Here is a 56,629-nt window from a genome sequence, read left to right on the forward strand (position 1 = left end):
GACAAGCCGTCGCTGCTGATGTGCAAGACCGTTATCGGCTTCGGTTCGCCGAACAAGGCCGGCACCCATGACGTGCACGGCGCCGCGCTGGGCGCCGCCGAAGTGGCCGCCACCCGCGAGCGGCTTGGCTGGAAATACGCCGCCTTTGAAATCCCGCAGGACATCTACGCCCAGTGGGACGCCAAGGAAGCCGGTCAGGCCAAAGAAGCGGCCTGGAACGACAAATTCGCCGCCTACGCCAGGGCCTTCCCGGAGCAGGCTGCCGAGTTCAAGCGCCGCATGAACGGCGAGCTGCCGGCCGACTGGAAAGCCGACGCCAAGGCGTTCGTTGAAAAACTGCAGGCCAACCCGGCCAACATCGCCAGCCGCAAGGCATCGCAGAACGCGCTGGAAGCGTTCGGCAAGGTGCTGCCGGAGTTCCTGGGCGGCTCTGCCGACCTGGCGCCGAGCAACCTGACCATGTGGTCCGGCTCGAAAGCGCTGAACGTTGACCCGGCGGGCAACTACATTCATTACGGCGTGCGTGAGTTCGGCATGACCGCCATCACCAACGGCATCGCGCTGCACGGCGGCTTCCTGCCGTACTCGGCGACTTTCCTGATGTTCGTGGAATACGCCCGCAACGCGGTGCGCATGGCGGCGCTGATGAAGCTGCGCAACGTGTTCGTCTACACCCACGACTCCATCGGTCTGGGCGAAGACGGCCCGACCCACCAGCCGGTGGAGCAGCTGGCGAGCCTGCGCGTGACCCCGAACATGAGCACCTGGCGCCCGTGCGACCAGGTGGAATCGGCAGTGGCGTGGCAGTACGGCATCGAGCGCAACGACGGCCCGACCACCCTGGTGTTCTCGCGTCAGAACCTGACCCAGCAGCCGCGCACCGCAGAGCAGCTGGCGAACGTGTACCGCGGCGGCTACGTGCTGAAAGACTGCGCGGGCACGCCGGACGTTATCCTGATTGCCACCGGCTCCGAAGTGGGCATCACGGTGGAAGCGGCGGACAAGCTGACCGCGGCGGGCCGCAAGGTGCGCGTGGTGTCGATGCCGTCGACGGACGCGTTCGACAAGCAGGATGCGGCGTACCGCGAGTCGGTGCTGCCGGCGGCGGTAACGGCGCGCGTGGCGGTGGAAGCGGGTATCGCGGACTACTGGTACAAGTACGTGGGGCTGAACGGCGCCATCGTGGGCATGACCACCTTCGGTGAGTCGGCGCCGGCGGAGCAACTGTTCGCCGAGTTCGGCTTCACCGTGGACAACGTGGTGGCCAAGGCGCAGGCGCTGCTGAAGTAAGCGGCCTGGCGCCAGCCAATAAGAAAGCCGGTCATCGTGACCGGCTTTTTTTATGCCATCACCCGATGGATCTGCAAATACTGCAGCAGCATGATGGTCTTGCCGTCTTTAATGCGGCCGTCGGCGATCATCGCCACCGCTTCGCTGAACGGCAGTTCGATCACTTCAATATCTTCATCTTCAATGCCGCCGCCGGCCGCGCGCCGCTCATCGTCATGGTATTCGGCGATAAAGAAGTGCACGATCTCGGTCACGCCGCCCGGCGACATGTAGGCTTCGAAGATTTTCTTGACCTCGCCCACCTGAAAACCGGTCTCTTCCACCGCTTCGCGGCGCGCGCACTGCTCCGGAGAATCGGCGTCCAGCAGGCCGGCGCAGGCCTCGAGCAGCATGCCGCTCTCGTTGCCGTTGACATAAGTCGGCATGCGGAACTGGTTGGTCAGCACCACCGTGCCCTTGGCGCGGTTGTACAGCAAAATGGTGGCGCCGTTGCCGCGATCGTAGACCTCGCGCATCTGTTGCACCGAACCGCCGTTTTTGCGTTTCAGATCGAACGTATACTTATGCAGCACATACCAGTTGTCCGACAGCAGCTCTTTCTTCACATTCTCAATTTTCGACGACATGACCCTTTTCCCTTGAGTTGCAACCTGAAGATCATACCGCGATTACGCCGCGCCGCGGCAGACGATTTGCAACAAAACATCATCGGCCCCGGCGGCGGCCCGACCTGAAATCATCTTAAAGTAAGCACATCTAAGTAGCGGAAACCCTGAAAAAAAACCATAAGGGATAGCGCCACATCATCCTAATAACACGCGCCTATTTTACTTTTCAACGCCTCTTTAGGGAAAACCAACGTGAAACTGACTCATCGCTGCTTGTTACCATTAAGCCTTTTATTGATGGCCAGCGCCGGCGCTCAGGCGGCGGACTGCGCCAACGTGCCGGAATGGGCGGCTAAAACCTACGCCATCAAAGGCACGCAGGTCATAAAGGACAATACGCTGTTCGCCAATAAATGGTGGGCAGAAAAACACCATATCCCCGGCGTAGCCGGTTGGGTCGGCGAACCCTGGCAAAACCTCGGCCAGTGTGCCGCCCAGGAGACTCCCTGGTGGCAAGCCTATGCCGAGCAGGAGGGATTCAACGATGCGTTGCGTTACATCGGCACCAGCCTGGATGCGCTGAATCAGGACGCCGAACAGGCGCTGGCGGACTCGCAAGATGCCCGCACGCCGCTGTATTGGCTCAAACGCACCATGCAGATGTACCCGTCAGACACGCCAAATGTCTACCGGCTGCCGATCGTTCACGCCGCCAGTTGGTACAACTCCTTGTATGGCAGCATGGCGCGCGGAATTTTCTTCTACACCCGCACGCTGGGGAATCAGGGCGACAGCGTCACGATAAAGGCCGGAACTATTCCGGCAGGCAGCTCATGTTTTGCGGCGACCAGCGCCCGTTTCGATAACGTTGACAACATCTACTCGAACAAACGAAAGCTTGATGCCAACAAGGAGACCACTTATACCTTCGCGCAAACCGGCGTCCTGGCGTTAGGCTGCAGCCATCCGCAAAAACAGCAAAACGGCGAATTTGTCCAGTTAGAGGTGAGCGGCGGTGGCGACAGCAACCTGCACATTCTCGGTCAGAATACGCAAGGCGACTGGGAGCAACAGAAGGCCGGCGCCGGCATCCTGGGCGGCGCCGTGTTGTATGACGGTAAATCCAATCACTTCGTACCGAAGAAAATTACCGACAAAACGCAGGAGATCATCAATAAATCGCTGGGGGAAAGCCTCAGCATCGCCGCGCTGTATGAAGCGGTGAACGGCATGGACGGCACCCACGAGATGTTCACGGCATCACAGGGTTCCCTGTTCCTCAACTACAGCAAATGCTGCAGCGCCGAATACCGCGAGGGCGCGGTCAACGTCGGTTTCTTCACCGACAAGACCACCCGCGCCAACGCCGCCCACTGGGGACTCTGGCACGAACTGGGGCATGAGAACGAACCGCAGTGGGAATACAACGTATTCCCCGAAGTGCAGGTCAACCGTTATTCGGTACTGGCTTGCCGCCTGTTGTCGGAACGCAACGATTTCGACTATGGCCCAACCTGCAAACTGGGCGCCGACAAGGAGTGGGATCGGGATGCGGTGCGTAAGTTCCTCGCATCAGAAGTGCGCTATGACGAATTCCCGAAGAAGCAGCATGATGTCGCGCTGGGGTTTTTTACCCATCTGTTGCACGCTTATGATGAATCCTTCTTCCCGCGGATTAATCAGGAACGGCTGAAGCAGACTTTCGCGGCGCCGGGTAACACCATGCAGGATAAGTATAAATACGTTTTCGGCACGCCGCAGAAGGTCATCGACTTCAGCGTGGTCGTCTACAGCCGGGAGGCGGGGCAGGATCTGCGCGAGTACTTCACCCGCTGGGGGCTGCGCTTCAGCGACCACGCAGCGAAGCAGGTGGCCGCGATGAATCTGCCGACGCCCTGAAGCGCGGCAATAAAGCGCCCCCAGAAACAGGGGGCCTTCTGCCTGATTTCATCCGCGCTAAAGGCAAATCTTCAGAGAAAAACGGCCCGCCGCTGAACATCGGCGGGCATTTCGCTATTCATTTGATTACACAACGACAATTGTTCCCGTTTTGTTGACAACTTGATACAAATCGCGGTGCAATTTAGTTGCAAAAGTTATAGTTTTGCTTTCGAATGAAACTGGCGAAGCGCCTCACCTGAGAGAAAAGGATTCCGTGATTGCTTGTTAAACGTTCCGTGACCGGCAGCCTGGCCAGAGCGCTGTTCGGCATCGTGATACTGTCGGTGCTCGCCACCGGGTTGGCGTTGACGACCGTCGCCGGCAGCCAGAGCGATGCCGAGGCGATCAACATTGCCGGTTCGCTGCGCATGCAAAGCTACCGCTTGGCCTTCGATCTCGAGCGGCAGAGCCCGGAGTTGGAGCTGCACCTGCAGCAGTATCGGCAATCTTTGCAGGCGCCCGCGTTGCAAAAGCTGGCGCGCTTTTACGTCCCGGCCGAGGTGCGCAACCACTATCTGGCGCTGCAACGAACATGGCAAACGATGGAGCGGCAGATCCGCGACGGGCAGGCGGCCGCCTACCGGGCTGAGGTCGCCGGCTACGTCAACCGCGTCGATCATTTCGTTTCCGCTCTGCAGCGTTATTCCGAGTTGAAACTCACCCTGGTGGCCGCCGTCAGCGTACTGGGCTACGCCGCCATCATCGGTCTGGTGCTGTTCTGCATCCGCTTTATGCGCCGCCAGGTGGTCACGCCGCTGCAGCATCTGGTCGACGCCAGCCAGCGCGTGCAACAGCGCGACTTTCGCCATCCGCAGCTGGACGTGGCGCTGCCGAACGAGCTCGGCGTGCTGTCGCAAACTTTCAGCGCCATGTCTGACGAGCTGGCCCGCCTCTATCAGTCGCTGGAGCTGAAAGTGCAGGAAAAGACCCAGCGCCTGCAGCAGGCCAACGACACGCTGGAGGTGCTCTATCGCTGCTCGCAGGCGCTGAGCGTGCGTCAGATCGATCAGCAGGCGTTCGAAAATGCGCTGCGCATCGTGCGCCAAAGTGAACGACTGCGCTGCATCCGGTTGAACGTGGCGGACGATCATGGCCAGTGGCAACTGAACGAAGGAGAACCGGCGCCGGCGCAAACCTGGAGCACGCTGCCGATCACCCAAGGCGATAAACTGCTGGGCGAGTTGCGATGGCAGCCCGAAGCACAGCCGCCGCATCCTCACCTGATGCAGAGCCTGGCCAACATGCTGGGGCGCGGCGTCTACTTCAACCGGGCGCAAAAGCAGCACCAATATCTGCTGTTGATGGAAGAGCGTGGAACCATCGCACGCGAGCTGCACGATTCGCTGGCGCAGACGCTGTCGTTCCTGCGCATCCAGCTGACGCTGCTCCGGCGCGCCGCCGACGATCCGGCGGCGCAGGCGATTATCGACGATTTCGAGCGCACGCTGGCCGATGCCTATCGCCAGCTGAGAGAATTGCTGGCCACCTTCCGCCTCAACATTCAGGAGGCGGATCTGAATGCCGCGCTGGAGCAACTGTTGCAGCCATTAAAGGCGCTAACCCCCGCGCGGATTCAGTTACACTGTCGGCTGCCCTCGCAGGCGCTCAACGCCCAGCAGCAGGTGCACGCGCTGCAGATCGTGCGCGAGGCGGTGCTCAATGCCGTCAAGCACGCCGGAGCGAACGAGATCGCGGTATGTTGCGAGGTCAACGCCGCAGGCGACAACGTATTCAGCATTACCGACGACGGTTGCGGCATCGCCAGTCTGGAAGAACCGGAAGGGCATTACGGCTTGACCATCATGAGCGAACGCGCGGCGCGACTGGGAGGAACGCTGCGCATCCGGCGCAGAAGCGGCGGCGGCACGGCGGTCTGCCTGACATTCTCGCCCTGACCTTGCGGCTGTTCACTCTGCGTTACGGTTGCCGCCGGCCTGAAGGCCGCCCGGAGAGGTTTGCGGTGCAGAATGCCGCTATTTTTGAAGAGACAGTCCCACTGTGAAGCACGCCTCCGGGCGCGTTTGAGTGGCTTTACTTGCTACAGGGAGCATATTTCATGGTGATGAAGCAATACCGAGTCATGATCGTTGACGATCATCCGTTGATGCGGCGCGGCATCAAACAACTGCTGGGACTGGATGCGCGATTTGGCGTGGTGGCAGAGGCCGGCAACGGCAGCGAGGCGGTTGCGCTGGCGCTGCAACACGCTCCGGACGTGATCTTGTTGGATCTGAACATGAAGGGCATGTCGGGGCTGGATACGCTGCGGGCCCTGCGCGACGAAGGCGTGGACGCGCGCATCATCGTGCTGACGGTCTCCGACGCGCGCAGCGATCTGTATGCGCTGATCGACGCCGGCGCCGACGGCTATCTGCTGAAAGACAGCGAACCCGAACAACTGCTGGAGCACATCAGCGCCGCCGCCGAGGGCCAGAACGTGATCAGCGACGCGATGGCCGACTATTTGCTGGCGCGCAGCGAGCAGCGCGACCCCTTCGCCGCCTTGACCGAACGCGAACTGGACGTCCTGCAAGAGGTGGCGCGCGGCCTGTCCAACAAGCAGGTGGCGGCGCAGTTGCATATCTCTGAAGAAACCGTGAAGGTGCACATCCGTAACATACTGCGCAAGCTGGACGTGCGTTCTCGCGTGGCGGCGACGGTGATGTACCTGGAGTACAAAAGCCACTGATCGCCCCGCCCCGGCCGATCCGCCGGGGCCGCTTACTCGATGGCGCTGAGCAGCGCCTGATGATGCTGGTGCACCCAGCTCTTGTTGAACGGCCCCCAGCTTTCCAACTGATAGAAACCGTCGTTGTTGCGCACGCCCTGCTGCACGAACTGCAGCTCGACGCCCATGCCGGGCAGCGCCTTCAGCACATCCTGCAACGTACGGCGCGGCCAGCCGGTCAGCGCCATCAACCGCGGCACATTGGGCCGCTCACTGTGGCTGATCAGCCAGCATAAATAAAGCCGACGGGCAAATACCGGGTTAATTCCCATGCCAAGCTCCTGCTGTAAGGTGAGGCCAGTTTTTACTTTTCGATTCCCTGCGGCGAAAAAATGCGCAAGGCCTTTGATAGTAATAAAAATGTCTTAATAGCGTACAATTACCGACGCCGATACGCCCGCGCCGTTTTCCGCTACCGTTATTTACACTATCTCCTTTTTTTCTCCACGCTTTCCTCGGCTATCCCGAGTAAAGTGCAATAGCGCCGGAATCCTTCCCTGCCGCTGAAATGCATATTTCCGATGCGTTTTAAAGATAGAACAAGTCATAACGAGGTTCGCGCTGCATGGCCAATTTTTTTATTGATCGCCCGATTTTCGCCTGGGTGCTGGCAATTATTCTTTGCCTGACCGGGGCGTTGGCGATTTTTTCTTTACCGGTAGAACAATACCCGAATTTGGCGCCGCCGAACGTGCGCATCAGCGCAACTTACCCAGGTGCTTCGGCGCAAACGCTGGAAAACACCGTCACCCAAATCATTGAACAGAATATGACCGGCCTCGACAACATGATGTACATGTCGTCGCAGAGCACCAATACCGGCCAGGCGACCGTGACGCTGACGTTCGAAGCCGGCACCGATCCCAACGAGGCGATGCAGCAGGTGCAAAACCAGCTGCAGGCCGCGATCAAACGCCTGCCGCAGGCGGTGCAAAATCAGGGGGTGACGGTCTCGAAATCCGGCGACACCACGCTGATGATGGTGGCGTTCGTCTCCACCGATGGCAGCATGGACAGGCAGGACATCGCCGATTACATCGTCTCCAACCTGCAGGATCCGCTCAGCCGCATCAACGGGGTCGGCAGCATGGACGTGTACGGCTCGCAATACGCCATGCGCATCTGGCTCGATCCCAACAAGCTCAACAGCTATCAGTTGACCACCCAGGATGTGGTCAGCGCCATTCAGTCGCAGAACGCCCAGGTCGCGGTCGGCCAGTTGGGCGGCACGCCATCGGTCGATAAGCAGGCGCTGAACGCCACCATTAACGCCCAGTCGCAGCTCCAGACGCCGGAACAGTTCCGCCAAATCACCCTGCGGGTCAATCAGGACGGTTCGCTGGTGACGCTGGGCAACGTCGCCAACGTCGAACTGGGCGGCGAGAACTACAACTACCTCAGCCGCTACAACGGCATGCAGGCCGCGGGCATGAACATCAAGCTGGCCTCCGGCGCCAACGAACTGCAGACCGACCAGTTGGTGAAGGACAAGATCGCCGAGCTGTCGCAATACTTCCCGCACGGGCTGGAGGCCAAAGTGGCCTATGAAACCACCCCCTTCGTCAAAGCCTCGATCAAGGACGTGGTGAAAACGCTGCTGGAAGCCATCCTGCTGGTGTTCCTGGTGATGTATCTGTTCCTGCAGAACTTCCGCGCCACACTGATCCCCACCATCGCCGTGCCGGTGGTGCTGCTGGGTACCTTCGCCATCCTTTCCGCCTGCGGCTTCAGCATCAATACCCTTACCATGTTCGCCATGGTGCTGGCGATCGGCCTGCTGGTGGACGACGCCATCGTGGTAGTGGAAAACGTCGAACGCGTGATGAGCGAAGAAGGCCTGCCGCCGCGTGAAGCCACGCGCAAATCCATGGGGCAAATCCAGAGCGCGCTGGTCGGCATCGCCCTGGTGCTGTCAGCGGTGTTCGTGCCAATGGCGTTCTTCGGCGGCACCACCGGCGCCATCTATCGCCAGTTCTCCATCACCATCGTTTCCGCCATGGTGTTGTCGGTGCTGGTGGCGATGATCCTGACCCCGGCCCTGTGCGCCACGCTGCTCAAACCGATCGCCAAGGGGCATCATCACGGCAAGCGCGGCTTCTTCGGCTGGTTCAACCGCATGTTCAACCGCAACGCCGAACGCTATGAGCGCGGCGTGGGGCGCATTCTGCACGCCAGCGGCCGCTACATGGTGATTTATCTGCTGTTGCTCGGCGGCATGGCGCTGCTGTTCATCAAGCTGCCGACCTCGTTCCTGCCGCAGGAAGACCGCGGCATCTTCACCGTACAGGTACAGCTGCCGGCGGGCTCGACCCTGCAGCAAACCTCTAAAGTGGTGGAAAAGGTCGAGCAGTATTTCCTCACCGAAGAGAAACAGGACGTGTTGTCGGTGTTCGCCATCATCGGCTCCGGGCCGGGGGGCAACGGCCAAAACGTGGCGCGTCTGTTCGTTCGGCTGAAAGACTGGGATCTGCGCACCTCGGGCGCCAACAGCTCGTTCGACATCATCGATCGCGCCACGCTGGCGTTCAACAAGATTAACGAAGCGCGGGTGATCGCCAGCAGCCCGCCGGCGATCACTGGCCTCGGCAACTCCTCCGGCTTCGACATGGAACTGGAAGATCACGCCGGGTTGGGGCACGCCAAACTGATGGCGGCTCGCGACCAACTGTTACAGCTGGCGGCGCAAAATCCGCTGCTGTCGCGCGTGCGCCACAACGGCCTGGACGACAGCCCGCAGCTGCAGATCGATATCGATCAGCGCAAGGCGCAGGCGCTGGGCGTATCTATCGACGACATCAACAATACCCTCTCTACCGCCTGGGGTTCGACCTACGTCAACGACTTCGTCGATCGCGGCCGGGTGAAGAGAGTTTACGTGCAGGCCGCCGCGCCGTTCCGCATGCTGCCGGAAGACATCAACAAATGGTATGTGCGCAACAGCGCGGGCGGCATGGTGCCGTTCTCGGCCTTCGCCAGTTCACACTGGGAATACGGCTCGCCGCGGCTGGAACGCTATAACGGCAACTCGGCGCTGGAAATCGTCGGCGAGGCGGCCAACGGCGTCAGCACCGGCACCGCCATGGCGGAAATGGAAAAACTGGTCAGCCAGTTACCGACCGGCTTCGGGCTGGAATGGACGGCGCTCTCCTACCAGGAACGCTTGTCCGGCTCGCAGGCGCCGGCGCTGTACGCCATCTCGCTGCTGGTAGTGTTCCTGTGCCTGGCGGCGCTGTATGAAAGCTGGTCGATACCGTTCTCGGTGATGCTGGTGGTGCCGCTGGGGGTGATCGGCGCGGTCGCCGCCACCTGGCTGCGCGGCCTGGAGAACGACGTTTATTTCCAGGTCGGCCTGTTGACCATCATTGGGCTGTCGGCGAAAAACGCCATTCTGATCGTCGAATTCGCCAACGAGCTGAACCACAAAGGGCAGGATCTGATGTCCGCGACGCTCGACGCATCACGCATGCGTCTGCGGCCGATCCTGATGACTTCGCTGGCGTTCATCTTCGGCGTGCTGCCGATGGCCACCAGCAGCGGCGCCGGTTCCGGCAGCCAGCATGCGGTCGGCACCGGGGTGATGGGCGGCATGATCTCCGCCACCCTGCTGGCGATTTTCTTCGTGCCGCTGTTCTTCGTGCTGGTGCGCCGCCGCTTCCCGGGCAAAGCGCATCCGGCAGGCAATACGACGGCCGCCGGGGAGTGATAGCCTGGGCATAAAAAAAGCAGCGTCGGGTTACCGATGCTGCTTTATTTCGAACGATAATCTCGTTCCCAAGGTGTTTCAGTGACTTTCCAATGACTCAACCTTGCCATCTGCTTCAACGCTGTGTCAGTTGCCCAACATCTCATCAATGAAGTCTTTCCAGTTTCCTAATTCACGATCAACCATAATACTTTACAACCTCAATTATTTGACGAAGCGGATTCTACGCCTGTTTTTTGACCATGTGAAGGGAAGCGGGAACGATGCCGGGCCCGGAAACCGGGCTTAGCGCACATTTTCGTATTTATCTGATCAATGTTTAGTGCTGCTATTCCCTTGTGATATCAATTTCTCCGCGATAGCGTGTAAAAGGTATAAAAATACGACAATGGGGCGCCGACATCCGCGGGTATCAGCGCGCCATTCGGCACTATGCCGCCGACCTCAGTCTTATTGGTTAGAGGAAAACGATGGAAATTATCACCGACCCGAACCGCCGCGCCATCGACTGGCAGCGGCTGTGTGAATTGCTGGAGGCCGCCGGGCTGGGCAAGCGCGATCCGCACACCCTGCGGCGCGTTTACCAACACAGTCAGTTTTGCTATTGGGGGTTTATCGGCGACGAGCTGATCGCCACCGCGCACGCCATCAGCGACCTGACCTCGGTCGCTTATCTGGCCGACGTGGCGATCGATCCGCGCTTTCAGGGGCAAGGGCTGGGGCGCCGGTTGATGGATCGGGTGATGCAAGATTTGGCGCCGCTCGGCAAGATTTTCATCTATTCCGTGCCGGAAAAACTGGCCTTCTATAAAAAGTACGGCTTTCATGATTTGACCACCGGCATGGTGTATGCGGACGGCGCCTCACTGCAACGGTTGCAAAACGGCGGTTATATCCGCTGATCATCTTGATCAAAATACTTTTCTCAGCAGAATACAGCTGACGATCTGCTTGAGACAGATAAAATGCTTAGCCAAAACGCCCCAGAAAAAACACACACTCTCTTTTAACTTTTTATTTTCACTATTATTCACCTCTGCAACCATGAATGAGAAAACGTTTGAACTTCCTGTTAGAGATATTTCTTAGTCATTAGACCTCTTACAAAGATATCACGAACCAAAAGATCGGTAAAAACGATCGAATATTAATTTACGATAGGAATAATCTATGCTATTTCCTTTTAATTCTCCTTGATTGATAGCTGGCATCTATTTAAAAACCTCTACCCCTCTTGCGGCACTTTTTATTAATCCTATTTATCTCTTGATTATCAATCAAATAAAAAACAAACTGACTAAACCAGCGGTATAGGTAAATGTTGAGATTCATCATCGGAAATAATTCAACATTTAATTATTTCGATTATTTCTATTTTTATACTTTAAGATAACCGTCGCCACCGGGAATAAAAAATAAAGGATTATAATAATATGAAGATCGATATTTTCAGCGAATGTACCTATACCATTATCGGTATCAGACAACTGATAAATCAAACATGGTCAGAAAAAAACACGCCAGCCGACTTTAACCGCAGAAGGGTCTGCTTTATCGATGTCACCCTCGCCAATTTTGAAGCGCGTTACCGCGATGAATATGCCAACCCCAAAACCTACAAAATAGTTATTATTACCGACTGCCCGCATGAGATGGTGATTGTCGACAATAAGACCATTATATTATCAAACCTTATATCTTTAAGCCGTTTCAGCCACCTGATCGGCGATTTATATACGCGCTACAGTCACTATACCGAGCCGCCGCAGCTCTCCCGGCGCGAGTCCCTTTTCCTGTCGGAGTGGTCGACGGGAAAATCGCTGACCGATATCAGCAACGCTATGAATATAAGAAACAAAACCGCCAATCATTACAAATCGAGAATCATGAAAAAGCTTGGCGCCAGCAGAATAAAACCGCTGTTGCATATTACCCGCGTACGGTGTTTAACCGATCGTTTAAATATAAAAATTAATAAAGAATAGTTCCTCTGAGCCCAGATCCGCATTGGCGGCTGAACGCGTTCGCCGACGTCTTTTACAAGCACCGTCGGCGAAGTCTGCCGTTCAACCACATTGCCAACTTCTCTCCCTGGTGCTCAATCGCATCTCGCGCGCATCGTTGTCTGGATCTCGCCGCCGCTTTACTGGCATTATCTCTGCTATCGCCGGGCGGCGAGAAGGCCTAAGACCGCGCCCGCCGCCCAGTATCGACTCGACGAGACAGGTAGCTTTACGCCATGGCAAACAAACCGCAACAGACAACGCTGACGATGTACGGCATCAAAAACTGCGACACCATCAAGAAAGCCCGCCGCTGGCTGGAAGATCAGGGCGTGGCCTATCATTTTCACGACTACCGCGCCGACGGCCTGACCGAACAGCAGCTGCGCGGTTTCGTCGCGCAACTGGGTTGGGAGCCGCTGCTCAATACCCGCGGCACCACCTGGCGCAAGCTGGATGAAGCGCAGCGCAACGCCTGCGATAACGCCGACGCCGCCATCGCGCTGATGTTGGCGCAGCCGGCAATCATTAAACGCCCGCTGCTGGACGACGGCAACGGCCGCGCCCTGCTCGGTTTTAACGCCGACACTTACCAGCAATTTATCGCCGAGGTCGCCGTATGACTTGCCCGGTTATCGAACTGGCCCAGCAGCTGATCAAGCGCCCTTCCCTCAGCCCGAATGACGAAGGCTGTCAGCAACTGATGATCGATCGTCTGCAGGCGATCGGCTTCACCGTCGAAGCGATGGACTTCGAAGACACCCAGAATTTCTGGGCCTGGCGCGGCGAAGGGCAAACCCTGGCGTTTGCCGGGCACACCGACGTGGTGCCGACCGGCGATGAAAAGCGTTGGGACAACCCGCCGTTTGAACCGGCGATCCGCGACGGCATGCTGTATGGCCGCGGCGCGGCGGACATGAAAGGTTCATTGGCCGCAATGGTGGTGGCCGCCGAGCGCTTTGTCGCCGCCAACCCGGATCACCGGGGCCGCCTGGCATTTCTGATCACCTCGGATGAAGAGGCCAGCGCCACCCACGGCACGGTTAAGGTGGTCGAAGCGCTGATGGCGCGCAACGAGCGGCTGGATTACTGCCTGGTCGGCGAGCCGTCCAGCACCGAGCGCGTCGGCGACGTGGTGAAAAACGGTCGTCGCGGCTCCATCACCGCCAACCTGCATATACACGGCGTACAGGGGCACGTCGCCTATCCGCACCTGGCGGACAACCCGGTGCACCGCGCCATGCCGGCGCTGAATGAACTGGTGGCGATCGAATGGGATCGCGGCAACGAGTTCTTCCCGCCGACCAGCATGCAGATCGCCAACGTGCAGGCCGGCACCGGCAGCAACAACGTGATCCCGGGCGATCTTTACGTGCAGTTCAACTTCCGTTTCAGCACCGAGCTGACCGATGCGATGATCAAGCAGCGCGTGGAAGAGCTGCTGGAACGCCACCAGCTGAACTACAGCATCGAGTGGCGGCTGTCCGGCCAACCGTTCCTCACCTCGCGCGGCGCGCTGGTGGATGCGGTGGTCAACGCCGTCGAGCACTATTCTGAACTGACGCCGCAGTTGCTGACCACCGGCGGCACCTCCGACGGCCGCTTCATCGCGCAGATGGGCGCGCAGGTGGTGGAGCTGGGGCCGGTCAACGCCACCATCCACAAGGTCAACGAATGCGTCAACGCCGCAGATCTGCAGCTGCTGAGCCGCATGTATCAACGCATCATGGAGCAATTGGTCGCATGATCAACGCAGAGATGCTCACCGGCCGCTCAACCGAACACCTGGCGCCGCTGAGCGGGAACCATCGGCTGCAGCCGCAGGCGGTCAACGCCTTCCTGGCGATGCAGCAAGCGGCGCGTGAGGCGGGATTCGATCTCCAACCCGCCAGCACCTTCCGCGATTTCGACCGGCAGTTGGCGATCTGGAATGGCAAATTCTGCGGCCAGCGGCCAGTATTAGATAAGGACAGCCGCCCGATCGACGTCGCGCCGCTGCCCGCCGCTGAGCGCTGTGAGGCGATCCTGCGCTGGTCGGCTCTGCCGGGCGCCAGCCGCCATCACTGGGGCAGCGATCTGGATGTGTACGATCCGTCGCTGCTGCCGGAAGGGAAAAAGCTGCAGCTGGAGCCGTGGGAATATGAAGAAGGCGGTTACTTTGCGCCGCTCAACCAGTGGCTGACGGCGCATATGGCCGAGTTCGGTTTCTACCGCCCCTTTACCGAAGACAGCGGTGGCGTGGCGGTTGAGCCGTGGCATCTGAGCTACCGGCCGCTGGCGCAAGAGGCCGAACGCTTGCTGACCCCGGCGCTGTTGCTGGCGGCCTGGCAAGACAAGGAGGTCGCCGGTGCCGAATGGCTCGAACGCCATCTGCCCTCGATTTTTTCGCGTTTTATACGCAGTGAAGTAAAGGAGTAGCTATGCAATGGTTAGCTGATTACTGGTGGATTATCCTGCTGGTTCTGGTGGGAATGGTCGTCAGCGGCATCAAGGAACTGCGCCGCGTCGACGTGAAAAGCTATCTGGCCAACAAGCCGGAGATCCCGCCGCACCGCGACAATAATGCCCAGTGGGATGACGAAGACGACTGGCCGAAAAAGAAATGACACCAGGGCGCTTATCGGCGCCCTGAGTTTTTAGCGAAAGGCGATCAGCTCGCCGCGCTTGCCGGACAATGCCTCGTCCCAGTAGCGCTGCGGCACATAATAATGCAGCCTTTCCAGCGCGGCGTTCATCATGCCCTGGTTGATCGCGTGCCCGACGTTTTCCTCCACGTCCAGCGTGAAATCGGCGCCGCCGGCCCGAAGCGCTTCCGCCGCCGCGTGAGCGTGTTGCACCGCGATCACCGCGTCCTCTGCACCGTGGATCAAATGCACCACGCTGTCGCCGAAAGCCTGCTCAGGCAGCTGGGCGAAACGCCCGCTGAACGCCACCACGCGCCCGGCCAGCCGGGTTTCCGCTTTCAATGCTTCCAGCGCCATAATGGCCCCTTGCGAGAACCCCACCAGCGCCGTGCCGGCATAGCCCACGCCGCTCAGCTGCTGCCAATGGCGCACCACCGCCACAAACTGCGGCATCACGTCTGCAATACGGGCCGCGCGGTTCTCTTCGGTCACGTCCTGCACCGAAAACCACTGGCGCCCGGCGCCGTTGCCAAACGCTTCGGGGCCACCGATGCTCACCACCTGCGCCTGAGGAAACTCTTTGGCGAAGTAGCTGCCGATCTCCCCCATCGCCACCGGGTTGTCGCCGACACCGTGAAACAGCAAGATCAGCTGCGCCGCCGGGGTCGCCGGGCTTTGGACAACGAAATGCTCATGTTTCATCGATGACTCCTTAATAGTAACCAAACCTGGTGCGAGGACAGTCGCCGCCGCACCGCTGACAGTGACTATACGCCGTTGAGAAAGCGGGAAAATCGGGTTTTATTGAGCGAATTGTTCAATTTATTGCAACGACTGCGCCCAGTCGCGCCAGTAGCGGCAGTGCTGCGCATTCAGCTGTTCCAGCGCCTGCGCCGTTTCATGCCGCCAGTGGCGCAGCAAGGCTTTCTGGCCGCTGACGCCCGCCTGCTCCGCGCAGGCTGCCGGGGATTGCCGCCGCTGCAGATGGCCGCGCAGCGCGGGCAGCGGCAGATTGCTGGCCAACAGCAAACGCTGCAATGCCCCCAGGCTGGCCTCCAGCGGCCGGTGGGCGAAAGCGAACCCGGCCAGCTCGCGCCAGTCCTCTTCGCCGAGCGACGTATCGCCGTCGTCGCCCGGGATCGCCAGCGCGAGCTCGATGCGCTGCCGCAGCCAGGGCCAGTCGCGCGCCAGATGCTTGTGCGCCGCGTGCCGCAGCGCCTCCCCTTGCTCGCTCAAGGGTAAAATAGCCATCGCGGTATAGCAGCCGCTGCTGGCCTCCGGCTTGCTGCCGATGCGCACCAGCTCGAAACCGCAGGATTGCCAAAAACGCCACAGCGGCTCGGTATAGCCGAAGCTGACCGACAGGAAATCCAGCCCCTGCGCCTGGCGGCGTTGCCGTTCAATCAGCTGACGCGCGATACCCTGTCGCCGCAGCGCCGGCAGCGTCGCGATGCGGGTAATGCGCCGTGAACGTAGCGTTGGCGCCCACCATTGGCCGCCGTGCGCCGCCAGCGACTGCGCCACCAGGTTGCCGCGCGGCCGACGGCGGCCGGCCCACACATCGTGCGCCAACTCGGCGCTCAAGCCGCCTTCGTCCACCAGCCACACGGCGCCGACCACCTCTGGCCCGGCCTGCGCCAGCCCGTAATGCATGCCGGGCGCATCCATCAGCCTGCGCAAGTCCAGCGGCGAGGTGCGGTAATGCGCGCTGCTCAGCAGGGCGTAGAAACGCGCCAGCCGCTGCGGATCGGCGCACAGTTCGCGCTGCTCCGCCTGGCTGTAATCGATCGCCTGGCCATCCGCCGGCCAGACGGGCAGCTCGTTGAACAACAGCGCATTGTCCGTGATCCGTTCCAGCGCATCGCCCTGTGCCCAGCGCATCGGCTGTTGCAGGCTCAACGCCTGATAAGACGGCAGCCCGGCGCAAAACTTCAGCAGAAAACCGCGGCCGGTGCCCTCATACCCCTGCACCGTAGTGGTCAGCAGCACGCGCGGGAAATAACCGATCAGCTGCTGCAACAGCGGCGCGGGGATCGCCGCCGCTTCATCCACCAGCAGCCAGCCCACGGCGCCGACGTCCCCCTCCCGACACTGCGCCAGCAAGGCATCAGGCGCCCAAAACTGCGCGCGCCCCTGCGCCCATTCCCCGGCCACCTCCGTGGCGGCGCGGCTCGGCCCGGTGATCCAACAGGTCAGCGGCGACTGCGCCACCAGCATGCCGGCCAGCGTCGATTTGCCGCGGCCGCGGGCGGCGGTCAGCACCCACACGCCGGATTCGGCCTGCAGCAGCGCCGTCAAGATCGCCTGTTGCTCCCCGGTCGGCCGGCCATCCGGCGGCAGCCAACCCTCGCGCGCCGGCAGCTCGGCGAGCGTCAGAGGCTCATCCTGCCGCCAGATCGTCACTTCTCGGTCGTCTGCCAGGTGCTGCTGCAGATGGTGAATGAAATGCGGGGTGGTGATCGGCTGTGGGCAATCGCTCCAGCGCAGGCTGTCGCCGTCCGGCAGCTGAGACCATTGCCGCCAGGGCGGCGTCAGCAGCAGCAGCCAGCTGCCGGCGCGCAGTGCGCCGCACAGCGCCGCCAACGCCTCCACGTCCAGCGATTGGCCGGCGTCGAACACCGCGTGCAGCCGTTCCTGCCCCAGCAGTTGGCGCACCGCGCCGCTCGCCAACGCCGTCAGGCCGGGCGGCGGGTTTTCCCCCACCCACGGCCAGTCGCCCGGCAGCGTCGCCGCCAGCCGCTGCGCCTGTTCGCGGCACCAGCCGGGCTCACCGCTGAGCACCAGCAGGCGCCGGATGCCCTGCCGCCGCATGAGTTGTTGCGCTGCCTGTAGCATAAGGCTGTATCTCAATCCGAAAAAAATGCCGGAGTCAGGCTCCGGCACTTGAGGCGTTAACGGGATGCAAAGGTGTTGCAGGTATTGGGATCGCCGCTGTCGAAGCCCTGTTTAAACCAGGTGTAGCGCTGCTGCGAGGTGCCGTGAGTGAAGCTGTCCGGCACAACGCGGCCCTGACTCTGCTGCTGCAACCGATCGTCGCCAATCGCCTGCGCGGCGTTCAGCGCCGCCTGCAGATCGCCCTCTTCCAGCATCTGCTGCTTCTCGGCGTATTTGCCCCACACGCCGGCGAAACAGTCCGCCTGCAGCTCCATTTTCACCGACAGACGGTTCACTTCCGCCTGGCTGGCACCCTGCTGCATCTGGCGAACCTTGGGCTCGATGCCCAACAGGTTCTGCACGTGGTGGCCGACTTCGTGCGCCACCACATAGGCCTGAGCGAAATCACCGCCGGCGCCCAGCTTGGTTTTCATGTCCTGATAGAAAGACAGATCGATATACACCGTTCTGTCACCCGGGCAGTAGAACGGCCCCATTGCCGCCTGACCGGTGCCGCAGCTGGTGCGCGTCACGCCGCGATACATCACCAGCTTCGGCGGTTGATAGGTTTTGCCCATGCGCTGGAAAATCTCTTTCCAGTTGTCCTCGGTCGAGGCCAGCACCACCGAGGTGAATTTGGCCAGCTCATCATCTTTCGGACTGATGTTGGCGCTCTGTTGTTGCCCCTGCGGCGCAACGTTACCGCCGTTCAATAGCGGCGACAGATCGATGCCGTAATAGCCGGCCACCAGCACCACCACCAGAATGACGATGCCGCCCTTGCCGCGCACCGGCACGCGGAAGCCGCCGCCGCCCAAACCTGAAGATTGCCCGCGACGATCCTCAACATTGTCACTTTCCCGACGCCCTTGCCAACGCATAAATATACTCCAGATATTTCCCCTGCTCGTTGAAGTTGCGCCGCGATGGTAAGCGCAAAGGCAGCTTCAAGCCTGAGTGGGATAGGTTTTAGTCATCTCGCATCCATCATTATAAATGGTCTGCCGCAGAGGAAATGTAGAAATTTTCTGGAAAAACGCAGAATAGCGGGACGATCCGGCCGGATCGCCCCGAATGGCGGTGCCGACGCTTAGTCGAGCTTCACGCCGATGCGGCGCGCCACTTCTTCATAGGCTTCGATCAGGCCGCCCAGGCTTTGACGGAAACGGTCTTTGTCCATCTTGTCCAGGGTGTTTTTGTCCCACAGGCGGCTGCCGTCCGGCGAGAACTCATCGCCCAGCACCACTTCGCCGTTGAACAGGCCGAACTCCAGCTTGAAGTCGACCAGGATCAGGCCGGCGTCGTCGAACAGCTGGGTCAACACGTCGTTGGCGCGGTAGCTCAGCTCGCGCATGCGCGCCAGATGCGCTTTACTCACCCAGCCGAAGGTTTCGCAGTAGGATTCGTTGACCATCGGATCGTGCATGGCATCGTTTTTCAGGAACAGATCGAACAGCGGCGGGTTCAGCACCAGGCCTTCTTCGATGCCCAGACGCTTCACCAGCGAACCGGCGGCGCGGTTGCGGATCACGCATTCCACCGGCACCATGTCCAGCTTTTTCACCAGCACTTCGTTGTCGGACAGCAGACGCTCCATCTGGGTCGGGATGCCGGCTTCTTCCAGTTTGCTCATGATGAAATGGTTGAACTTGTTGTTCACCATGCCTTTGCGATCGAACTGCTCAATGCGCTGACCATCCAGTGCTGACGTATCGTTGCGGAACTCCAACACCAACAGATCGGGATTCTCGGTGGTGTAAACGGTTTTTGCCTTTCCGCGATACAGCTCAGCTAGCTTTTGCATCTTACTTACTCCAGTGATGTATCCCCGATGTCTCCCGAGCGCGGCCCGAAATTAGGGGGTATAGAATTGACCTAATGAATTCTTTGGCGTGCCGGGCACTATTGTGCCAAACCTGCGACGCAAACGATACCGTATAGACAAAACAAAAAGGGGCCGCAGCCCCTTTTCGATTAGTTAACGCTGGTTTTACTGAAGGCAGACTGGAATGCCGCCACCAGTGCGTCGTTTTTCGACTGGGTCAGCGGTTTGCCTTTCGGATCGATGAATTGCAGGCTGGTGCGGTTATTGAGATCGCCGACCTGCAGCTTGTAATCCCCTTCCGCCAGTTCAGGATCCTTGACGCCCAACGCATCCCAATCGCTGCTGCTCAGGGACTTGTAGGTCACGGCGACGGTGCCCTGCGGACGGCTGCGGTCACCCACTTTCATCCCCAGTTTTTCGAGCGCCGGCGGCAGGCGATCCCACACCACGGTGTACGGGCCGCGCACCACCAGCATCGGCAGGCCGGTGTCATCGGCGCCGCTCTGCACGTCCAGCGCGCCGAAGCGGCTGGCGGTCTGGCTGCTCGCCAGGTTGTCCTGCTTGTCCAGGCCTTCGATCAGGGTGTTGATCATCATGCCGTTGTAGCGCTGGATTTCAGACTGATCGGTCACCTGTTCGGTCTTGCCCTGCTGCTGCAGGCCAACGCTTTTCACCACCAGCGCCTGCTGGTAGCCCTGTTGCTGCACGCTGATCTGATAACGGCCTTCGTACTGGTTGTCTTCGTCCAGACGGTTCCACTTCACCCAGTCGGTGGTCAGGGTCTGACCGGCGTCCTGGCGCGAAGCGATCGCGATGTTCTTCGCCTGCAGCAGGCTGACCACGCGCGACCACAGGTTCTGGTTCTGCGGGCTGTTTTCCAGCAGCAGCGTGCCGCTGTCGCCGGCGTATTGCGCGCGTGAACCGCTCAGCAGCGCCAACGGCTGCACCGGCGGACGAATGTCCAGCTGCTTGCCGACGTTGCCTTGCAGCGTCGTGGCGGGAACGTCATAGTTGCCGCTCTGCACCGGCAGGATCATGCCGGACGGCGCGTTCAGCGCCTTGAGCGGAGCCGCGTCGAGGTAGGCCTCGTCGCCGCTGACCTGGCGCTTGTAGCGCTGATCGCTGCTGCAGGCCGCCAGCATCATCACCAAAGAGATGCCCACTACTTTTGCTACCGTCGACTTTTGCAATGAATAAGCCATCAAATTTCCCTTAGAGTTACAGCAAACCGACGCTTTTCAGCGCGCGCTCCACCACCGGGCGGGCGGCTTCGCTCAACGGCGTCATCGGCAGACGCAGCGTATCGGTTGCCATCAATCCCAACGCCTTACAGGCCCACTTCACCGGAATTGGGTTTGCTTCTACAAATAGATCCTGATGCAACGGCATCAAGCGCTGATTTAAGCGGCGCGCCTGCGCAAACTTGCCCTGCGCCGCCAGCGCGCAAAGTTCCGCCATCTCGCGCGCGGCCACGTTGGCCGTCACGGAAATCACCCCTTTGCCGCCCAGTTGCATGAAGTCCAGCCCGCTGGCGTCGTCGCCGCTCAGCAAAATGAAATCTTCATCGTCAACCAGCACTTGGATCTGACTAACGCGACTTAAGTTCCCCGTCGCTTCTTTTACAGCAACAATATTCTTGATTTTCGCCAGCCGAGCGATGGTCGGCGGCAGCATGTCGCAGCCGGTGCGCGAAGGCACGTTGTACAGGATCTGCGGCAGCTCGGTGCTCTCGGCGATCGCCTTGAAGTGCTGATACAGCCCTTCCTGCGTCGGCTTATTGTAGTACGGCGTCACCGTCAGGCAGCCCACCACGCCGGTGTTGGCGAAGCGGGTGGTGAGCGCGATGGCTTCGGCGGTGGCGTTGGCGCCGGTGCCGGCGATCACCGGAATGCGGCCGTCAGCCAGCTCCAGCGTCTGCAGCACCACGTCAACGTGCTCGTCATGGGCAAGCGTTGCGGACTCGCCGGTGGTCCCTACGGAAACGATCGCCGCGGTGCCACTGGCTACATGATAATCGATCAATTTTTTCAGGCTCGCGCGATCGACAGCACCTTTGTCGTCCATCGGCGTAACCAGTGCAACAATACTTCCCGTAAACATTGGCCGTCCCCTCCACAAACAAGTCACTCATGGTACTTTTGCTGCCTATCCAAAAGCAAGCGCACAACCGCGTTGTAAGCGCTTGGCAGGCGGTTTTTTTTATGTTTACCATGGTAACCCCATTAAGCACGACAGGAAGCGCTATTTTGCCTCAGTCAGACGAACACTATCTCGTGATTACCGCGCTCGGCGCCGACCGCCCCGGAATCGTCAATACCATCACCCGCCACGTCAGCAGTTGCGGATGCAATATCGAAGATAGCCGTCTGGCCATGCTGGGAGAGGAGTTCACGTTCATCATGCTGCTGTCCGGCAGCTGGAACGCCATCACCCTGATCGAATCCACCCTGCCGCAAAAAGGCGCGGAGCTGGATCTGCTGATCGTGATGAAGCGCACAAACTCGCACGAAAGGCCGCCGATGCCGGCCACGGTGTGGGTGCAGGTGGAAGTGAAGGACTCGCCGCACATCATCGAACGCTTTACCGATCTGTTCGACTCCAGCCAGATGAATATCGCCGAACTGGTCTCGCGCACGCAGCCGGCGGACGGCGACCTGCCGCCGCAGCTGTATATCCAAATCACCGCCCACAGCTCCGGCGATCGGGACGCCTCAAATATTGAGCAAGCCTTCCATCGCCTATGTACAGAATTGAACGCGCAAGGCAGTATTAGCGTGGTGAACTATCCACAGCATGACGAGAAAGATGGAGAGTAGTGATGAGCCCATTGAAAGCCGGTGACACAGCGCCGAAATTTAGTTTGCCTGACCAGGACGGTGAGGAAATTAATTTGGCCGACTTCCAGGGACAGCGAGTTTTGGTTTACTTCTATCCGAAGGCGATGACGCCGGGCTGCACCGTGCAAGCCTGCGGCCTGCGGGACAACATGGACGAATTGAAAAAGGCCGGCGTCGAAGTGCTGGGCATCAGCACCGACAAACCGGAAAAACTGTCGCGCTTCGCCGAAAAGGAGCTGCTCAACTTCACGCTGTTGTCTGATGAAGATCATCAAGTGTCGCAACAGTTTGGCGTGTGGGGCGAGAAAACCTTCATGGGCAAGACCTACGACGGTATTCACCGCATCAGTTTCCTGATCGACGCCAAAGGCAAGATTGAAAAAGTGTTTGATGATTTCAAAACCACCAATCACCACGACATCGTTTTGAACTACCTGCAGCAGTAAATCTCACGAAGCGCAGCGGCCTGCTGCGCTTCGTTATTCCCTCTCAGCCGGCCTCGTCTTCCACCTCGACCCGCAGTTCATCCGGCCAGGCGTGAATCACCGCCTTCACCAGCGTCGCCAGCGGAATGGCGAAAAACACCCCCCAAAAGCCCCACATCCCGCCGAACACGATCACAGAAAGGATAATCACCAGCGGATGCAGGTTGACCGCTTCGGAGAACAGGATCGGCACCAGCAGGTTGCCGTCCAGCCCCTGCACCACCAGATAGGCGACGATCAGCGTCCAGAAATCGGCGCCGACGCCCCACTGGAACAGCGCCACCACCACCACCGGTATGGTGACCAGCACCGCGCCGATGTAGGGGATCAGCACCGAGAAGCCCACCAGCACCGCCAGCAGCAGCGAATAGCGCATGTCCAGCACGGCGAACACCAGGTAGGTCGCCACGCCGACAATCACCATCTCCAGCACCTTGCCACGAATGTAGTTGGTGATCTGCTGATTCATCTCGTTCCAGACCTGCCCCGCCAGGCCGCGATTGCGCGGCAGCACGCGGCGCACCGCGTTCAGCAGCTGCTCTTTGTCTTTCAGCAGGAAGAACATCATCATCGGCACCAGGATCAGGTAGATAGCCAACGTCAGCAGGCCGACCAGCGACGCCAGCGAGAATTTCACCACCGACTCGCCCATGCCGGACAGCCGGCTGCGCAGGTTTTCCGCCATCATGTCGATGATGCCGGCATCCACCAGCGCCGGGTAACGCTTCGGCAGCGTCGCGGCGAAGTTATAGAACTGGTTGAGCATGCCCGGCAGATCGCTCATCAGATTGATGCCCTGTTGCCAGGCGGTTGGCGCGACGACGAACACCAGCAGCATGGCGACGCCCGCGAACACCAGCAGCATGATGCTCGCCGCCCAGGTGCGCGAACAGCCGATGCGCTGCAGGCGCGCGGTCGGCCACTCCAGCAGATAGGCCAGCACGATGGCGACCAGCAACGGGGTCAGAATGCCGTGCAGAAAATAGAGAATGAGGAAGCCGGCAACCAGGATCACCAGCAGCGCGATAGCCTGCGGATCGGTGAAGCGGCGGCGGTACCACTGTAATAACATCTCCAGCATCAGAGCGGGCTCCTCGAGGTTTGACGGGCGGGCATGGCGATTCCTGTGATGGGCGTGATTAAAGCATAGATAGAACGGGCGCACGCGAGGTGTGCAAAGCACTCAGAGTACTCAAAGTTCGCCATACATCAACCGCAATTTGGCTGATTTTATCGCGTGGGCAGGCGATCGGCGCAAAAATCCGCAGACGCGGCGACAGGCGCGGTGAGCGGCCCCGAACGGGGCCGCGGAAGATTACAGCGAGGTACCGATAGAAAGGGGCGAACCGACCGCCAATGCGAACAACAGCACACAGCCAATCGCGATCGCCGCCGCCAGATCATTTTTCATTTTCCCATCCCCTGATGCTTAAACTGATTATCGTCACGAACTCTGTCGGTTCTTGCGTTGCGGCCTTTTCTGATGCACGTCATTAAAAACCCCCGCCGCAGCGGGGGAGAAAACGTTCTGGTGCATCAAGTGTTACAAGGAGGTCATGAGGGATTGCTAACCCTAAATGACTATTTCAAGCTAAGATTATTCCCAGAACATGGCAAGCGATCGCGTCGAGGTTATCCGCACTTTGAGATAAACCTCATAAAAAAATCCCGCACGGCAGCGGGATGAAGGGATGATAACGTCATGAATTTTTTATGCGGACAATGAGGCGGTATTGTCGTCATTTGGCGACAATACCGCGCCGGCACGGCGGTCACAAGGGAAATTTGGCCACGGTGAGGAAATCAGAATTTCGCCACTGCACGCGATCGTGCGCCCGCCAGCATCAACGAAAAAATGAGATTTTCGTCAGACAGCCGCCGGGCAAAAACCGGTAGCATGGCCGATATCATCCCAAACGCCGTAGGGGGAAAAAAGATGAACAGCAAACCGTGTGAATTTGATGAAGCCATCTGTCTGGCGATCGGGCGTGGCGTTTGCGAAGTCGTGAAGATAGGAGATGAAATCAGCGTCTTCTCCCTGCTGGAAGCCATCGAGAGCTTCATCGAACGGCAGGCGCTCAGCGAAAGCGAAATCGCGGCGGCGGACGACGCGCTGGATCTGATAAGCGTGCTCACCCATCGGTCATAGTGAAAAACGATCCCCCGGTGACGAAGAAACCGACGGCACATCACATGTGGGCCGCCGTCGTTTCTGTATCGCTTAGAAGTCGTAAGTTACCGACGCTTTCAGCGTTCTCGCCTGTCCCTGGAAGACGTAAGTGCCATTGCTTTCTACGCCGGACCAATACTTCTCGTTCGTGACGTTGTCCAACCCCACACGCCATACCAGCGTATTTTGATCCTCATTCAAACGCATGCGATAGCGAAGGCCGAGATCCAGGGTCGTGAAACTATCGAGCTTTTTGGTATTGGCGGAGTCGGCATATTGCGAACCGGTATGCCGCACTTTCGCCGTCGCCGTCAGGCCATCGACCGGCCTGATATCGTATTCCGCCCCCAGCACCGCGTAGAAGTGCGCTACGCCGATAGCGTCTTTGCCATCGTTACGGCCGCCCTGGGTTTTGGTCAGCTCGGGCGAAAGCCAGGTAGCGCTGCCGTTAAGGCGCAGGCCGAAGGCCGGTTCGCCAAATACATTCAACTCCACGCCGCGGTTACGTTGCTCGCCGTTCAACGTGTAGTAGTTGTTGCTGTCGATCATGGTGGCCGGCTTTTTGATTTCAAACAACGCCAACGAACCGCCCACGCGTTCGAAATCAACTTTCACGCCCACTTCATTTTGCTTGGAACGGGCGATACCGGTACTCTGCCCGAAGTTAGCCGCCTCTTTCGGCGCAATGCCGCCAGGCTGCAACGCCTCGGTATGGTTGGCATAAAGCGACACCGTTTCCCACGGCTTGTAGACCAGCCCGAACGTCGGCATCCAGCGGCTTTGCGTATAACGGGAGGCGGTATCCTCCAGGCCGGTGGCGTTGCTGTAATTACGCACCACCACTTTCTGATGGCGCGCCGCCGCCGTTAACAACACCCGGTCGCCGAAAAAGCCCAACGTATCGCTGAACAACCAGCCCTGCGTCCGGTTACGCGCCGTGGTCAGCGGATCGCTGTAGTTGCCGCCGAAATAGGCGTTGTCCGGTATTGCGACATCATGGTTATCGTAGATATTGGTCGTCGGATTGTTGGCGGACATGCGCCACGCGGTTTTGTCGCGTTTAATCTGCGCGGAATAGCCGACGTTGACCCGATGCGAAACCGCCCAGGTCGTGAACTTGCCCTCAAGCCCCGCCATGCCGCTGAAAGCGTCGATAATGCGGTTGGTGTCCAGGCGCCCAACCGTGGCGTCGCCGTTGGCGTTGATGAGCTTCGGCGCGCTGTAAACACCGGTTTCATGGCCGTGCTGCGCGCCCAAGCCGGCATAGGCCTTCCAGTCGCGGGTTAAATCATATTCCGCTTTCGCCATGCCGAATTCGTTCTCGATATCGCTGTAGCCCCACTGCTGACTGTAATTTTTACGGGTGTCAGGCACCGCGGGTATCACATCGATGCCGCTGATGTTGACCCCCATCGTTCCCCCATGGAAAGTCTTTTTCTGATAACCGAAGTCCAACGATGAACGGAAACGATCGCCGCGATAGTCCAGCCCAACCGATGCCAGCGTCGTGCGCCGCTTATCATCCTCAACCGCCGTTTCACCCTCACGGTGCACCAGGTTGACGCGAGCGCCAAACTGGTTGTCGTCACCAAAACGGCGGCCCAGATCCAGCGTGCCGCCCACCTGAGAATCGGAGGTGTAGTCGAGGCCGATCTGGGTGGTCGGCGTTTCTTCCGCCCGCTTCGGTTCAAGATTGATCATGCCGCCAACGCCGCTGGTAGCCAGGCCGTTCAATAGGGCGTTCGCCCCTTTGAAGATCTCCACCCGCTCCAGCATCTGGGTATCCATCACCTGGCGCGGCACCACGCCCGGCAGCCCGCCCATCGTCATGTCGTCGCCGTCCAGTTGGAAACCGCGGATACGATAGGTTTCGGCGAAGTTACCGTACCCCTGCACCGCCTGTACACCCGCGTCGTTGCTGACCACGTCGGCGATGGTCTTCGCCTGCTGATCCTGTACCAGCTTCGCGGTATAACCTATGACGTTGAACGGAACGTCCATCGCTTTCTGTTCGCCCAACATTCCCAGGCGGCCGCCGTGGGCGACCTGTCCATCCAGGTAGGCGGGAACCAAATCATTGCCGCCGGAGTTGAAATCGCCGTGTTTTTCGGCCCGGACAACCAGGGTGTCCTCCTGGTTTTTCTTGGCGCCGCCGTCTGCGGCCAGCGCCCCCTGGCTCAGCGCGCCAATAGTCAGCGCCAGCAGCGTTTTACGTAAAGGGAAATTCGTTGTACTGGTGTTGTGCATAATTCACTCATGAATGAGGATAAAAGTTAAATGGCCCGTCGCCGGGCCGATGGGGCTTATTTATTCAACGCGATGCGAACCACGCTGTCCGGCCCCTGAGTGGAATGATCTTTGTTAAACGGCTGTTTGACCGTAACGAACAATGTCTGGCCGTCTGCCGACAGCAGCAAGCTGTTTGGATTCGGCGGCAGCGGCCAGCGCTGTTTCACCGCATAGGTCGTCGCATCCAGGCTCAGCACATTGCCGGATTCACGCTGCGAGATGTAAATTTCGTTGCGCCGTGGATTGAAAACGACAGCCAAAGAGTCGCCCACATCAAGCCGCTTCAATAACTTCCCGGTGTGAATATCCAAGACCAGCGTGGTCTTCGCCTTGGAGTTGTCGGTGACGAACAAACGACCGGTAGCCTCGTCCTCCGCCATATTGAGCAGCAGTGCGGGTTGGTCTCCCAACGGTTTCCAGCGTTTTTCGATGCGGTTGGAACGCGGGTTGATCACCAGGATCTCGCCGCTGCCATTGGCGGCATACACGCGTTGGGTCTGTTCGGAGTAATGCAGGCCGGTCATCCATTTGCCGGTATTTTTAATGCGCGTTTTCAGCTTGAGCGATTCAGCGTCAACCACCCAAATTTGCGCCGGGTCGGCCACCGCCCCCACATACAGCGTGTTGTCGTGAGCCAGAATTTGGCGCGCACCATACGGCAACCCTTTCTCATTGCGCTCGCTGAACAGCAAACGCCCTTTCACCTTACCGTCGGCGACGCCGATTGCGCTGATACCGCCGTCCAGCGAATTGCTGACATAAAGGGTTTTCCCATCCGCAGCGGCCTGCATGGCGAAATTTTTCAGATCGGTATGCGTCGTGCCAAGGGTTTTCAGGGTCTTGGCGTCCAGCTTATAGACCACGCCACCCTGTACATCTTTAAAACTTTCGGCACTGGCGACGTACAGCGCATCTCCCCCTGGCGTCAGCGCCATTTCATACAAGCCATAAGCCAGTTGGCGTTTGACGATGCTGTCGGATTGCGCCGCTTGCGCCAGAGGTTGCACGGCAGGGGAAGAGGAAGAGGTTTGGTGCGGCGTGCAGCCGCTGAGCGCCATCCCCGTCAGCAGGGCGAGCACAGAGGTTTTCATTTTCATCGGGGAAATCCTTGACCATTCAAAACGGTGTTTACGGCGGGCTCTGCAGTTTAGTTTTGAGCTTTCTCATCACGAGAAATGAGCGCCACCGCGCGTCTCAGTGTTTCCCTGTGAATCAACTATCACGCTAATGCAGGCTAATAACTCCTTCGTGCGCCCGCGAACAACAAAGAGAATGAGAAACATACTCATTATTATTTACGCAATCAAGCGTAATTATTTTCCTTCCTTCTCTAAAAGTCATGGCGACATCTCGTATTATCAAAACCAATCCGCCAGCTATCGATCCCGGTGCCGTGCATGGTTATCTCGCCTTACACCGTCGATAAACGGCCTCACCCTGCGTACAGGCACTTAACAACGAACGAACAGACAACAGGAGAAGCCCCCTCATGACAACCCCTGCCCCACGGGAGTGGCAGCGGGCGGACTATCTCGTCAGCACCGATCCCGCTCTGCTGGATCTCGATGCCATCCATGCATTTCTGACCCGTTCGTCATGGGCGGAAGGCATTGATAAAGAGACCGTCCGCCAGTCCCTCGCCCACAGCCTGTGCTTCGGTTTGTATCACGGCGCCAGGCAGATCGGTTTCGCCCGGCTGGTTACCGATTACGCCACTTTCGGCTATCTGTGCGACGTGTACGTGCTGGAAACGTACCAAAAAAGCGGGCTGGGTCTGTGGCTGGCGGAATGCTGCCAGGCCCATCCGCTGATGGCGACGCTGCGGCGAGTCATGCTGGTCACCAGCACCGCCCCCTGGCTCTATGAAAAAGTGGGCTATAGCGCCATCAACCGCCCCGACTTTGTCTGGCAGATCGCCCGGCCGGACATCTACCGACGATAGGTGTTTTCGCTGACCAGGCGCTATTTCAGCGCCTGCTCGGCCAGCAGCCCGAGGGCGATGACGATCATCGCCGCGCCGGAGATGCGCCCCACCACCTTCGCGGCCTGTGGGCGCGTGCGCAGTACCGACTGCGATCCGAATCCCACCAGCAGATACACCAGGCCGCAGCTGATCAAATGCACGACGCCCAACGCCAGCATCTGCATCGGCACCGACCATTCGGCCCGGGCGTCGGTAAACTGCGGCAGCAGCGCCAAAAACAGCAGAAACACCTTGGGGTTCAGGCCGCTGACGCACACGCCCTTGCCGGCCCAGCGCAGCCAGGAATCGGAACGCTGATCTTCACCGGCGCCGGGCAGCGGCGGGTGCAGCAGCATGTTGCAACCGATCCACAAGAGGTAAGCCGCTCCCAGCAAGGTAAGCGCCGTCAGCGCCAGCGGGTTGCCGACCAGCAGCGCGCCGACGCCCGCCACCACGATCGCAATCATCAACAAATGGCCAAACAATAAACCGGCGACGGCGGGCACCACCACCCGGCCGCGAATGCCCGCCGAGATCACATAGGCCCAATCCATACCCGGCGTGATCACCAACAAAATAGACACCGCCCAAAAAGCGGCGAACAGAGCGAGCGTCATACCGCCGCCCTCTCAAACGCGCTGCGCCACACTGAACAGAGAACCATTGCGCTTTCCTCGTGGAAGAAGAACGGCCCCGCCTGCCGCGGCGGCCGTCAAAACCGTTCAACAGATGGCAAGAATATCCTCAAGGGATTAAAATGTGCTTTCAATTACTTGCCTGAAATCGGCATAAGAGGGGAAATTCTTCTAAATGGATAAGATTGATCGCAAGATTCTTGCTGAACTGCAGGCCGACGGCCGTTTGTCGGTGACCGAGCTGGCCGAGCGGATCGGGTTGAGCGTATCCCCCTGCCACCGCCGGGTGCGGACGTTAGAGGAATCCGGGGTGATCAGAGGTTACCGCGCCCAGCTCGATTCCGGCAGCCTGGGCTATAACTTTTCCGCCCTGGTGTTCGTCACCATGCGCGAAGGCGATCGCCGCGCCGTTGAAACTTTCGAAAACGCCATGATGGACATTCCCCAGGTGGTGCAGGCGCAGCGGCTGTTCGGCGATCCCGACTACCTGCTGCACGTGATCGCCCGCGATCTGCCCGCCTTTCAACAGCTTTACGACGAGAAACTCTCCGCTCTGCCGGGCGTGCAGCGCCTGAGCTCCACCCTGGTGATGAAAACCGTAGTGCCGGAGCGTTCATTCCTGCCGCTGGGAAAATGACGACGGGAGCGTTGCCGCTCCCGTTTTGACTTCTTTAAGGCACAATCACGAAATCCGGATTGGCTACGGCGAACAGCGCCTCGCGATCCGCCGCCGGTGGATAAATCCACTGCGTATTGATCTCCTGCTTAATCTTTTTGCCTTCCTGACGGGTAAAACGCACCTGGCGATCCCAGCCTTCGGTATACAGCGCGCCCCAGGGCCCCAGATCCAGACAGGTCACATACTTCGGCTGGCTGTACGGGTGCGTCGGCAATCCCGCCAGCTCCGCCGCCGCATTGTGGCCGGCCACGCGGCCAAGGCTCATCGCATGCTGGCAGGTCATCAGGTTGTGGTTGCCGAGATCGTCGGTCGCCGCCTTCACCGTATCGCCGGTCACGAAAATGCCCGCCGCCGCCGGCGCGCGCAGGAAGGCGTCGCCGATCACCCGGCCGCTGCCGTCGCGCTCGCCGGGGATCTGCTCGGTCAGCGGATGCGCCCGCACGCCCGCCGCCAGGATCACCGTGTTGGCGGCGATGCGCTCACCGTTCGACAGCATCACCCCCTCGGCGTCGATGGCCGAGACGCGCAGACCGGCCCGCGCTTCCACGCCGCACTCCGCCAGCGCCTGGCGTATCACCGCCCCCGGCTCCGCCCCCATCCCGGCGCCCACTTCCGGGGCGCTATCGACGATCACCACGCGCACGTTCTCGTCTTTGCCCAGCACATCCCGCAGCCGCTGCGGCATCTCCGCCGCGCTCTCCAGCCCGGTCAGCCCCGCACCCACCACCACGGCGGTGTTGCGCGCCGGCGTCGAGGGTTTGGCCACCAGCGCTTTGATATGGGCATCCAAACGCTGCGCGCTTTCCAGCGTATCGACGTTGAAACCGTATTCGGCAAAGCCCGGCACCGCAGGCACGGAGAGCCGACTGCCGGTGGCCCACACCAGGCGGTCGTAGACCAGTTCAAGGGATCCCCCCGTCGCCTGCGCCACCGTGAGCGTTTTGGCGGCGGCGTCGATGCGTTCTACCGTCCCGGCCAGGTGGCGCACGCCGACGGCGGCGAGCTGCGCGGAAATGTCCGGGTTCATGTTTTCCAGCACCGCTTCATACAGGCGCGGCCGGATGGTGACCGTGGGCGTCGGCGAGACCATGAGCACCTCGATATCGTCATGCTTACCGGCGATGTTAATGGCGCGCATGGCGGACACGGCGGCCCAAAAACCGGCAAAACCGGAACCGGCAATCACTATTTTCTGCGTCATGGGATGACTCCTTCATACAGGGTTAACCGGGCGATAAGGCTGCCCGCAAGTTTTCGGATGAACGATGCCGTTCCGCTCCCGTAACAGGGTGCAGAAGGCCCGCCCGCCCCTTCCGAAGAGGCGGGAAAAGTGTGTTTCGCTTTAAGGAAAGGCGGTGGTTAGGTCTTGGCGCGCGCCGTTTTTCCGCTGCGCGCGGTGCGTTCCGTCATGCGCTCGTCGAGCCAGAGGTTGACCTCACCGAAGAAGCCCTGCGGCGCCTTGCGGCCAAAGCGGGCCGCGACGGCGCCGAGGGTCTGCGCCGCCAGCGCGTCGCGCATCGCTTTCTCCGCCTGCAGCATCACCGCGTGGATGGCACATTTGCCGGAAACCGCCCAATCCGGCGGGGAATCGTCGAACACCGCACAGCGCCCGCGCACCTCCTGGCAATCGAACAGCGGCTTGTGCCCTTCAATGGCGTCGATGATCTCCAGGAAGCTGATCTCGTCCGCCGGGCGCGCCAGACGATAACCGCCGCGCACCCCTTCACTGGCGGCGACGATCCCTGCCTTTTCCAGCTTGGGGAAAATCTTGGCCAGAAAGCTGGGGGAGATGCCTTGCAGCTCGGCGAGTTCGCGGCTGCTGAGCGCGCGCTGGTTATCGCCGACCAGCCACAGCAGGCAGTGGATGCCATATTCAACGCTGGTTGTGATGTACGCCATGTGTCCGTTTTCGACCATCAATGAATCTTCAATAACGCAGACTATATGAGTCTGCGTTTCTCTTGTCAATAAAACACGGACAAAGTTGATCCGTGTTTTATTCGAAATGCATGCCGCCAGCGACGAAAAAACGCCCTTCAAAATGAAAAATAAAACTTTTTTGCCCGATCCGCGCCCGGCTAACGTTTCCTTGTCGCCTGCGGCTGACTATGATGTGATGGGTGCCGCCGCCGCGGTTTGTGAGCCGCCGCACTTTCGCGCGGATTGCGCCGCGGGAATAAAGAACTCTTGTCTGCTGCTGACGTCTTAGAAATGATTATTTAAGGGAAACGCCTGACTATGACCAACCGGTTGACCAAAACCGCGTTAGCGGTGCTGCTGCTCGGCACGCTGAACGCCACCGCCCTGGCGCCAGCACAGGCGGAAAGCCAGGATCAGTTGCCGGATATGGGCACCTCCGCCGGCGGCACCCTGAGCATCGGACAAGAGCTGGCGATGGGCGATTTCTACGTGCGCCAACTGCGCGCCAGCGCCCCGCTGATCAATGATCCGCTGCTGAGCCAGTACATCAACCAGTTGGGCAACCGGCTGGTGGCCAGCGCCTATTCGGTGCGCACGCCGTTCCATTTCTATCTGGTGCGCAACGACGAGATCAACGCCTTCGCCTTCTTCGGCGGCAACGTGGTGCTGCACTCCGCGCTGCTGCGCGTCAGCGACAACGAAAGCCAGCTGGCTTCGGTGCTGGCACACGAAATCTCGCACGTCACCCAGCGCCACCTGGCGCGCGCAATGGAAGATCAGCAGCGCAACGCCCCGCTGACCTGGGTGGGGGCACTCGGCTCCATCCTGCTGGCGATGGCCAACCCGACCATGGGCATGGCGGCGCTGAGCGGCACCCTGGCCGGCACCCAGCAGGGCATGATCAGCTTTACCCAGTCGAACGAACAGGAAGCCGACCGCATCGGCATTCAGGTGCTGCAGCGCGCCGGATTCGATCCGGAAGCGATGCCCGACTTCCTGCAGAAGCTCTCGGATCAGTCACGCTACGCCTCTAAACCGCCGGAAATGCTGCTGACGCACCCGTTGCCGGACAGCCGCCTTTCCGACGCGCGCAACCGCGCCAACCAGATGCCGAAACACATCGTGCAGTCTTCGCAGGATTACCTGATGGCCAAGGTGCGCGCACTGGGCATGTACAGCTCGGAAGGCTATGGCCTGAACGAAGAGCTGCTCGGCTCGCTCAGCAAGGGCAATGTGCGCGAACAGGCGGCCGCCAAATACGGCCGCGCCATCCTGTTCTATGAAGCGAAAAAATACGACGACGCGCGCAACATCATTCAGCCGATGCTGGCGCAGGATGCGAAAAACGTCTGGCTGATCGACCTGATGACCGACATCGATCTCGGCCAGAAACGCGCGCCGCAGGCCATCGCCCGGCTGCAGGCGGCCAACGCCGCCCAGAGCAACAACCCGGTGCTGCAGCTCAACCTGGCCAACGCCTATGTCGAAGGCAACCAGCCGGCGCAGGCCTCGAAGATCCTGAACCGCTACACCTTTGCCCATCCGGACGATCCGAACGGCTGGGATCTGCTGGCGCAGGCCAGCGCCGCCCAAGGGCTGCGCGATGAAGAACTGTCGGCCCGCGCCGAAAGCCTGGCGCTGACCGGCCGGCTCGATCAGGCCATCGGCCTGCTCAGCAATGCCAGCTCGCTGCAAAAACTCGGCAGCCTGAAACAGGCGCGCTACGATGCGCGCATCGACCAGCTGCGCCAACTGCAACAGCGCTTCCGCCAATACCAGCGCAGCTGATGCAACAAGGAATGAACGCCATGAAAAACGTCACGATTTACCATAACCCGCGCTGCTCCAAGAGCCGTGAAACCCTGGCGCTGCTGGAACAGCACGGCGTCGATCCCAAGGTGGTGCTGTACCTTGAAACGCCCCCGTCGGCCGATGAGCTGAAAAAGCTGTTGAAGGAACTGGGCTTCACATCGGCGCGCGATCTGATGCGCAAGAAAGAAGACCTGTACAAGGAATTGAAGCTGGCGGACGACAGCCTGAGCGAAGAACAGCTGCTGGCGGCGATGACGGCGAACCCGAAACTGATCGAACGCCCGATCGTGGTGAAAGGCAGCAAGGCGCGCATCGGCCGGCCACCGGAGCAGGTGCTGGAGATTTTGTAAACGGTCAACCCGCCTCTTATTGAGCCGTAACATACCAATAGCCCTGAACAGGGCTATTTTTAATTGTTTGTTATATAAATACTTTTCATCATCCTCAACTTCTCCTGTTGCTATGCTGCACAAATGCCGAGCCTCACGGCAAGACAGGCGTTGACAACCGTCAACACCCCCACTACCCTAATCGCATCACTGGACGAGCGATGAAAAAACACCCAGACAAGCATATCCAGGCGGCATTAGCTTACGCCCTTTCTCAGGGGTGGCATTTTCGCCCCAGCAAAGGGCACGCATTTGGACGACTGCATTGCGCCTTTGCCGGACATCAAGAACATATGATGAGCATCTGGAGCACGCCGAAAAATCCAGAGGTACATGCCAAACAGATTCGGCGCAAAGTCGATCACTGCCTGGCGCTGTCGCAGAAAAAATAACCGGAGAATCACCATGACGCTCTTTCATTTCTCATTGACGCTAGATGGAGTGACCGCGGATACCACCGGGTTGGAGGATGCGCTGCATGCAGCGGGATGCGATGACGCGCTGATCTGTTTCTACGGTAAAACCGTCTACCTGGAGTTCGATCGAGAAAGCGATAACTTTGCGCACGCGATTTGCAGCGCCATCAGTGATATTGAGTCTGCAAATATTGGCGCCAAGGTGATATCGGTAGACTCCAGCCTGGTGGGATTAAGCGATATTGCCGAGCTCACTGAACTGTCGCGTCAGGCGATCGCGATGCTAAAAGACGGGACTCGCGGCCCCGGCGGCTTCCCTTCCCCCATTCAACGGCTCGGCGGCACCTCACCGTTATGGCGCTGGGCTGACGTGGCGGCCTGGTTGGCGCAACAAGGGAAAATCGACCCACGGCTTGCAGACAATGCGCAGTGTCTGGAACATATCAATCTCGCTTTGCAACTGCGAAGCGATCGGCAACGCCAGCAGGTTGAGCACTACAGCTCCCTGCTGGAACATGCAGAAAAACAGGTTTGACGGCTCGCTACAGCCCCAGGATCTCTTTAACGAACGGGATGGTCAGCTTGCGCTGGGCGGTGATCGAGGCGCGATCGAGTTGATCGAGGGTCATAAACAGCGTGCGCATCTCGCGATCCAGCCGTTTCAACAGGAAGCGGCCCACGTCTTCCGGCAGCTCGAAGCCGCGCAGTTTGCCGCGCAGCTGCAGCGCCAGCAGTTTCTCTTCGTCCGACAGCGGCTGCAGCTTGTAGATCTGCCCCCAGTCCAGGCGCGAAGCCAGATCCGGCAAACGCAGGTTCAGCTGGCGCGGTGGGCGATCTCCGGTGATGAACAAACGGGTGCGGCCGGTTTCCAGAATGCGGTTGTAGAGGTTGAAGATCGCCATCTCCCACTCTTCGTCGCCGGCGATGCATTCAATATTGTCGATGCAGACCAGCGCCAGCTGCTCCATTCCGTCCAACACTTCAGGCACGAAGTAGGCGCGCTTGTCGAGCGGCACATAGCCCACCGCCTCGCCCTTTTGCGAAAGCTCGGCACAGGCCGCATGCAGCAGATGGCTGCGCCCGCCGCCTTCACGCGACCAAAAATAGATATAGCTGCCATGTTCCTGACGGACGGCGGATTGGATCGCGGCTAATAGGGATGGGTTCTCGCCCGGATAAAAACTGGCGAAAGTTTCATCATCGGGAAGATAAAGTGGCAGTGAAAGCTGTGCCGGCGTATTCAGAGAAGCACCTCAACCAAAACTGGCAGAAAAACGTGGGCAGTTTAACACAGAAAACGGGCGCTGTTGAACCGGCAGGATCTTATGCCGCAATAGTGAGCAATGCCTAAGCGCCGCTTGATCGGCTGCGGTGTCCGCCAAGGCAAGAATTGTCCGATATCATTCCCTAACTCCATGCCTGCGCAGGTTAAATTTGTAATTTAAGTAAAATCTGACCTAGTATAGGTAGGCTAAATGCAATCACCATCAACAAGGTTTCTGCAAGGATATAGACGATGAAAGTATGGAATAAAGTGCTGTTGGCCTCCTTTATCGGGTTGTTGGTTGCCGGCTGTGATGACTCATCCAAGGTTGACGCCAACCTGGATAAAGCCAAAGACAGTGCCGAGCAGATGAAAGACGCCGCCCAGAAAAAAGCGGACGATCTGACGGACAAGGCGAAAGCAACGGCGGATGAAATCAAAAAAGAGGCCGCCACCCAGGCTGACCAGCTGAAAGACAAAGCCTCGGCGATTAAAGATGAAGCCGCCAAACAGGCGGACGCCATCACCAACGACGCCAAGGCCAAAGCCGCCGCGATCAAAGACGACGCAGGCAAACAGAGCCAGCAGTTGGTGGATCAGGCTAAAGCCATCAAGAACGACGCCATCAACGGCGCCAACGATCTGACCGAGCAGGCCAAGGCCAAGACCGAAGCCATCAAGAGCAGCGCCGAAAACAAAGCGCAAGAGTTGAAACAAGAGACCGATGCGGCGGTAAACGGCGATACGCAGCCGGCCACCCAGCAATAAGCATACTCAGCAATAAAGTAAGGAGCAGTAAATGGGGATTATTTCCTGGATTATCTTCGGCCTGATCGCCGGTATTTTGGCTAAGTGGATCATGCCCGGCAAAGACGGCGGCGGCTTTATCCTGACCATCGTGCTGGGGATCATCGGCGCCGTGGTCGGCGGCTATATCAGCACCTTCTTCGGCTACGGCAAGGTTGACGGCTTCAACTTCGGCAGCTTCGTGGTAGCGGTTATCGGCGCCATCGTGGTGCTGTTCGTGTACCGCAAAATTCGCAGCTAATATGATATCGGGGGGGCTGAGGCTCCCCCTTTTTCACTATTTGACCATGCGTCCGTCATTAAGAATGAACGCAGTTCTCCCGTCCCAAAACTCAGCAATAAAAATATCTTTCGGCTCTATACCGTGTTCACGGATAGTTTGGCTCAACCACTCCTCATCTTTATTAATCTCCTGCAGCTCATAAGGCCTGGCCCTGCCATTTTTCATAATGATAATCGAAGGCAGCTCATTTCCCTCACATACCGCGGTGATCTGACCGCCCGGCTCAATTTGCGCATAGACAATCTCTTGAAAAGCGTGAATCCCCTGCGCATGCAGCTGTGAGGAAACGTTCAAGATATCGATTTTATTTTTCTTGGCCAAAATATTTTCCATTAAAAAGCGGCCGTTTTTTATAATTGGTATCGGGTTGCCGATAGTGACCGAACGAAAGAAGTTGCAGTGTTTACTGATTGCATTCAACAGAGAAATTAGTCCTACACCGATAAGCAGTACAACGACATACTGGTACAAGGGGATGCTGTCGCTATAGATAACGCCCCCAATAATGCCCCCGAGCACAAAGTTGCCGATAAAATCCACAGGGGTCATTTGCGATAGCTGGGTCTTTCCGGACAGGTTCAAGTGGGTGATAACAATGACAAAGCCAATAACAAATTTGAGCAAAATATATCCGTAGTACTCCATATCCTTTTCCTTTTAATCGATGTTGTTAATGCTATCAGCTACTTTATCCCAACGGATGTAAAGGCAGAAATACGAGTAAAAAGGGCAGCCCCTGGGCTGCCCTTTTCGTTACTTCTGCTTCGCCGGTTCGTCCGGCGCGTCGAGCACCTCTTCTTCCTTGCGGAACAGGCTGATGACCTTGAACAGCAGGCTCAGGCCGATACCCACGATGGTCGCCAGCGCCATGCCTTTCAGCTCCGCCGCACCGATATGCACCTTGGCGCCGCTCACGCCGATGATCAGGATCACCGAGGTCAAAATCAGGTTTTGCGCTTTGTTGTAATCCACTTTGGACTCGATCAGCACGCGAATGCCCGAGGCGCCGATCACGCCGTACAGCAGCAGGGAAACGCCGCCCATCACCGGCACCGGCACCGCCTGGATCGCCGCCGCCAGCTTACCAATGCAGGACAGCAGGATCGCCAACACCGCCGCGCCGCCGATCACCCAGGTGCTGTAGACCTTGGTGATGGCCATCACGCCGATGTTCTCACCGTAGGTGGTGTTCGGCGTAGAGCCGAAGAAGCCGGAGAACACCGTCGAGATACCGTTGGCGAACATCGAGCGGTGCAGCCCGGGATCGCGGATCAGATCTTTCTTCACGATGTTGGCGGTCACCACCAGATGGCCGACGTGCTCGGCGATCACCACCAGCGCCGCCGGCAGAATGGTGAAGATGGCGAACCACTCAAAGCGCGGAGTGTAGAAGGTCGGCAGCGCGAACCAGTGCGCCTCGCGAATCGGAGTCAAATCCACCACGCCCATGAAGAACGACAGCGCATAACCCACCAGCACGCCGATCAGGATCGGGATAATCGCCAGGAAGCCGCGGAACAGCACCGAGCCGAGCACCGTGACCGCCAGCGTCACCAGCGAAATGGTGATGGTGGTCGAATCAGCGCTGGTGCCTTCCGCCGGCAGCAGCCCCGCCATGTTGGCCGCCACGCCCGCCAACTCCAGCCCGATGACGGCGACGATCGCCCCCATCGCCGCCGGCGGGAACATCACGTCCAGCCAGCCGGTGCCGGCCTTTTTCACGATCAGCGCCACCAGGCAGAACAGCACGCCGCACATGATGAAACCGCCCAACGCCACTTCGTAACCGAGCGGCAACAGCAGCAGCACCGGCGAGATAAACGCGAAGCTGGAACCGAGGTAGGCCGGGATCTTGCCTTTACAGATGAACAGATACAGCAGCGTGCCAATGCCGTTGAACAGCAGCACGGTCGCCGGGTTGATCTTGAACAGAATAGGCACCAGCACGGTGGCGCCGAACATGGCGAACAGGTGCTGGAAGCTGAGCGGAATGGTCTGGAGCAGCGGCGGGCGCTCGCTGACGCCGATGGCGCGACGGGTCATGTGTGCTTTTCCTCGGTTTATTGGTTTTATAGGTTTTAGTCAAAAAAAAGCCGACTCGTTAAGTCGGCTCAAATGTTTACTTGGTACCAAATATCTTGTCGCCCGCATCGCCCAGGCCAGGCACGATGTAGCCCTTGTCGTTCAGGCACTGATCGATGGAGGCGGTGTACAGCTCAACGTCCGGGTGCGCTTTCTCCAGCGCGGCAATGCCTTCCGGCGCCGCCACCAGAACCAGCACCTTGATGCTGTGGCAGCCGGCTTTCTTCAGCAGATCGATAGTGGCGATCATCGAACCGCCGGTGGCCAGCATCGGGTCGACGACCAGCGCCATGCGCTCTTCGATGTTGGAAACCAGCTTCTGGAAGTACGGCACCGGCTCCAGGGTTTCTTCGTCGCGGTATACGCCCACCACGCTGATGCGCGCGCTCGGCACATGCTCCAGCACCCCTTCCATCATGCCCAGGCCTGCGCGCAGGATCGGCACTACGGTAATCTTTTTCCCTTTGATCTGATCCACTTCAACTGGCCCGCACCAGCCTTCGATGGTGACTTTTTCCGTCTCCAGATCGGCGGTCGCTTCATAGGTCAGTAAACTACCCACTTCTGAGGCCAGCTCACGGAAGCGTTTGGTGCTGATGTCATTTTCGCGCATCAGGCCAAGCTTGTGTTTTACCAGCGGGTGTTTCACCTCAACGATCTTCATCATTTTTCTCCTATTAAGGTGGTTGCGGCCAAAAAAATCGCGGGATTATACCTCCTTTTTTTCACCGCGCCACCCACAATAGCCCGATCGGGATCAACAAAAGTTTGAATATCAGTATAGATGACGAAAAAGCGGAGCCGGTTCACAAGCCGCTCGCAAACGTTTGCCTGCGCTGTTAGAATTGCCGCGCCTTATTCCGGAATCAACATCGGAAGCACAGTTTTCAAACCGCAAACCGTCGTGGGGAATCGCGCAGTGACCGACAAAACCTCTCTCAGCTATAAAGACGCAGGTGTCGATATCGATGCTGGCAACGCATTGGTAGACCGCATCAAAGGTGTAGTTAAACAGACCCGTCGCCCGGAAGTGATGGGCGGTCTGGGCGGGTTTGGCGCCCTGTGTGCGTTGCCGCAGAAATACCGCGAGCCGGTGCTGGTTTCCGGTACCGACGGCGTGGGCACCAAGCTGCGTCTGGCGATGGATCTGAAACGCCACGACACCATCGGCATCGATCTGGTGGCGATGTGCGTCAACGATCTGGTGGTTCAGGGCGCCGAGCCGCTGTTCTTCCTCGACTACTACGCGACTGGCAAGCTGGATGTGGACACCGCGGCCAGCGTGATCACCGGCATCGCCGAAGGCTGCAAACAGTCCGGCTGTGCGCTGGTGGGCGGCGAAACCGCTGAAATGCCGGGCATGTACCACGGCGAAGATTACGACGTGGCCGGTTTCTGCGTCGGCGTGGTCGAAAAATCCGAGATCATCGACGGCAGCAAAGTGCAGTCCGGCGACGCGCTGATCGCCCTGGGCGCTTCCGGCCCGCACTCCAACGGCTACTCGCTGGTGCGCAAAATCCTGGAAGTGAGCAACACCGATCCGACCGCCACCCAGCTGGAAGGCAAACCGCTGGCCGACCACCTGCTGGCGCCGACCAAGATTTACGTGAAGTCCGTGCTGGAGCTGATCGAGAAGGCGGACGTACACGCCATCGCTCACCTCACCGGCGGCGGCTTCTGGGAAAACATTCCACGCGTGCTGCCGGAAGGCATGCAGGCGGTGATCGACGAAGCCAGCTGGCAGTGGCCGGCGGTGTTCACCTGGCTGCAGCAGGCCGGCAACGTCAGCCGCCATGAAATGTACCGCACCTTCAACTGCGGCGTAGGCATGGTCATCGCCCTGCCGGAAGCCGAAGTGGAAGCGGCCATCGCGCTGCTGACCGCGGCAGGTGAAAAAGCGTGGAAAATCGGTAAACTGACCGCCTCTTCCGACGAACAACAAGTGGTCATCAACTGATGAAAAAGATCGTGGTGTTGGTCTCCGGCCAGGGGAGCAATCTCCAGGCGCTGATTGACGCCTGCCAGCAGGGCCGCATCGCCGCCGAGATCGTGGCGGTGTTCAGCAACAAGGCGCAGGCTTACGGCCTGCAGCGCGCCGAGGCGGCGGACATCGCCACCCAGGCGCTGGATGCCAAGGCCTACGCCGATCGCACGGCGTTCGACGCCGCGTTGGCGGACGCCATCGACCAGTACCAGCCCGATCTGGTGGTGCTGGCCGGCTACATGCGCATCCTCAGCCCGCAGTTCGTGCAGCGTTATGCCGGCCGCATGCTGAACATCCACCCTTCCCTGCTGCCGAAATACCCCGGGCTGCATACCCACCGTCAGGCCATCGACAACGGCGACAGCGAACACGGCACCTCGGTGCACTTCGTGACCGAGCAGCTCGACGGCGGCCCGGTGATTTTGCAGGCCAAGGTGCCGATTTTCGCTGACGACGAAGAGGATGACGTGGTTGAACGGGTGCAAACCCAGGAACACACGATCTATCCGCTGGTGGTGAGCTGGTTCGTCGACGGCCGCCTGGCGATGCGCGATGGCGCCGCCTGGCTGGACGGCGAACGCCTGCCTGAGCAGGGCCACGCCGCCGACTGATGCGCGCAGCCTGAACCTTGCCTAAACGGCGCCCACGCGGCGCCGTTTTTTTTTCGCCTTCATCCATTCTGTGAAGTTATACTTTGCACAATTTCACGGCACAGAGGAGCCCACATGTCCAGCACTGCCAGCGTCAGGTTACGCCCATTGGAACGGGACGATCTGTCGTTCGTCCACCAGATGGACAACAACGCCAGCGTTATGCGCTATTGGTTTGAAGAACCTTACGAAGCCTTTGTCGAGCTTTCCGATCTCTACGACAAACACATCCACGATCAGAGCGAGCGCCGCTTTATCATCGAGCACGAAGGCGCCAAGGTCGGCCTGGTGGAGCTGGTGGAGATCGATCACATCCACCGCCGCGCAGAGTTCCAGATCATCATCGATCCCGCCCACCAGGGCAAAGGCTATGCCAGCACCGCCGCCCGCCTGGCGATGGACTACGGCTTCTCGGTGTTGAACCTGTACAAGCTGTACCTGATCGTCGACAAAGAGAACCCGAAGGCGATCCACATCTACAGCAAGCTGGGCTTCAACGTGGAAGGCGAGCTGATCGACGAGTTCTTCGTCAACGGCGAATACCGCACCGTGCTGCGCATGTGCATCTTCCAGCCGCAATACCTGGCGAAGTTCAAAACGCCCAATGATAAGCCGCTGGTGAAGTGACGGTCAGCAAGAAAAAGAGAAAACCCGCGCAGGCGGGTTTTTTATTGGGAAATAAGTGGCTAGTATTAAGGCATGCTATTTTATCGTCAGGAAATAGTCTGATGAATGCGGAAATAAATAATATTTCCCGAGATAATTAATCGAACAATAATTCATATTGATAGTAAGAGTTACCCTCTACCTCTACAAAGGAAAATATAATGACGACCATCTCAAACCTGCTGCTTTTTATCGGTCTGGTCATGTTCGCCATAACCGCCGGCCTAAATACCTATAGCGGCTACACGCCTGCAGATCCCAATAGCGCCCCGCTGTTTTCCCCGCTCTGGTGGACGCGCTGGTTCCCACTCTACGCCTCGGGCGCTGCGTTGCTGCTGGTGGGGGTGGTGTTGCGACTCGCCGATAAAACGCGTTAAGAGCCATGTGATGGTATGGCGCTTAGAGGTTAATTATCTTTCTTGCCCAGCCTACGCATCAGCCATCCACGCAGTGGCCTTTCAGTGGGAGACAAATCGGCAACGGTTGCTAAAGCGGTATCAGGCGCCTTCTCTTGTTCCGTAACGTTCCGCTCAAGCCGACAACGCGCCTGATACTCCGCTTCGTTTTGACACAGGTGGGGCTGCCACTTCAGCCAGAAAGCCTTGGCGTGCTGCAGAGATCCCCATTCATTAATCGACCAAGCTACGACGAACAACGCCAAGAACAAATAGGCGAAAAAGAAGAATGAAAACAAAAATAGATTACTGGCAGTAGCTTCGCTTACCCCCAACGGAAGCACGCTGGTATAGACACCGTAGGCGATAGCCAACGCACTGACGAAAAAGAATATCAGCACAAAAAAGCGCTGCTTACACAACTGGTTGACATCGAGGGAAAATACTTTGTTTTCTTGATCTTTGCTAGCGGTAAGCGAAGTACGGCGCAGGAAGCAATTTAGCGCAAGGTCACTCAATGTCACTGGCGCACGGCCCAGATAATCCATCAGTTGATGCGCCACCCATACCGGCAGGCGGATCCCAATACTTTCATATAGCGCTTTAATTTGCAGCAACGTCATGCCACTCTGCGGCGCATCCCGCAATTTCTGAATGCGCGACAGGACGGACAAGCGTTTTACATCGCTGACCCTATCAAACTGGCAACGTCGCTGGGAATCATATCCCTTTAACCAACGTAAAAACCACCATGCCACTCCAGAGATCAGTAGGGGTAATAACTGGAGAGATAATTCTTTGATATAAACCTCATCAATATTCATGCTTATAATTCCCTTTTATAGACAGTTATTAACTCATCGAGAAAATTCAAAAAAGATAAAAGGTGAAAATGACGAATTAAAAACTCACCAAGAGCCAGATTTTTAGCGAGAACCCTCTATATAGCATGAATAATGTAGGGAAAATAATTATGAAAGGATTTTTATTGCGATACCGAGCCATATCTGCTGGACTTTATCTTCAATGAGCGGCGCAAATCCACCGGTTTACGCCGCTAACGCCCTCACCCATACCGCCCGGTAATATAATCTTCGGTGCGGCGCTGGCGCGGCGAGGTGAAGATGGCGTCGGTATCGTTGTACTCCACCAGCCGCCCCTGATGAATAAAAGCGGTGTAGTCGGAGACGCGCGCTGCCTGCTGCATGTTGTGCGTCACCAGCACCACGCTGTAACGCTGTTTCAGCGCGGAAATCAGCTCCTCGATGGTCAGCGTGGAGATCGGATCCAGCGCCGAGGTCGGCTCGTCGAGCAGCAACACTTCCGGCTCGATGGCGATGGCGCGCGCGATCACCAGGCGCTGCTGCTGGCCGCTGGACAAGCGGAACGCATTTTCACGCAGCCGATCCTTCACCTCATGCCACAGCGCGGCGGCGCGCAGCGAACGCTCCACCGCTTCATCCAGCAAGCGCCGGTCGCGCACGCCCTGCAGCCGCAGGCCGTACACCACATTTTCATAGATCGATTTCGGGAACGGGTTCGGCCGCTGGAACACCATGCCCACCCGCCGCCGCAGCGCCGCCACGTCGATCTGCGCGCCGGAGATCGTCGCGCCGTTCAGCTGCAGATCGCCCTCGATGCGGCAGTTGTCCACCAGATCGTTCATGCGGTTGAAACAGCGCAGCAGCGTCGATTTGCCGCAGCCCGAAGGGCCGATCAGGGCCGTCACCCGGTGCTTCGGAATGCGCAGCGAAATGTCGTGCAGCACCTGTTTGTCACCATAAAACAGGTTCAGTTCGTTGACCGCCAGCGCGGTCTGTTCATCGTCGAGATGCTGGACATCCAGCCGGGGCAAACTGCCTGGCGTCATCAAACCCATTACGCACTCCCCAAAAATAGCGTCATTGTTACTGCGACCATGCTCGGTACCGCTCCCTCAGCGAATGGCGGATACCCATCGCCGCCAGATTCAAACTCACCACGATCGTCACCAGCAGGAAGGCGGTGGCGAACACCAGCGGCCGCGCCGCCTCTACGCTCGGGCTCTGGAATGCCATATCGTAGATCTGGAAGCTCAAATGCATAAACTTCCGTTCCAGGTGCAGATACGGGAAAATCTCGTCCACCGGCAGCACCGGCACCGATTTCACTACCCCCACCAGCATCAGCGGCGCGGTCTCCCCGGCGGCGCGCGCCACCGCCAGAATCAGGCCGGTCATCATCGCCGGCGCCGCCATCGGCAGCACGATGCGCCACAGCGTCTCGGCCCGGCTGGCGCCCAGCGCCATCGAGCCCTGCCGCAGCGAGGTGGGAATGCGCGACAGCCCTTCCTCGGTGGCAACGATCACCACCGGCAGCGTCAGCAGCGCCAGCGTCAGCGCCGCCCACAGCACGCCGGGCGTGCCGAAGGTCGGGTTGGGCAAGGATTCAGGATAGAACAGCTGGTCGAGCGTGCCGCCTATCATATAAACGAAAAAGCCGAGGCCGAAGACGCCGTAGACGATCGAGGGCACGCCGGCCAGGTTGACCACCGCGATGCGAATCACCCGCGTCAGCAGATTGTTGCCGGCATACTCGTGCAGATACACCGCCGCGATCACGCCAAACGGCATCACCACGATCGACATCAGGATCACCATCAACACCGTGCCGAAAATGGCCGGGAACACCCCGCCTTCGGTATTCGCCTCGCGCGGGCTGTCGGTGAGGAACTTCTTCACCTGCTCGCCCCAGTGCGCCAGCTTCTCGCTGGTGTTCATGGCGTTCGGGTACCAGGCATCGCGCACCTGGCTGAGCGGAATGGTCAACGTCTGGCCGTGCATGTCGCGCAGCAGCAGCGCATCGCGCTGGCGATCGCGGTTCAGCCCAGCCAGGCGTTCGGACAGCAGCTGGTATTGCCGCTGCAGCTCCAGCCGCTCGGCCTTGATGGCGTCCTGCGCGCGGGCGTCCAGCTTATCGTCGCGCTGCAGGCGCTTTTCCCGCAGCCGCAGCGCGTCAAACTGCTGATTGATGCGCGCCATATCGCGAAATTGAATGTCGTGCGCCTGGCGCGAGAGCGCGGCGATTTGCGGCAGCCGCTGCTGCAACGCCTGCCCCAGATTGCGGCCGGTCAGCGGTTGCCCATCCTCCAGTAGCCCCGCCAGATAGCCGTAGGCGGTACCGTGGCTGTCGCGCTCCAGCACCAGCAGGCTGCGCGGCGTGCTTTGGCTGCCGATGTCGCTGGCCAGCAGCGTGCGGAAATCCTGCCCCTCGCGCTCGCGGTTACCGACCTTGATCAGATAGCGTTCGACGCTTTGCGCCTCGCCCGGCAGCGTCACACCCGCCTCCGTCAGCTGGCGGCGCGAAATGCTTTGCTGCTGGTACAGCTCGCCGATCACCGTCACCGGCCCAGCGCCGTTCTGATTCAGCTCGAACTGATAAACCGGGCTCGGCCAGAAATAGCGCATCCCCTGCCCGGCCAACAGCAACAGAATGCCGATCAGCGCCAACAGGCTGACGGCGACCGAACCGGCGGTCAGCCAAATCCACGGCGATCCGCTCTTCACCCAGTTCTTCATGGCGCCTCCTGATTCAGCGTGTAGCGCTTGCGCAGCCGCAGGCGCACCGCCTCCGCCAGCGTGTTGAACACGAAGGTGAAGATAAACAGCACCAATGCGGTCAGGAACAGCACGCGGTAATGGCTGCTGCCGGAGACCGCCTCCGGCATTTCGATGGCGATATTGGCCGCCAGCGCTCGCAGCCCCTGGAACAGGCTGCCGTCGATAATTGGCGTATTGCCGGTGGCCATCAGCACGATCATGGTTTCCCCCACCGCGCGGCCAAAGCCGATCATCAGCGCGGAGAAAATCCCGGCGCTGGCGGAAGGCAGCACCACCTTGATCACCGTCTGCCATTGGGTGGCACCCAGCGCCAAAGAGCCCTGGCTCAGGGTAGCCGGCACGCTGAACAGCGCATCCTCCGCCAGCGAGAAGATGATCGGCACCAGCGCGAAGCCCATCGCCACGCCCACCACCAGCGCATTGCGCTGGTCGTAATTATCCCCCAGCCAGAAATGCAGCGGCTCACCGAACAGCGCCACCTCCAGCCGCGGCCCCAGGCTGAGCGCCAGCCACACCGTCAACGCCAGCAGCGGCAACAGCAACAGCAGATCGACACCCGGCCGGCAGCGCGGCATAAAGCGGTGGGTCAATGCGCCGCACAGCAGCACCGCCGCCGCCAGCAGCAGCGGCAACGCCAGCACCGCCAACAGGTATTGCTCGATGATCGGCGCCAGCCAAATGCCGGCCACCAGCCCGATCACCACCGTCGGCAACGCGCCCATCACTTCGATAGCCGGTTTGATCACCCGCCGCAGCCCCGGCGTCATAAAATAAGCGGTATAGATAGCGCCGGCCAGCGCCAGGGGAATGGCGAACAGCATCGCGTAAGCCGCCGCCTTGAAGGTGCCGAAGATCACCGGCATCAGGCTGAATTTCGGTTGATAACTGTCTTCGCCGGAGGTGGATTGCCAGACGTAGGCCGGCTGCGGGTAGTTCTCATACCACACCTTGCCCCACAGCGAACGCCAGGTGACATCCGGATACGGATTGTCGAGCGCATAGCGCTGCCAGCCCTGCGCGCTCTCCAGCAGCAGGCCATCGCCGCGCGGCGCGAACGCCATCTGCCGCACCTCGGCGCCCAAGCGGGCATTCAGCAGCGGCTGCGGCTGAATGGCGGAGAACAGCGAAAAACCGCCGTCGGGCCGCAGAGTGGCGAACACCCGGCGGTAAGGCTCGGCCACCGTCAGCTCCCGCCCGTCGGCGCCGTGGTCGAAATGCTGCACTGGCGTCAGGCGCCAGCGCCGATCTTTTTCCACCTCAAACCACTCGCGCAGATTGCCGTCGGCGCCCTTGATCAGCAGCGCGCTGCCGCCGGGCAGCGCCGTCATCTGATACGGGGCATGTTCGCCAAGGGTACGCGTTTCACGCAGCTGCAGCTGCGCGCCGTCGATCTGATAACGCGCCAGCCGGTTGCCGGTCAGCAGGTAAAGCTGGCGGCCATCCGGCGTCAGCACCAGTTGCTCAGCATCATGTTCCAGCGGGCGCTCGCTGAACTGCGGCGGCCGGTCGGGGCTGAAACGGCCGAACACCAGGCGCCGATCGTCGGTCACCCCGGCCAGCAGATACTGCCCGCGATGCGCATCCGCCAGCGTCATCAGTTTCAGCGGCTTGCGCTGTGGATCCAGCGCCAACGGCTGCTGCCCGAGCGGGAACAGCCACTGCGGCCGGCCGGTCTCCACCGTCGCGAAATCCGCGCGCGCCACCACCAAGCGGCCGTCGGCCTGCGCCAGCGCAAACAGATCGCGCTCTCCGGCGGCCTGCGCGAGCAGCGCCGGCTTGGCCAACAGCGTCTGCTGCGCCAGCGGCGCCTGGGGCTGGCCGTTCGGGGTCGGCGTCAGGCGATAAAATTGCCCCGTGCCCTGCGCGTCGATGCGGTAACCGACGCGCTGCTGCACGTCCATGCCCAGCGCCAGCGCCGGGGCCGACGCCGCGATCGGCAGCGGCTGCGCCTGGCCGAGCGAGGCCGGTTTGAACAGCGGCAGCACCGCAAACAGCAGATAAACGAAGATCAGCATCAACGTCATCAGCACCATCAGCCCGCTGGCGGTCACTGCCGCCTGCACGCCGCGGTCGATGCGCCCGCGCATGCGATCTCGGGGATGTTGATTGGCCGTCGTCTGTGTCATGTGTCTCGCTGTCGCTGATGTAATCGGGCTTGCGCCGTAAGATAACCGGGCATCTTATGTCAGTTTTATGACGTTTGCATGACAAAGTTACCCTGCTTTGCCCAGGTTTTTTACACTGCAAACAGACAATATGGCGTCGGTATATTGCTGAAAAATGAACGTAAACACGCTTAATATCACCAAAAATGAGCCTGCTAATCGTCATTTCATGCTACTCACTTCACTGCCGGGCGTCCCGCCTCGGCGAAAATTTATTGCCGCCGAAAAATGCCGCGCGCCAACGCAATGGATATGTTGGACTTTCCTGTCAATCTCTCGCAATAATGATCAAGGACACTAGAGCGGCATCCGGGCGCTGCGTCCCGGATCCTATTCTAAATTTGAACTGGAGTGGCAATGGGTCAGGAAAAGCTCTACATCGAAAAAGAACTAAGCTGGTTATCCTTTAATGAACGCGTGTTGCAGGAAGCCGCAGATAAGAGCAATCCCCTGATTGAACGTATGCGTTTTCTGGGCATTTACTCCAACAACCTCGACGAATTCTATAAAGTCCGCTTCGCCGATCTCAAACGGCGCATCCTGATCAGCGAAGAGCAAGGCTCCGCCGGCGCCTCGCGCCACCTGCTGAAAAAGATCCAGGCCAAGGTGCTGAAAACCGATCAGGAGTTCGACGGCCTGTACAACGATCTGCTGCTGGAAATGGCGCGTAACCAGATCTTCCTGATCAACGAACGCCAGGTGTCCGAGAACCAGCAAATCTGGCTGCGGCAATATTTCAAACAGCATCTGCGCCAGCACATCACGCCGATCCTGATCAATCACGACACCAATCTGGTGCAGTTCCTGAAAGACGATTACACCTATCTGGCGGTGGAGATCATCCGCGGCGCGCGCATCGACTATGCGCTGCTGGAGATCCCGTCCGACAAGGTGCCGCGCTTCGTCAATCTGCCGCCGGAAGCGCCGCGCCGCCGCAAGCCGATGATCCTGCTGGACAACATTCTGCGCTACTGCCTGGACGATATCTTCAAGGGCTTCTTCGACTACGACGCGCTCAACGCCTACTCGATGAAAATGACCCGCGACGCGGAGTACGATCTGGTGACCGAAATGGAATCCAGCCTGCTGGAACTGATGTCCTCCAGCCTGAAACAGCGCCTGACCGCCGAGCCGGTGCGCTTCGTGTATCAGCGCGACATGCCGAACGAAATGGTGGAACTGCTGCGCGGCAAACTGGGCATCTCCAACTACGATTCGGTGATCGCTGGCGGCCGCTACCACAACTTCAAAGATTTCATCAGTTTCCCGAACGTTGGCAAGGCCAACCTGGTCAACAAGCCGCTGCCGCGCCTGCGCCACATCTGGTTCGACGGTTTCCGCAACGGCTTCGACGCCATTCGCGAAAAAGACGTGCTGCTCTACTATCCGTACCACACCTTCGAGCACGTGCTGGAGCTGCTGCGCCAGGCGTCGTTCGATCCGAGCGTGTTGGCTATCAAGATCAACATCTACCGGGTGGCGAAAGATTCACGCATCATCGAATCGATGATCCACGCCGCGCACAACGGCAAAAAAGTCACTGTGGTGGTCGAGCTGCAGGCGCGCTTCGACGAAGAAGCCAACATTCATTGGGCGAAGCGCCTGACCGAGGCCGGCGTACACGTGATCTTCTCAGCGCCGGGCCTGAAAATCCACGCCAAGCTGTTCCTGATTTCGCGCCGTGAAGGCGATGAAATTGTGCGCTATGCTCATATCGGTACCGGCAACTTTAACGAAAAAACCGCGCGCATCTACACCGACTATTCGCTGTTGACCGCCGACTCACGCATCACCAACGAGGTGCGCCGGGTATTCAACTTTATCGAGAACCCCTACCGGCCGGTCACCTTCGACAACCTGATGGTGTCGCCGCAGAACTCGCGCCTGAAGCTGTATGAGCTGATCGACAACGAAATCGCCAACGCCCAGGCCGGGGAACAGGCCGGCATTATGTTGAAAATAAATAATCTGGTGGATAAAGGGCTGGTAGATCGGTTATATACCGCGTCCGGCGCCGGCGTGAAGATCCGCCTGCTGGTGCGGGGCATGTGTTCCCTGATTCCCAACCTGCCGGGGATCAGCGACAATATTCAGGTGATCAGCATCGTCGATCGCTTTTTAGAGCACGACCGGGTTTACGTTTTCGACAATAAAGGTGACAAACGGGTGTATCTGTCCTCCGCCGACTGGATGACCCGCAACATAGATTACCGTATCGAAGTGGCGGTATCGCTGCTGGATCCGGCGCTGAAACAGCGCGTTCTGGACATTCTGGAGATCCTGTTCAGCGATACGGTCAAGGCCCGTTATGTGGATAAAGAACTGAGCAACCAGTTCGTGCCGCGCGGCAACCGCCGCAAAGTGCGTGCCCAGGTGGCTATTTACGAGTATTTAAAAGCTCTGGAACAACCAGGACAGTAGGCCAGCAACTATGCCGCTAAAAAACACTGCAACGAACAAACCGCAGGAAATCGCCGCCATCGACCTCGGGTCGAACAGTTTCCACATGGTGATCGCCCGCGTCGTCAACGGCGCCTTACAGGTATTGGGCCGTTTAAAACAGCGGGTGCATCTCGCCGACGGATTGGACAGCAACAACGTACTCAGTGAAGAGGCGATAGAGCGCGGCCTGGCCTGCCTGGCGCTGTTTGCCGAACGGCTGCAGGGCTTCCCGGCGGATAACGTCACCATCGTCGGCACCCATACCCTGCGTCAGGCGGTGAACGCCGAAGTGTTCCTCAAACGCGCCGCCAAAGTGATCCCCTACCCGATAGAAATCATCGCCGGCCAGGAAGAGGCGCGCCTGATCTTCATGGGCGTGGAGCACACTCAGCCGGAGAAAGGCCGCAAGCTGGTGATCGACATCGGCGGCGGATCCACCGAGCTGGTGATCGGCGAAGACTTCGAGCCGCTGCTGGCGGAAAGCCGCCGCATGGGCTGCGTCAGCTTCGCCCAGCTGTTCTTCCCGGGCGGCGAGATCAGCAAAAACAACTTCCGCCGCGCGCGGCTGGCGGCGGCGCAAAAATTGGAAACGCTGGCCTGGCAGTACCGCATTCAGGGCTGGCAGTACGCGCTGGGCGCCTCGGGCACCATCAAGGCCGCCCACGAAGTGCTGGTGGCGATGGGGGAAAAAGACGGTCTCATCACCCTGGATCGCCTGGAAATGCTCGCCGAACAGGTGCTGCAGTTCAAAAGCTTCAGCTCGCTGAGCCTGCCGGGGCTGTCGGAGGATCGCCAATCGGTGTTCGTGCCGGGGCTGGCTATCCTGTGCGGCGTGTTCGACGCGCTGGCGATCCGCGATCTGCGCCTGTCCGACGGCGCGCTGCGCGAAGGCGTGCTGTATGAAATGGAAGGCCGCTTCCGCCATCAGGACATCCGCAGCCGCACCGCCAAGAGCCTGGCCGATCACTACAACATCGACCGCGAACAGGCCAAGCGGGTGCTGGAAACCACCGAGCTGCTCTACTCGCAGTGGATGGCGCAAAACACCAAGCTGGCGCATCCGCAGCTGGAAGCGCTGCTGAAATGGGCCGCCATGCTGCACGAGGTGGGGCTAAGCATCAACCACAGCGGCATGCACCGCCATTCGGCCTACATTCTGCAAAACTCCAACCTGCCTGGCTTCAACCAGGAACAGCAGCTGCTGCTGGCGGCGCTGGTGCGTTTCCACCGCAAGGCGATCAAGCTCGAAGAGCTGCCGCGCCTCAACCTGTTCAAGAAGAAGCACTACCTGCCGCTGATCCAGCTGCTGCGTCTGAGCACCCTGCTCAACAACCAGCGTCAGTCGACCACCACGCCGGAAACGCTGCGCCTGACCACCGACGACAACCACTGGACGCTGCGCTTCCCGGCCGGCTACCTGGCACAAAACAACCTGGTGCAGCTCGATTTCGAGCGCGAACAGGCCTACTGGAACGACGTCGTCGGCTGGAAGCTGCTGATCGAAGAAGAAGGCTCGCAAAACGAACAGCGCTCCGCCTGATCCCCCACCCCCTGCCAGACAGGGGGTTTTTCTTTCCGCCCTCGCCCCGTCAACCTAAACGAAGCCCTAATGCACCGCCCCGCACGCCGGAAAAAAATGGACAACTTTTGTCATCAGCGCCTAAAATCCGCTTACAAATTCTCGAGCGAATAACACAGGACACCGGCATACCGGGTGATATATGCGCAAGAAAACCACCGGACAGATGACGAAGATAGTGTTGTTTATCAGCTTTATCATTTTAGTCGGCCGACTGCTGTACGCCGCCGTGGTGGCGGTGCCTCATCATCAGGAAAAAAAGCAGGCCGCTGCGCAAAACGCCGCCGAAGTCAGCGCGCCGCAACAGGACGCCTCCTCTGAATAACCGCCGCACCCCGGCCGTTTCATAAAAATGACGCCGGCACCCGCTATGCTCTATCTTTTAATGAGCCTGCGTCAGGAACGCCGAGCGCCCGTAAAGGAACACCATGTCAGCCGCAACCCATAACGTCAAAAAAGTCGCTGAATACCGCCAGCGCATTCTCACTCTGCTGTTGAACAATAAGGAGTTGGTCGACGGCATTCTCGGCCGGCCAGGGGATGAACACGCCCTCAGCCAAAGCGAACTGCTGAACCAGACGGCGGAAATCACCGGTCTGTTGGACGATATGCACGCCGCCGACCTGGCGGACCTGCTGGAGGCGCTGCCGCAGGACGAACGTATGGCGCTGTGGCGGCTGGTGGGCAACAGCAAGCGCGGCCAGACGCTGGTGGAGGTCGCCGAACCGGTCTGGGACAGCCTGATCGAGGAAATGAGCGACAAAGACCTGCTCAAAGCGATCAAAACGCTGGACGTCGACGAACAGGCCTACCTGGCGCAATACCTGCCGCGTAACCTGATGGGCCGGTTGCTGACCTCGCTGGAGCCGGAGCAGCGCGCCCAGGTGCGCGAGATGAGCCAGTACGCCAAAGACAGCGTCGGCTGGATGATGGATTTCGAACTGGTGACGGTGCGGCCGGACGTCACGCTCGGCGCGGTGCATCGCTTCTTGCGCATGCGCAAAACCATTCCCGACGCCACCGATAAACTGTTCGTCACCGATCGCAAAAACACCCTGTTGGGCGAGCTGCCGCTGACCGCAGTGCTGCTGAACGATCCGGAGATCCCGGTGCGCGAAGTGATGGACAGCGATCCCGCCACCTTTCAGCCCGAAGACAAGGCCGATGAAGCGGCCGGCGCGTTCGAACGTTACGACCTGATCAGCGCCCCGGTGGTTGACGCCAAGGGCAAACTGATGGGCCGCCTGACCATCGAAGAGATCGTCGACGCCGTCAACGAAGAGAGCGACACCAACCTGCGCCGCATGGGCGGTTTGAGCCCGGAAGAAGACGTGTTCGCCCCGGTCAGCAAGGCGGTCAAGACCCGCTGGGCCTGGCTGGCGATCAACCTCTGCACCGCATTCATCGCCTCGCGGGTGATCGGCCTGTTCGAACACACCATTTCCCAGCTGGTGGCGCTGGCGGCGCTGATGCCGATCGTCGCCGGTATCGGCGGCAACACCGGCAACCAGACCATCACCATGATCGTGCGCGCGCTGGCGCTGCACCAGATCGAAGTCGGCAACATCTCGCGCCTGATGCTCAGGGAACTGGGCGTCGCCATCATCAACGGCGTGGTGTGGGGCGGCATCATGGGCGTCATCACCTGGCTGCTGTACGGCGACGCGGCGATGGGCGGCGTGATGACGCTGGCGATGCTGCTCAATCTGCTGCTGGCGGCGCTGATGGGCGTAGTGATCCCGATGACCATGCTCAAAGTGGGCCGCGATCCGGCGGTCGGCTCCAGCGTGCTCATCACCGCGCTGACCGATACCGGCGGCTTTTTCATCTTCCTCGGCCTCGCCACCCTGTTCCTGCTGTAATACGCGAAAAGCCGGCCGCGCGCCGGCTTTTTCGCCATTCTGTCGCCGGGTTTGCGTTAACGCAGTAAAGTCGGCCATCCCGGTAGGTTTTCCTCTCGCGCTGTACTACCCTTTGCCAATAAATCGTCTTAATTCATCCACGTCATGAATCCAATCACTGACAGAGGCCATCGGTAAGGGTGTCTATGGAGATCAGCGCGCCGAACACGTTCGGCACCCACAAAGGCGTCGTGCTGACGCATTCCCTGTTAGTGGCGCTGGCGACGTTTCTGCTCGCCTTGCTGAGCCTGTCGCTGTCCAGCGAAGCCAGCCACTTCACCCCGCTGTGGTTTCCGACCGCCGCCGCTATCGCGGTGCTGTACCGCCACGCCCCGCGCCACTGGGGCCTGCCGCTGTTGGCCAGCGGCCTCGGCATCGTGCTCGCCAGCTTCTTGCTGTTCGGCGTCAGCGCCACGCCCATCAAGCTGGCCGCCATCAACCTGCTGGAAGCGGCGGTTTGCGCCCTGCTGCTGCGCCGCATGCTACACCCGTACGATCCGTTGAACGATCTCGCCAGTTGGCTGCGTTTTGTGGTGTGCGCGGTAATTTTTACCCCGCTGTTCAGCGCGCTGCTGGCCGCCGGCCTGGTGCCCGCGCCAGGCCAGCCTTTTTGGCAGCCGTTCGGTACCTGGTTCATTTCCGAAGCGATAGGGGTGCTGTCGCTGGCGCCGATCGGCCTCTCTTATAATCGTCGCACCCTGACGGCGCTGAACCCGTTTCCATTATTGCTGACGCTGATGGTTACGCTGGCTTTCAGCTTTGTGGCGCTGACCTACCTGCCTTTTCCGTTCACGTTCGTGATTTTGCCGCTGCTGTGGGCAGCCATCGCACTGCCGCGTTTTGAGGCGTTCACCGTTTGCTTCTGCACCCTCTTGCTGATCACCGTGATGATTTCGCTGGGGTTGCTGCATTTCCAGGCTTCCGGCAAGCACCTTGGCGATCTCGGTCTGTACTTGCCGATGCTGCTGATTTTAATCCCGGCGCACGCGATGGCGGTGGTGATGCACGCCTTTCGGGTGGAAAAACAGCACATCGTCGAGAGCGAAAGCCGCTTTCGCAGCGCGCTGGAGTATTCCGCCATCGGCATGGCGCTGGTGTCGCCGCAGGGGAAATGGCTGCAGGTCAATCAGGCGCTGTGCGCGCTGCTCGGCTATACGCCTGAGGCGCTGCATAAGCTGACCTTTCAAGAAATTACGCATCCCGACGATCTCACCGCCGATCTCAGCCAGTTGCACGACCTGCTCGATGGCCATATCAGCAGCTACACCATGGAGAAACGCTACATCCGCAGCGACGGCCAGACCGTCTGGGCGCTGCTGGCGGTCTCGCTGGTGCGCGACGCCGAAGGCCTGCCGCTGTATTTCATCTCGCAGGTGGAGGACATCAGCGATTTGAAGCGCAGCCAGGCGGAAAACAACCGACTGGTGGAGCGCATTACGCTGGCCAATCAGGTGGGCGGCGTCGGCATCTGGGAATGGGTGATGAGCCAGGAAAACTTCACCTGGGATCAGCGCATGTTCGAACTCTACGATCTCAATCCCGACCAAACGCCGACGCTGGCGCTGTGGCGCACCCTGTTGGTGCCGGAAGATCGCGACCGCACCGATCGCGAGCTGGCCGC

At 59.4% G+C, this 56,629-nt stretch carries 54 protein-coding genes (1 of these 54 cut by a window edge); 31 read left to right on the forward strand and 23 right to left on the reverse strand.

The features are described from left to right. The coding region (locus ACJ8HN_RS18195; protein ID WP_442523786.1) for a transketolase family protein at window positions 1–1,290 on the forward strand (1,290 nt) is incomplete at its 5' end. Between the two features lie 50 nt (window positions 1,291–1,340). On the opposite strand, the gene nudK is transcribed toward ACJ8HN_RS18195, so the two are convergent. Beyond that, window positions 1,341–1,916, reverse strand: coding sequence for a GDP-mannose pyrophosphatase NudK (nudK, locus tag ACJ8HN_RS18200; protein WP_033635486.1), 576 nt, complete (start codon window positions 1,914–1,916; stop codon window positions 1,341–1,343). A gap of 234 nt (window positions 1,917–2,150) precedes the next feature. On the opposite strand from nudK, the gene ACJ8HN_RS18205 reads away from it, so the two are divergent. The 3 genes from ACJ8HN_RS18205 (at window position 2,151) to ACJ8HN_RS18215 (ending at window position 6,528) form a co-directional block, all read left to right on the forward strand. Then, on the forward strand, window positions 2,151–3,797 hold the full coding sequence (locus ACJ8HN_RS18205) for a M60 family metallopeptidase (protein WP_442523787.1): 1,647 nt from the start codon (window positions 2,151–2,153) through the stop codon (window positions 3,795–3,797). Between the two features lie 260 nt (window positions 3,798–4,057). Then, on the forward strand, window positions 4,058–5,734 hold the full coding sequence (gene narQ, locus ACJ8HN_RS18210; protein WP_342136111.1) for a nitrate/nitrite two-component system sensor histidine kinase NarQ: 1,677 nt from the start codon (window positions 4,058–4,060) through the stop codon (window positions 5,732–5,734). A 161-nt stretch (window positions 5,735–5,895) separates the two neighbouring features. Further along, window positions 5,896–6,528 (forward strand): response regulator, encoded by a 633-nt coding sequence (locus ACJ8HN_RS18215; RefSeq protein WP_033635488.1) that lies wholly within the window; start codon window positions 5,896–5,898, stop codon window positions 6,526–6,528. A gap of 32 nt (window positions 6,529–6,560) precedes the next feature. On the opposite strand, the gene ACJ8HN_RS18220 is transcribed toward ACJ8HN_RS18215, so the two are convergent. Next, entirely contained in the window at window positions 6,561–6,839 is a 279-nt protein-coding gene (locus tag ACJ8HN_RS18220; protein WP_004941750.1) for a winged helix-turn-helix domain-containing protein, read from the reverse strand. 293 nt (window positions 6,840–7,132) lie between these two features. Between ACJ8HN_RS18220 and acrD the strand changes: the two genes are divergently transcribed. Next, complete coding sequence (gene acrD, locus ACJ8HN_RS18225; RefSeq protein WP_442523788.1) at window positions 7,133–10,270, forward strand: multidrug efflux RND transporter permease AcrD; 3,138 nt, start codon at window positions 7,133–7,135, stop codon at window positions 10,268–10,270. A 126-nt stretch (window positions 10,271–10,396) separates the two neighbouring features. On the opposite strand, the gene ypfM is transcribed toward acrD, so the two are convergent. Continuing rightward, window positions 10,397–10,456 (reverse strand): protein YpfM, encoded by a 60-nt coding sequence (gene ypfM, locus ACJ8HN_RS18230; protein ID WP_100396732.1) that lies wholly within the window; start codon window positions 10,454–10,456, stop codon window positions 10,397–10,399. A 284-nt stretch (window positions 10,457–10,740) separates the two neighbouring features. Here ypfM and ACJ8HN_RS18235 point away from each other — a divergent pair, with 284 nt between their 5' ends. From ACJ8HN_RS18235 to ACJ8HN_RS18260, 6 genes are all read left to right on the forward strand, one after another. Beyond that, window positions 10,741–11,172, forward strand: a complete 432-nt coding sequence (locus tag ACJ8HN_RS18235; protein WP_033635490.1) for a GNAT family N-acetyltransferase — start codon at window positions 10,741–10,743, stop codon at window positions 11,170–11,172. Window positions 11,173–11,703: 531 nt separating this feature from the next. Further along, window positions 11,704–12,255 (forward strand): LuxR C-terminal-related transcriptional regulator, encoded by a 552-nt coding sequence (locus ACJ8HN_RS18240; RefSeq protein WP_033648805.1) that lies wholly within the window; start codon window positions 11,704–11,706, stop codon window positions 12,253–12,255. Window positions 12,256–12,509: 254 nt separating this feature from the next. Then, entirely contained in the window at window positions 12,510–12,896 is a 387-nt protein-coding gene (locus ACJ8HN_RS18245) for an ArsC family reductase (protein ID WP_033654592.1), read from the forward strand. Further along, window positions 12,893–14,020, forward strand: a complete 1,128-nt coding sequence (dapE, locus tag ACJ8HN_RS18250) for a succinyl-diaminopimelate desuccinylase (RefSeq protein ID WP_033648807.1) — start codon at window positions 12,893–12,895, stop codon at window positions 14,018–14,020. The genes ACJ8HN_RS18245 and dapE overlap by 4 nt, the downstream gene beginning before the upstream one ends. Next, window positions 14,017–14,691: a M15 family metallopeptidase gene (locus ACJ8HN_RS18255; RefSeq protein WP_033648808.1), complete on the forward strand. Its 675-nt coding sequence runs from the start codon at window positions 14,017–14,019 to the stop codon at window positions 14,689–14,691. The genes dapE and ACJ8HN_RS18255 overlap by 4 nt, the downstream gene beginning before the upstream one ends. 2 nt (window positions 14,692–14,693) lie before the next feature. After that, window positions 14,694–14,879 carry a YpfN family protein gene (locus ACJ8HN_RS18260; RefSeq protein WP_004941720.1) on the forward strand — a complete coding sequence of 62 codons (186 nt, stop codon included), beginning with the start codon at window positions 14,694–14,696 and terminating at the stop codon, window positions 14,877–14,879. Window positions 14,880–14,909: 30 nt separating this feature from the next. Here ACJ8HN_RS18260 and ypfH read toward each other — a convergent pair whose 3' ends face one another. The 6 genes from ypfH to dapA all read right to left on the reverse strand — a co-directional run bounded on the left by ypfH (window position 14,910) and on the right by dapA (window position 21,696). Then, complete coding sequence (gene ypfH / locus ACJ8HN_RS18265) at window positions 14,910–15,599, reverse strand: esterase (protein ID WP_033648809.1); 690 nt, start codon at window positions 15,597–15,599, stop codon at window positions 14,910–14,912. Between the two features lie 120 nt (window positions 15,600–15,719). Beyond that, complete coding sequence (locus ACJ8HN_RS18270; protein ID WP_060423104.1) at window positions 15,720–17,732, reverse strand: tRNA(Met) cytidine acetyltransferase TmcA; 2,013 nt, start codon at window positions 17,730–17,732, stop codon at window positions 15,720–15,722. Between the two features lie 56 nt (window positions 17,733–17,788). Next, window positions 17,789–18,652 carry a KPN_02809 family neutral zinc metallopeptidase gene (gene ypfJ, locus ACJ8HN_RS18275; RefSeq protein WP_033635497.1) on the reverse strand — a complete coding sequence of 288 codons (864 nt, stop codon included), beginning with the start codon at window positions 18,650–18,652 and terminating at the stop codon, window positions 17,789–17,791. A gap of 209 nt (window positions 18,653–18,861) precedes the next feature. Then, window positions 18,862–19,575, reverse strand: coding sequence for a phosphoribosylaminoimidazolesuccinocarboxamide synthase (gene purC, locus ACJ8HN_RS18280; RefSeq protein WP_033635498.1), 714 nt, complete (start codon window positions 19,573–19,575; stop codon window positions 18,862–18,864). 170 nt (window positions 19,576–19,745) lie between these two features. Further along, complete coding sequence (bamC, locus tag ACJ8HN_RS18285; RefSeq protein WP_033648812.1) at window positions 19,746–20,798, reverse strand: outer membrane protein assembly factor BamC; 1,053 nt, start codon at window positions 20,796–20,798, stop codon at window positions 19,746–19,748. A 16-nt stretch (window positions 20,799–20,814) separates the two neighbouring features. Further along, entirely contained in the window at window positions 20,815–21,696 is an 882-nt protein-coding gene (gene dapA, locus ACJ8HN_RS18290; RefSeq protein ID WP_033635499.1) for a 4-hydroxy-tetrahydrodipicolinate synthase, read from the reverse strand. A 110-nt stretch (window positions 21,697–21,806) separates the two neighbouring features. On the opposite strand from dapA, the gene ACJ8HN_RS18295 reads away from it, so the two are divergent. Both ACJ8HN_RS18295 and bcp read left to right on the forward strand, forming a co-directional pair. Then, a complete protein-coding gene (locus ACJ8HN_RS18295; RefSeq protein WP_369783268.1) occupies window positions 21,807–22,412 on the forward strand; it encodes a glycine cleavage system transcriptional repressor in 606 nt (201 codons plus the stop codon). A 2-nt stretch (window positions 22,413–22,414) separates the two neighbouring features. Beyond that, window positions 22,415–22,879: a thioredoxin-dependent thiol peroxidase gene (bcp, locus tag ACJ8HN_RS18300; RefSeq protein ID WP_033635500.1), complete on the forward strand. Its 465-nt coding sequence runs from the start codon at window positions 22,415–22,417 to the stop codon at window positions 22,877–22,879. Between the two features lie 43 nt (window positions 22,880–22,922). Here bcp and ACJ8HN_RS18305 read toward each other — a convergent pair whose 3' ends face one another. After that, entirely contained in the window at window positions 22,923–23,999 is a 1,077-nt protein-coding gene (locus tag ACJ8HN_RS18305; protein WP_033635501.1) for an AI-2E family transporter, read from the reverse strand. A gap of 855 nt (window positions 24,000–24,854) precedes the next feature. Here ACJ8HN_RS18305 and ACJ8HN_RS18310 point away from each other — a divergent pair. After that, complete coding sequence (locus ACJ8HN_RS18310) at window positions 24,855–25,067, forward strand: hypothetical protein (RefSeq protein WP_033648813.1); 213 nt, start codon at window positions 24,855–24,857, stop codon at window positions 25,065–25,067. A 72-nt stretch (window positions 25,068–25,139) separates the two neighbouring features. Here ACJ8HN_RS18310 and ACJ8HN_RS18315 read toward each other — a convergent pair whose 3' ends face one another. Together ACJ8HN_RS18315 and ACJ8HN_RS18320 are read right to left on the reverse strand one after the other, a co-directional pair. After that, window positions 25,140–27,335, reverse strand: a complete 2,196-nt coding sequence (locus ACJ8HN_RS18315; protein ID WP_308331969.1) for a TonB-dependent receptor — start codon at window positions 27,333–27,335, stop codon at window positions 25,140–25,142. 56 nt (window positions 27,336–27,391) lie between these two features. Then, a complete protein-coding gene (locus ACJ8HN_RS18320) occupies window positions 27,392–28,474 on the reverse strand; it encodes a YncE family protein (RefSeq protein ID WP_033654585.1) in 1,083 nt (360 codons plus the stop codon). A 392-nt stretch (window positions 28,475–28,866) separates the two neighbouring features. Between ACJ8HN_RS18320 and ACJ8HN_RS18325 the strand changes: the two genes are divergently transcribed. Next, window positions 28,867–29,319, forward strand: a complete 453-nt coding sequence (locus tag ACJ8HN_RS18325) for a GNAT family N-acetyltransferase (protein ID WP_033635504.1) — start codon at window positions 28,867–28,869, stop codon at window positions 29,317–29,319. A 20-nt stretch (window positions 29,320–29,339) separates the two neighbouring features. On the opposite strand, the gene ACJ8HN_RS18330 is transcribed toward ACJ8HN_RS18325, so the two are convergent. Next, on the reverse strand, window positions 29,340–29,957 hold the full coding sequence (locus ACJ8HN_RS18330; protein ID WP_103830193.1) for a LysE family translocator: 618 nt from the start codon (window positions 29,955–29,957) through the stop codon (window positions 29,340–29,342). A gap of 193 nt (window positions 29,958–30,150) precedes the next feature. Here ACJ8HN_RS18330 and ACJ8HN_RS18335 point away from each other — a divergent pair, with 193 nt between their 5' ends. Beyond that, window positions 30,151–30,612 carry an Lrp/AsnC family transcriptional regulator gene (locus ACJ8HN_RS18335; RefSeq protein WP_442523789.1) on the forward strand — a complete coding sequence of 154 codons (462 nt, stop codon included), beginning with the start codon at window positions 30,151–30,153 and terminating at the stop codon, window positions 30,610–30,612. Window positions 30,613–30,646: 34 nt separating this feature from the next. Here the strand turns inward: ACJ8HN_RS18335 and ACJ8HN_RS18340 are convergent, their stop codons facing one another. Next, a complete protein-coding gene (locus ACJ8HN_RS18340; protein ID WP_442523790.1) occupies window positions 30,647–31,855 on the reverse strand; it encodes an NAD(P)/FAD-dependent oxidoreductase in 1,209 nt (402 codons plus the stop codon). A gap of 158 nt (window positions 31,856–32,013) precedes the next feature. Continuing rightward, complete coding sequence (locus ACJ8HN_RS18345; protein WP_004941666.1) at window positions 32,014–32,553, reverse strand: RrF2 family transcriptional regulator; 540 nt, start codon at window positions 32,551–32,553, stop codon at window positions 32,014–32,016. Between the two features lie 339 nt (window positions 32,554–32,892). On the opposite strand from ACJ8HN_RS18345, the gene ACJ8HN_RS18350 reads away from it, so the two are divergent. The 4 genes from ACJ8HN_RS18350 (at window position 32,893) to ACJ8HN_RS18365 (ending at window position 35,726) form a co-directional block, all read left to right on the forward strand. After that, window positions 32,893–34,362, forward strand: coding sequence for a beta-barrel assembly-enhancing protease (locus ACJ8HN_RS18350; protein WP_033635508.1), 1,470 nt, complete (start codon window positions 32,893–32,895; stop codon window positions 34,360–34,362). Window positions 34,363–34,382: 20 nt separating this feature from the next. Next, window positions 34,383–34,736 carry an arsenate reductase (glutaredoxin) gene (gene arsC, locus ACJ8HN_RS18355; protein WP_033648817.1) on the forward strand — a complete coding sequence of 118 codons (354 nt, stop codon included), beginning with the start codon at window positions 34,383–34,385 and terminating at the stop codon, window positions 34,734–34,736. 200 nt (window positions 34,737–34,936) lie between these two features. Then, a complete protein-coding gene (locus ACJ8HN_RS18360) occupies window positions 34,937–35,167 on the forward strand; it encodes a hypothetical protein (protein WP_033644019.1) in 231 nt (76 codons plus the stop codon). 13 nt (window positions 35,168–35,180) lie between these two features. Then, window positions 35,181–35,726 carry a helix-turn-helix transcriptional regulator gene (locus ACJ8HN_RS18365; protein WP_041036242.1) on the forward strand — a complete coding sequence of 182 codons (546 nt, stop codon included), beginning with the start codon at window positions 35,181–35,183 and terminating at the stop codon, window positions 35,724–35,726. 7 nt (window positions 35,727–35,733) lie between these two features. On the opposite strand, the gene hda is transcribed toward ACJ8HN_RS18365, so the two are convergent. Then, window positions 35,734–36,435, reverse strand: a complete 702-nt coding sequence (gene hda / locus ACJ8HN_RS18370) for a DnaA inactivator Hda (protein ID WP_025159568.1) — start codon at window positions 36,433–36,435, stop codon at window positions 35,734–35,736. Between the two features lie 272 nt (window positions 36,436–36,707). Here hda and ACJ8HN_RS18375 point away from each other — a divergent pair, with 272 nt between their 5' ends. Continuing rightward, complete coding sequence (locus ACJ8HN_RS18375) at window positions 36,708–37,223, forward strand: hypothetical protein (RefSeq protein WP_033635512.1); 516 nt, start codon at window positions 36,708–36,710, stop codon at window positions 37,221–37,223. A 31-nt stretch (window positions 37,224–37,254) separates the two neighbouring features. Beyond that, a complete protein-coding gene (locus tag ACJ8HN_RS18380; protein WP_033635514.1) occupies window positions 37,255–37,503 on the forward strand; it encodes a GlsB/YeaQ/YmgE family stress response membrane protein in 249 nt (82 codons plus the stop codon). A 36-nt stretch (window positions 37,504–37,539) separates the two neighbouring features. Here ACJ8HN_RS18380 and ACJ8HN_RS18385 read toward each other — a convergent pair whose 3' ends face one another. The 3 genes from ACJ8HN_RS18385 to upp form a co-directional block, all read right to left on the reverse strand. Continuing rightward, window positions 37,540–38,190, reverse strand: coding sequence for a DUF421 domain-containing protein (locus tag ACJ8HN_RS18385; RefSeq protein WP_033648818.1), 651 nt, complete (start codon window positions 38,188–38,190; stop codon window positions 37,540–37,542). Window positions 38,191–38,298: 108 nt separating this feature from the next. Continuing rightward, window positions 38,299–39,588 (reverse strand): uracil permease, encoded by a 1,290-nt coding sequence (gene uraA, locus ACJ8HN_RS18390; RefSeq protein ID WP_033635515.1) that lies wholly within the window; start codon window positions 39,586–39,588, stop codon window positions 38,299–38,301. A 76-nt stretch (window positions 39,589–39,664) separates the two neighbouring features. Beyond that, window positions 39,665–40,291, reverse strand: a complete 627-nt coding sequence (gene upp, locus ACJ8HN_RS18395) for a uracil phosphoribosyltransferase (protein WP_004941642.1) — start codon at window positions 40,289–40,291, stop codon at window positions 39,665–39,667. A 255-nt stretch (window positions 40,292–40,546) separates the two neighbouring features. Here upp and purM point away from each other — a divergent pair, with 255 nt between their 5' ends. The 4 genes from purM (at window position 40,547) to ACJ8HN_RS18415 (ending at window position 43,304) form a co-directional block, all read left to right on the forward strand. Next, complete coding sequence (purM, locus tag ACJ8HN_RS18400; protein ID WP_025303843.1) at window positions 40,547–41,584, forward strand: phosphoribosylformylglycinamidine cyclo-ligase; 1,038 nt, start codon at window positions 40,547–40,549, stop codon at window positions 41,582–41,584. Continuing rightward, window positions 41,584–42,222, forward strand: a complete 639-nt coding sequence (gene purN, locus ACJ8HN_RS18405; protein WP_442523791.1) for a phosphoribosylglycinamide formyltransferase — start codon at window positions 41,584–41,586, stop codon at window positions 42,220–42,222. The genes purM and purN overlap by 1 nt, the downstream gene beginning before the upstream one ends. 114 nt (window positions 42,223–42,336) lie before the next feature. Continuing rightward, on the forward strand, window positions 42,337–42,888 hold the full coding sequence (speG, locus tag ACJ8HN_RS18410) for a spermidine N1-acetyltransferase (protein WP_004941631.1): 552 nt from the start codon (window positions 42,337–42,339) through the stop codon (window positions 42,886–42,888). Between the two features lie 200 nt (window positions 42,889–43,088). Further along, entirely contained in the window at window positions 43,089–43,304 is a 216-nt protein-coding gene (locus tag ACJ8HN_RS18415) for a hypothetical protein (protein ID WP_442523792.1), read from the forward strand. A 29-nt stretch (window positions 43,305–43,333) separates the two neighbouring features. Here the strand turns inward: ACJ8HN_RS18415 and ACJ8HN_RS18420 are convergent, their stop codons facing one another. The 4 genes from ACJ8HN_RS18420 to ACJ8HN_RS18435 form a co-directional block, all read right to left on the reverse strand. Then, the gene (locus ACJ8HN_RS18420) at window positions 43,334–44,146 is read right to left on the reverse strand and encodes a hypothetical protein (RefSeq protein ID WP_442523793.1); all 813 of its coding nucleotides are present in this window, start codon (window positions 44,144–44,146) and stop codon (window positions 43,334–43,336) included. A 242-nt stretch (window positions 44,147–44,388) separates the two neighbouring features. Beyond that, complete coding sequence (pstB, locus tag ACJ8HN_RS18425; protein WP_060439458.1) at window positions 44,389–45,201, reverse strand: phosphate ABC transporter ATP-binding protein PstB; 813 nt, start codon at window positions 45,199–45,201, stop codon at window positions 44,389–44,391. 28 nt (window positions 45,202–45,229) lie between these two features. Beyond that, window positions 45,230–46,879: a phosphate ABC transporter permease PstA gene (gene pstA / locus ACJ8HN_RS18430; RefSeq protein WP_442523794.1), complete on the reverse strand. Its 1,650-nt coding sequence runs from the start codon at window positions 46,877–46,879 to the stop codon at window positions 45,230–45,232. Next, window positions 46,876–49,047, reverse strand: a complete 2,172-nt coding sequence (locus tag ACJ8HN_RS18435; RefSeq protein WP_442523795.1) for an ABC transporter permease subunit — start codon at window positions 49,045–49,047, stop codon at window positions 46,876–46,878. The genes pstA and ACJ8HN_RS18435 overlap by 4 nt, the downstream gene beginning before the upstream one ends. 396 nt (window positions 49,048–49,443) lie before the next feature. On the opposite strand from ACJ8HN_RS18435, the gene ppk1 reads away from it, so the two are divergent. From ppk1 to ACJ8HN_RS18460, 5 genes are all read left to right on the forward strand, one after another. Continuing rightward, on the forward strand, window positions 49,444–51,507 hold the full coding sequence (ppk1, locus tag ACJ8HN_RS18440; RefSeq protein ID WP_442523796.1) for a polyphosphate kinase 1: 2,064 nt from the start codon (window positions 49,444–49,446) through the stop codon (window positions 51,505–51,507). A 10-nt stretch (window positions 51,508–51,517) separates the two neighbouring features. Next, entirely contained in the window at window positions 51,518–53,068 is a 1,551-nt protein-coding gene (gene ppx, locus ACJ8HN_RS18445) for an exopolyphosphatase (protein WP_033635528.1), read from the forward strand. A gap of 181 nt (window positions 53,069–53,249) precedes the next feature. Continuing rightward, the gene (locus tag ACJ8HN_RS18450) at window positions 53,250–53,432 is read left to right on the forward strand and encodes a YfgG family protein (protein WP_004941600.1); all 183 of its coding nucleotides are present in this window, start codon (window positions 53,250–53,252) and stop codon (window positions 53,430–53,432) included. A gap of 103 nt (window positions 53,433–53,535) precedes the next feature. Continuing rightward, window positions 53,536–54,969, forward strand: a complete 1,434-nt coding sequence (gene mgtE, locus ACJ8HN_RS18455; RefSeq protein ID WP_033654569.1) for a magnesium transporter — start codon at window positions 53,536–53,538, stop codon at window positions 54,967–54,969. Between the two features lie 185 nt (window positions 54,970–55,154). Beyond that, window positions 55,155–56,629 carry the start of a diguanylate cyclase gene (locus tag ACJ8HN_RS18460; protein ID WP_442523797.1) on the forward strand. Its footprint extends 1,852 nt past the window's final position, so the window shows 1,475 of its 3,327 coding nt (coding positions 1–1,475); its start codon is at window positions 55,155–55,157; its stop codon lies off the right edge, out of view.

This window comes from Serratia sp. CY29653 (assembly GCF_052169255.1).
Lineage (GTDB): Bacteria > Pseudomonadota > Gammaproteobacteria > Enterobacterales > Enterobacteriaceae > Serratia > Serratia sarumanii.

What these genes read in the sequence shown, in the direction of transcription:
- purN (WP_442523791.1), top strand. Translation starts at nt 41,584, where the DNA reads ATGAAAAAGATCGTGGTGTTGGTCTCCGGCCAGGGGAGCAATCTCCAG.
- ACJ8HN_RS18450 (WP_004941600.1), top strand. Translation starts at nt 53,250, where the DNA reads ATGCGCAAGAAAACCACCGGACAGATGACGAAGATAGTGTTGTTTATC.
- ypfJ (WP_033635497.1), bottom strand. Translation starts at nt 18,652, where the DNA reads ATGCGTTGGCAAGGGCGTCGGGAAAGTGACAATGTTGAGGATCGTCGC.
- ppk1 (WP_442523796.1), top strand. Translation starts at nt 49,444, where the DNA reads ATGGGTCAGGAAAAGCTCTACATCGAAAAAGAACTAAGCTGGTTATCC.
- acrD (WP_442523788.1), top strand. Translation starts at nt 7,133, where the DNA reads ATGGCCAATTTTTTTATTGATCGCCCGATTTTCGCCTGGGTGCTGGCA.
- ACJ8HN_RS18365 (WP_041036242.1), top strand. Translation starts at nt 35,181, where the DNA reads ATGACGCTCTTTCATTTCTCATTGACGCTAGATGGAGTGACCGCGGAT.
- ACJ8HN_RS18270 (WP_060423104.1), bottom strand. Translation starts at nt 17,732, where the DNA reads ATGCTACAGGCAGCGCAACAACTCATGCGGCGGCAGGGCATCCGGCGC.
- upp (WP_004941642.1), bottom strand. Translation starts at nt 40,291, where the DNA reads ATGAAGATCGTTGAGGTGAAACACCCGCTGGTAAAACACAAGCTTGGC.
- ACJ8HN_RS18320 (WP_033654585.1), bottom strand. Translation starts at nt 28,474, where the DNA reads ATGAAAATGAAAACCTCTGTGCTCGCCCTGCTGACGGGGATGGCGCTC.
- ACJ8HN_RS18310 (WP_033648813.1), top strand. Translation starts at nt 24,855, where the DNA reads ATGAACAGCAAACCGTGTGAATTTGATGAAGCCATCTGTCTGGCGATC.
- pstA (WP_442523794.1), bottom strand. Translation starts at nt 46,879, where the DNA reads ATGAAGAACTGGGTGAAGAGCGGATCGCCGTGGATTTGGCTGACCGCC.
- ACJ8HN_RS18235 (WP_033635490.1), top strand. Translation starts at nt 10,741, where the DNA reads ATGGAAATTATCACCGACCCGAACCGCCGCGCCATCGACTGGCAGCGG.
- ACJ8HN_RS18380 (WP_033635514.1), top strand. Translation starts at nt 37,255, where the DNA reads ATGGGGATTATTTCCTGGATTATCTTCGGCCTGATCGCCGGTATTTTG.
- uraA (WP_033635515.1), bottom strand. Translation starts at nt 39,588, where the DNA reads ATGACCCGTCGCGCCATCGGCGTCAGCGAGCGCCCGCCGCTGCTCCAG.
- bamC (WP_033648812.1), bottom strand. Translation starts at nt 20,798, where the DNA reads ATGGCTTATTCATTGCAAAAGTCGACGGTAGCAAAAGTAGTGGGCATC.
- ACJ8HN_RS18295 (WP_369783268.1), top strand. Translation starts at nt 21,807, where the DNA reads ATGGTAACCCCATTAAGCACGACAGGAAGCGCTATTTTGCCTCAGTCA.
- ACJ8HN_RS18255 (WP_033648808.1), top strand. Translation starts at nt 14,017, where the DNA reads ATGATCAACGCAGAGATGCTCACCGGCCGCTCAACCGAACACCTGGCG.
- pstB (WP_060439458.1), bottom strand. Translation starts at nt 45,201, where the DNA reads ATGGGTTTGATGACGCCAGGCAGTTTGCCCCGGCTGGATGTCCAGCAT.
- ACJ8HN_RS18385 (WP_033648818.1), bottom strand. Translation starts at nt 38,190, where the DNA reads ATGGAGTACTACGGATATATTTTGCTCAAATTTGTTATTGGCTTTGTC.
- ACJ8HN_RS18350 (WP_033635508.1), top strand. Translation starts at nt 32,893, where the DNA reads ATGACCAACCGGTTGACCAAAACCGCGTTAGCGGTGCTGCTGCTCGGC.
- ACJ8HN_RS18240 (WP_033648805.1), top strand. Translation starts at nt 11,704, where the DNA reads ATGAAGATCGATATTTTCAGCGAATGTACCTATACCATTATCGGTATC.
- ACJ8HN_RS18360 (WP_033644019.1), top strand. Translation starts at nt 34,937, where the DNA reads ATGAAAAAACACCCAGACAAGCATATCCAGGCGGCATTAGCTTACGCC.
- ACJ8HN_RS18420 (WP_442523793.1), bottom strand. Translation starts at nt 44,146, where the DNA reads ATGAATATTGATGAGGTTTATATCAAAGAATTATCTCTCCAGTTATTA.
- purC (WP_033635498.1), bottom strand. Translation starts at nt 19,575, where the DNA reads ATGCAAAAGCTAGCTGAGCTGTATCGCGGAAAGGCAAAAACCGTTTAC.
- ypfH (WP_033648809.1), bottom strand. Translation starts at nt 15,599, where the DNA reads ATGAAACATGAGCATTTCGTTGTCCAAAGCCCGGCGACCCCGGCGGCG.
- dapE (WP_033648807.1), top strand. Translation starts at nt 12,893, where the DNA reads ATGACTTGCCCGGTTATCGAACTGGCCCAGCAGCTGATCAAGCGCCCT.
- arsC (WP_033648817.1), top strand. Translation starts at nt 34,383, where the DNA reads ATGAAAAACGTCACGATTTACCATAACCCGCGCTGCTCCAAGAGCCGT.
- ACJ8HN_RS18335 (WP_442523789.1), top strand. Translation starts at nt 30,151, where the DNA reads ATGGATAAGATTGATCGCAAGATTCTTGCTGAACTGCAGGCCGACGGC.
- ACJ8HN_RS18325 (WP_033635504.1), top strand. Translation starts at nt 28,867, where the DNA reads ATGACAACCCCTGCCCCACGGGAGTGGCAGCGGGCGGACTATCTCGTC.
- nudK (WP_033635486.1), bottom strand. Translation starts at nt 1,916, where the DNA reads ATGTCGTCGAAAATTGAGAATGTGAAGAAAGAGCTGCTGTCGGACAAC.
- ACJ8HN_RS18245 (WP_033654592.1), top strand. Translation starts at nt 12,510, where the DNA reads ATGGCAAACAAACCGCAACAGACAACGCTGACGATGTACGGCATCAAA.
- ACJ8HN_RS18315 (WP_308331969.1), bottom strand. Translation starts at nt 27,335, where the DNA reads ATGCACAACACCAGTACAACGAATTTCCCTTTACGTAAAACGCTGCTG.
- dapA (WP_033635499.1), bottom strand. Translation starts at nt 21,696, where the DNA reads ATGTTTACGGGAAGTATTGTTGCACTGGTTACGCCGATGGACGACAAA.
- ACJ8HN_RS18415 (WP_442523792.1), top strand. Translation starts at nt 43,089, where the DNA reads ATGACGACCATCTCAAACCTGCTGCTTTTTATCGGTCTGGTCATGTTC.
- ACJ8HN_RS18330 (WP_103830193.1), bottom strand. Translation starts at nt 29,957, where the DNA reads ATGACGCTCGCTCTGTTCGCCGCTTTTTGGGCGGTGTCTATTTTGTTG.
- speG (WP_004941631.1), top strand. Translation starts at nt 42,337, where the DNA reads ATGTCCAGCACTGCCAGCGTCAGGTTACGCCCATTGGAACGGGACGAT.
- ACJ8HN_RS18435 (WP_442523795.1), bottom strand. Translation starts at nt 49,047, where the DNA reads ATGACACAGACGACGGCCAATCAACATCCCCGAGATCGCATGCGCGGG.
- ACJ8HN_RS18305 (WP_033635501.1), bottom strand. Translation starts at nt 23,999, where the DNA reads ATGCTGGAGATGTTATTACAGTGGTACCGCCGCCGCTTCACCGATCCG.
- ppx (WP_033635528.1), top strand. Translation starts at nt 51,518, where the DNA reads ATGCCGCTAAAAAACACTGCAACGAACAAACCGCAGGAAATCGCCGCC.
- ACJ8HN_RS18220 (WP_004941750.1), bottom strand. Translation starts at nt 6,839, where the DNA reads ATGGGAATTAACCCGGTATTTGCCCGTCGGCTTTATTTATGCTGGCTG.
- ACJ8HN_RS18345 (WP_004941666.1), bottom strand. Translation starts at nt 32,553, where the DNA reads ATGGCGTACATCACAACCAGCGTTGAATATGGCATCCACTGCCTGCTG.
- ACJ8HN_RS18340 (WP_442523790.1), bottom strand. Translation starts at nt 31,855, where the DNA reads ATGACGCAGAAAATAGTGATTGCCGGTTCCGGTTTTGCCGGTTTTTGG.
- ACJ8HN_RS18375 (WP_033635512.1), top strand. Translation starts at nt 36,708, where the DNA reads ATGAAAGTATGGAATAAAGTGCTGTTGGCCTCCTTTATCGGGTTGTTG.
- bcp (WP_033635500.1), top strand. Translation starts at nt 22,415, where the DNA reads ATGAGCCCATTGAAAGCCGGTGACACAGCGCCGAAATTTAGTTTGCCT.
- mgtE (WP_033654569.1), top strand. Translation starts at nt 53,536, where the DNA reads ATGTCAGCCGCAACCCATAACGTCAAAAAAGTCGCTGAATACCGCCAG.
- ACJ8HN_RS18215 (WP_033635488.1), top strand. Translation starts at nt 5,896, where the DNA reads ATGGTGATGAAGCAATACCGAGTCATGATCGTTGACGATCATCCGTTG.
- ACJ8HN_RS18260 (WP_004941720.1), top strand. Translation starts at nt 14,694, where the DNA reads ATGCAATGGTTAGCTGATTACTGGTGGATTATCCTGCTGGTTCTGGTG.